50 protein-coding genes and 1 riboswitch (2 of these 51 cut by a window edge) are annotated in these 56856 nt (G+C 62.9%); of the genes, 24 read left to right on the forward strand and 26 right to left on the reverse strand.

What is annotated here, in order from left to right:
• On the reverse strand, positions 1-1097 hold the 5' portion of the coding sequence (gene gcvT / locus NKI88_RS03410; RefSeq protein WP_352653738.1) for a glycine cleavage system aminomethyltransferase GcvT. The gene continues 4 nt to the left of window position 1, outside the view; the window shows 1097 of its 1101 coding nt (coding positions 1-1097); the start codon lies at positions 1095-1097; its stop codon lies beyond the left edge, outside the window.
• Positions 1098-1246: 149 nt separating this feature from the next.
• A riboswitch (glycine riboswitch) is annotated at positions 1247-1333 on the reverse strand.
• A 199-nt stretch (positions 1334-1532) separates the two neighbouring features.
• Here gcvT and NKI88_RS03415 point away from each other — a divergent pair.
• Positions 1533-2534 carry a hypothetical protein gene (locus tag NKI88_RS03415; RefSeq protein ID WP_023710640.1) on the forward strand — a complete coding sequence of 334 codons (1002 nt, stop codon included), beginning with the start codon at positions 1533-1535 and terminating at the stop codon, positions 2532-2534.
• A 151-nt stretch (positions 2535-2685) separates the two neighbouring features.
• On the opposite strand, the gene NKI88_RS03420 is transcribed toward NKI88_RS03415, so the two are convergent.
• From NKI88_RS03420 to NKI88_RS03445, 6 genes are all read right to left on the reverse strand, one after another.
• Positions 2686-3477 (reverse strand): molybdopterin-binding protein, encoded by a 792-nt coding sequence (locus tag NKI88_RS03420; RefSeq protein ID WP_023681588.1) that lies wholly within the window; start codon positions 3475-3477, stop codon positions 2686-2688.
• Between the two features lies 1 nt (position 3478).
• Complete coding sequence (locus NKI88_RS03425; RefSeq protein WP_023691148.1) at positions 3479-4354, reverse strand: cytochrome b/b6 domain-containing protein; 876 nt, start codon at positions 4352-4354, stop codon at positions 3479-3481.
• Positions 4355-4491: 137 nt separating this feature from the next.
• Positions 4492-5184, reverse strand: a complete 693-nt coding sequence (locus NKI88_RS03430; RefSeq protein ID WP_023688301.1) for a DUF1345 domain-containing protein — start codon at positions 5182-5184, stop codon at positions 4492-4494.
• A 21-nt stretch (positions 5185-5205) separates the two neighbouring features.
• A complete protein-coding gene (locus tag NKI88_RS03435) occupies positions 5206-5679 on the reverse strand; it encodes a YaiI/YqxD family protein (protein WP_023681585.1) in 474 nt (157 codons plus the stop codon).
• A gap of 64 nt (positions 5680-5743) precedes the next feature.
• On the reverse strand, positions 5744-6313 hold the full coding sequence (gene gfa / locus NKI88_RS03440) for an S-(hydroxymethyl)glutathione synthase (protein ID WP_023710637.1): 570 nt from the start codon (positions 6311-6313) through the stop codon (positions 5744-5746).
• 122 nt (positions 6314-6435) lie between these two features.
• Positions 6436-7563 carry an S-(hydroxymethyl)glutathione dehydrogenase/class III alcohol dehydrogenase gene (locus NKI88_RS03445; RefSeq protein ID WP_023681583.1) on the reverse strand — a complete coding sequence of 376 codons (1128 nt, stop codon included), beginning with the start codon at positions 7561-7563 and terminating at the stop codon, positions 6436-6438.
• Positions 7564-7800: 237 nt separating this feature from the next.
• Here NKI88_RS03445 and NKI88_RS03450 point away from each other — a divergent pair, with 237 nt between their 5' ends.
• The 4 genes from NKI88_RS03450 to NKI88_RS03465 all read left to right on the forward strand — a co-directional run bounded on the left by NKI88_RS03450 (position 7801) and on the right by NKI88_RS03465 (position 15125).
• The gene (locus NKI88_RS03450) at positions 7801-9813 is read left to right on the forward strand and encodes an acetyl-CoA carboxylase biotin carboxylase subunit (RefSeq protein WP_352653739.1); all 2013 of its coding nucleotides are present in this window, start codon (positions 7801-7803) and stop codon (positions 9811-9813) included.
• Between the two features lie 259 nt (positions 9814-10072).
• Positions 10073-13600, forward strand: a complete 3528-nt coding sequence (gene dnaE, locus NKI88_RS03455; protein WP_352653740.1) for a DNA polymerase III subunit alpha — start codon at positions 10073-10075, stop codon at positions 13598-13600.
• A 169-nt stretch (positions 13601-13769) separates the two neighbouring features.
• A complete protein-coding gene (locus tag NKI88_RS03460) occupies positions 13770-14168 on the forward strand; it encodes a nuclear transport factor 2 family protein (RefSeq protein WP_023710634.1) in 399 nt (132 codons plus the stop codon).
• Positions 14169-14321: 153 nt separating this feature from the next.
• Positions 14322-15125, forward strand: coding sequence for a potassium channel family protein (locus NKI88_RS03465; RefSeq protein ID WP_023725720.1), 804 nt, complete (start codon positions 14322-14324; stop codon positions 15123-15125).
• A gap of 7 nt (positions 15126-15132) precedes the next feature.
• On the opposite strand, the gene NKI88_RS03470 is transcribed toward NKI88_RS03465, so the two are convergent.
• Positions 15133-16014, reverse strand: a complete 882-nt coding sequence (locus tag NKI88_RS03470; protein WP_023725721.1) for a DMT family transporter — start codon at positions 16012-16014, stop codon at positions 15133-15135.
• Between the two features lie 181 nt (positions 16015-16195).
• On the opposite strand from NKI88_RS03470, the gene NKI88_RS03475 reads away from it, so the two are divergent.
• Entirely contained in the window at positions 16196-16702 is a 507-nt protein-coding gene (locus tag NKI88_RS03475; RefSeq protein WP_352653842.1) for a hypothetical protein, read from the forward strand.
• Positions 16703-16708: 6 nt separating this feature from the next.
• On the opposite strand, the gene NKI88_RS03480 is transcribed toward NKI88_RS03475, so the two are convergent.
• A complete protein-coding gene (locus NKI88_RS03480; protein WP_352653741.1) occupies positions 16709-18037 on the reverse strand; it encodes a DNA polymerase IV in 1329 nt (442 codons plus the stop codon).
• 67 nt (positions 18038-18104) lie between these two features.
• Here NKI88_RS03480 and NKI88_RS03485 point away from each other — a divergent pair, with 67 nt between their 5' ends.
• Both NKI88_RS03485 and NKI88_RS03490 read left to right on the forward strand, forming a co-directional pair.
• Positions 18105-18680: a GNAT family N-acetyltransferase gene (locus NKI88_RS03485; RefSeq protein ID WP_023681576.1), complete on the forward strand. Its 576-nt coding sequence runs from the start codon at positions 18105-18107 to the stop codon at positions 18678-18680.
• Between the two features lie 99 nt (positions 18681-18779).
• Entirely contained in the window at positions 18780-20291 is a 1512-nt protein-coding gene (locus NKI88_RS03490) for a hypothetical protein (protein WP_352653742.1), read from the forward strand.
• A gap of 25 nt (positions 20292-20316) precedes the next feature.
• Here NKI88_RS03490 and NKI88_RS03495 read toward each other — a convergent pair whose 3' ends face one another.
• Positions 20317-20970 (reverse strand): hypothetical protein, encoded by a 654-nt coding sequence (locus NKI88_RS03495; RefSeq protein ID WP_352653743.1) that lies wholly within the window; start codon positions 20968-20970, stop codon positions 20317-20319.
• Positions 20967-21266, reverse strand: a complete 300-nt coding sequence (locus NKI88_RS03500) for a DUF3572 domain-containing protein (protein WP_352653744.1) — start codon at positions 21264-21266, stop codon at positions 20967-20969. The genes NKI88_RS03495 and NKI88_RS03500 overlap by 4 nt, the downstream gene beginning before the upstream one ends.
• 239 nt (positions 21267-21505) lie before the next feature.
• Here NKI88_RS03500 and NKI88_RS03505 point away from each other — a divergent pair, with 239 nt between their 5' ends.
• Both NKI88_RS03505 and NKI88_RS03510 read left to right on the forward strand, forming a co-directional pair.
• Positions 21506-21877, forward strand: a complete 372-nt coding sequence (locus NKI88_RS03505) for a response regulator (protein ID WP_352653745.1) — start codon at positions 21506-21508, stop codon at positions 21875-21877.
• Between the two features lie 25 nt (positions 21878-21902).
• Positions 21903-23276 carry a PleD family two-component system response regulator gene (locus tag NKI88_RS03510; protein WP_352653746.1) on the forward strand — a complete coding sequence of 458 codons (1374 nt, stop codon included), beginning with the start codon at positions 21903-21905 and terminating at the stop codon, positions 23274-23276.
• Between the two features lie 409 nt (positions 23277-23685).
• Here the strand turns inward: NKI88_RS03510 and rpmG are convergent, their stop codons facing one another.
• The 8 genes from rpmG to NKI88_RS03550 form a co-directional block, all read right to left on the reverse strand.
• On the reverse strand, positions 23686-23853 hold the full coding sequence (rpmG, locus tag NKI88_RS03515) for a 50S ribosomal protein L33 (RefSeq protein WP_006201775.1): 168 nt from the start codon (positions 23851-23853) through the stop codon (positions 23686-23688).
• Positions 23854-24275: 422 nt separating this feature from the next.
• Positions 24276-24731, reverse strand: coding sequence for a YqfO family protein (locus NKI88_RS03520; RefSeq protein ID WP_023688312.1), 456 nt, complete (start codon positions 24729-24731; stop codon positions 24276-24278).
• Positions 24732-24846: 115 nt separating this feature from the next.
• Positions 24847-26022, reverse strand: coding sequence for an MFS transporter (locus NKI88_RS03525; RefSeq protein WP_352653747.1), 1176 nt, complete (start codon positions 26020-26022; stop codon positions 24847-24849).
• Between the two features lie 79 nt (positions 26023-26101).
• Positions 26102-26842, reverse strand: a complete 741-nt coding sequence (locus tag NKI88_RS03530; RefSeq protein ID WP_023741455.1) for an NUDIX hydrolase — start codon at positions 26840-26842, stop codon at positions 26102-26104.
• An 87-nt stretch (positions 26843-26929) separates the two neighbouring features.
• Entirely contained in the window at positions 26930-27382 is a 453-nt protein-coding gene (locus NKI88_RS03535) for a DUF983 domain-containing protein (protein WP_352653748.1), read from the reverse strand.
• Complete coding sequence (gene rnr, locus NKI88_RS03540; protein WP_352653750.1) at positions 27382-29688, reverse strand: ribonuclease R; 2307 nt, start codon at positions 29686-29688, stop codon at positions 27382-27384. The genes NKI88_RS03535 and rnr overlap by 1 nt, the downstream gene beginning before the upstream one ends.
• Before the next feature lie 4 nt (positions 29689-29692).
• The gene (gene topA, locus NKI88_RS03545; RefSeq protein ID WP_352653751.1) at positions 29693-32359 is read right to left on the reverse strand and encodes a type I DNA topoisomerase; all 2667 of its coding nucleotides are present in this window, start codon (positions 32357-32359) and stop codon (positions 29693-29695) included.
• Between the two features lie 316 nt (positions 32360-32675).
• Positions 32676-33053 carry a COG4315 family predicted lipoprotein gene (locus tag NKI88_RS03550; protein WP_023704549.1) on the reverse strand — a complete coding sequence of 126 codons (378 nt, stop codon included), beginning with the start codon at positions 33051-33053 and terminating at the stop codon, positions 32676-32678.
• A gap of 218 nt (positions 33054-33271) precedes the next feature.
• Between NKI88_RS03550 and NKI88_RS03555 the strand changes: the two genes are divergently transcribed.
• The 4 genes from NKI88_RS03555 to NKI88_RS03570 all read left to right on the forward strand — a co-directional run bounded on the left by NKI88_RS03555 (position 33272) and on the right by NKI88_RS03570 (position 39069).
• Positions 33272-34021 carry a cytochrome c biogenesis CcdA family protein gene (locus NKI88_RS03555; RefSeq protein ID WP_352653752.1) on the forward strand — a complete coding sequence of 250 codons (750 nt, stop codon included), beginning with the start codon at positions 33272-33274 and terminating at the stop codon, positions 34019-34021.
• Between the two features lie 792 nt (positions 34022-34813).
• Complete coding sequence (glmU, locus tag NKI88_RS03560) at positions 34814-36187, forward strand: bifunctional UDP-N-acetylglucosamine diphosphorylase/glucosamine-1-phosphate N-acetyltransferase GlmU (protein ID WP_352653753.1); 1374 nt, start codon at positions 34814-34816, stop codon at positions 36185-36187.
• 195 nt (positions 36188-36382) lie between these two features.
• Positions 36383-38206 carry a glutamine--fructose-6-phosphate transaminase (isomerizing) gene (gene glmS, locus NKI88_RS03565; RefSeq protein WP_023729847.1) on the forward strand — a complete coding sequence of 608 codons (1824 nt, stop codon included), beginning with the start codon at positions 36383-36385 and terminating at the stop codon, positions 38204-38206.
• 92 nt (positions 38207-38298) lie between these two features.
• On the forward strand, positions 38299-39069 hold the full coding sequence (locus tag NKI88_RS03570; RefSeq protein WP_352653754.1) for a DUF502 domain-containing protein: 771 nt from the start codon (positions 38299-38301) through the stop codon (positions 39067-39069).
• Here NKI88_RS03570 and recG read toward each other — a convergent pair.
• The gene (gene recG, locus NKI88_RS03575; protein WP_352653755.1) at positions 39021-41129 is read right to left on the reverse strand and encodes an ATP-dependent DNA helicase RecG; all 2109 of its coding nucleotides are present in this window, start codon (positions 41127-41129) and stop codon (positions 39021-39023) included. The two genes, NKI88_RS03570 and recG, sit on opposite strands and share 49 nt — an antisense overlap.
• Before the next feature lie 314 nt (positions 41130-41443).
• On the opposite strand from recG, the gene NKI88_RS03580 reads away from it, so the two are divergent.
• Entirely contained in the window at positions 41444-41731 is a 288-nt protein-coding gene (locus tag NKI88_RS03580) for an FAD assembly factor SdhE (protein ID WP_023681561.1), read from the forward strand.
• A gap of 10 nt (positions 41732-41741) precedes the next feature.
• On the forward strand, positions 41742-45233 hold the full coding sequence (mfd, locus tag NKI88_RS03585; RefSeq protein ID WP_352653756.1) for a transcription-repair coupling factor: 3492 nt from the start codon (positions 41742-41744) through the stop codon (positions 45231-45233).
• Here the strand turns inward: mfd and NKI88_RS03590 are convergent.
• Complete coding sequence (locus NKI88_RS03590; RefSeq protein ID WP_196815042.1) at positions 45230-45838, reverse strand: hypothetical protein; 609 nt, start codon at positions 45836-45838, stop codon at positions 45230-45232. The genes mfd and NKI88_RS03590 overlap by 4 nt on opposite strands.
• A gap of 273 nt (positions 45839-46111) precedes the next feature.
• Between NKI88_RS03590 and NKI88_RS03595 the strand changes: the two genes are divergently transcribed.
• Positions 46112-47485, forward strand: coding sequence for a class II 3-deoxy-7-phosphoheptulonate synthase (locus tag NKI88_RS03595; RefSeq protein ID WP_352653758.1), 1374 nt, complete (start codon positions 46112-46114; stop codon positions 47483-47485).
• Between the two features lie 58 nt (positions 47486-47543).
• Here NKI88_RS03595 and NKI88_RS03600 read toward each other — a convergent pair whose 3' ends face one another.
• From NKI88_RS03600 to NKI88_RS03610, 3 genes are all read right to left on the reverse strand, one after another.
• Positions 47544-48314 carry an RES family NAD+ phosphorylase gene (locus NKI88_RS03600; RefSeq protein ID WP_023818161.1) on the reverse strand — a complete coding sequence of 257 codons (771 nt, stop codon included), beginning with the start codon at positions 48312-48314 and terminating at the stop codon, positions 47544-47546.
• Positions 48274-48672 carry an antitoxin Xre/MbcA/ParS toxin-binding domain-containing protein gene (locus tag NKI88_RS03605; RefSeq protein WP_352653759.1) on the reverse strand — a complete coding sequence of 133 codons (399 nt, stop codon included), beginning with the start codon at positions 48670-48672 and terminating at the stop codon, positions 48274-48276. The genes NKI88_RS03600 and NKI88_RS03605 overlap by 41 nt, the downstream gene beginning before the upstream one ends.
• 105 nt (positions 48673-48777) lie before the next feature.
• Positions 48778-49848: a GGDEF domain-containing protein gene (locus tag NKI88_RS03610; RefSeq protein WP_352653760.1), complete on the reverse strand. Its 1071-nt coding sequence runs from the start codon at positions 49846-49848 to the stop codon at positions 48778-48780.
• A 338-nt stretch (positions 49849-50186) separates the two neighbouring features.
• Here NKI88_RS03610 and NKI88_RS03615 point away from each other — a divergent pair, with 338 nt between their 5' ends.
• From NKI88_RS03615 to NKI88_RS03625, 3 genes are all read left to right on the forward strand, one after another.
• Positions 50187-50606, forward strand: a complete 420-nt coding sequence (locus NKI88_RS03615; RefSeq protein ID WP_352653761.1) for a GFA family protein — start codon at positions 50187-50189, stop codon at positions 50604-50606.
• A 74-nt stretch (positions 50607-50680) separates the two neighbouring features.
• Positions 50681-51040, forward strand: coding sequence for a diacylglycerol kinase (locus NKI88_RS03620; protein ID WP_023681553.1), 360 nt, complete (start codon positions 50681-50683; stop codon positions 51038-51040).
• A 43-nt stretch (positions 51041-51083) separates the two neighbouring features.
• The gene (locus NKI88_RS03625; RefSeq protein ID WP_352653762.1) at positions 51084-51461 is read left to right on the forward strand and encodes a hemerythrin domain-containing protein; all 378 of its coding nucleotides are present in this window, start codon (positions 51084-51086) and stop codon (positions 51459-51461) included.
• Between the two features lie 213 nt (positions 51462-51674).
• Here the strand turns inward: NKI88_RS03625 and NKI88_RS03630 are convergent, their stop codons facing one another.
• Together NKI88_RS03630 and NKI88_RS03635 are read right to left on the reverse strand one after the other, a co-directional pair.
• Positions 51675-52283: a DedA family protein gene (locus NKI88_RS03630; RefSeq protein WP_352653763.1), complete on the reverse strand. Its 609-nt coding sequence runs from the start codon at positions 52281-52283 to the stop codon at positions 51675-51677.
• A complete protein-coding gene (locus NKI88_RS03635) occupies positions 52280-52843 on the reverse strand; it encodes a DUF1003 domain-containing protein (protein WP_352653764.1) in 564 nt (187 codons plus the stop codon). Before NKI88_RS03635 ends, NKI88_RS03630 begins: the two co-directional genes overlap by 4 nt.
• Positions 52844-52934: 91 nt before the next feature.
• On the opposite strand from NKI88_RS03635, the gene NKI88_RS03640 reads away from it, so the two are divergent.
• The 4 genes from NKI88_RS03640 to NKI88_RS03655 form a co-directional block, all read left to right on the forward strand.
• Positions 52935-53642, forward strand: a complete 708-nt coding sequence (locus NKI88_RS03640) for a DNA-3-methyladenine glycosylase I (RefSeq protein WP_352653765.1) — start codon at positions 52935-52937, stop codon at positions 53640-53642.
• A gap of 62 nt (positions 53643-53704) precedes the next feature.
• Positions 53705-55420 (forward strand): NAD+ synthase, encoded by a 1716-nt coding sequence (locus NKI88_RS03645; RefSeq protein ID WP_023667549.1) that lies wholly within the window; start codon positions 53705-53707, stop codon positions 55418-55420.
• 32 nt (positions 55421-55452) lie between these two features.
• Positions 55453-56337 (forward strand): SPFH domain-containing protein, encoded by an 885-nt coding sequence (locus tag NKI88_RS03650; protein WP_023667548.1) that lies wholly within the window; start codon positions 55453-55455, stop codon positions 56335-56337.
• A gap of 13 nt (positions 56338-56350) precedes the next feature.
• Positions 56351-56856: the 5' portion of a diacylglycerol kinase catalytic domain-containing protein gene (locus tag NKI88_RS03655; protein ID WP_050588495.1), read on the forward strand. 445 nt of this gene lie beyond the right edge of the window; 506 of the gene's 951 nt are visible here — the first part of the coding sequence; the start codon lies at positions 56351-56353; its stop codon lies off the right edge, out of view.

Raw genomic sequence — 56856 nt, forward strand, 5'->3', positions numbered from 1 at the left:
CCTTTGCGGTAGCGATGAGGAGTGAAGGGCAAGGAACTGATATCGACCGGGATTTTCGTCCCGCGAACGTCGGCGAAGAGTTTCGTGCCCGGCTTGGCCAAGGCCGTTGACACATAGCCCATGGCGACGGGATGGCCGGCCGAGGGGCCGAAGCCGCCTGATGTCACGTGGCCGGCCGGATTGCCGTCGGCATCGAACAAAGCAGCGCCGGCGCGCACCGGCTGGCGGCCGTCCGGCTTCAGGCCGACGCGCTTTTGCGACGGCCCGCGCTCCAGGATGGACCGCAGCGCATCGGCGCCGATGAAGGATCCGCCGGCGCGGAGATCTTTGGGGATCGCCCACATCAGGCCGGCACTCGCCGGATCGATCTCCGGCGTGATGTCCTGGCCGTGCAGGCACAGGCCGGCCTCCAACCGCAGCGAGTCGCGGGCAGCAAGGCCGATCCACAACACACGCTCGTCCTCGATCAGTTTCGTGGCCAGAGCGCGCGCATCCGCCTCCGGCAGGCCGATCTCGAAGCCGTCCTCGCCGGTGTAGCCGGAGCGGCTCATGAACCAGTTTTGCTTCGGCTCGATGCCATGCATGAACAAGAGCGAGCCGGTCTCGATGCCGGCGCGGGACAAGGCAGCCCAGGCTTCGGGCCCCTGGATCGCCAGGAAGACGCGATCGAGCGCATCGACCTTCACGTCGAAATCGGTCGCCAGCGCACGCAAATGCTTCTCGTCCTCGACCGCATTCCCGGCGTTGGCGACCACCATGAAGCGCTCGGCGCCGAGCCGGGTGACGATCAGATCGTCGATGATCCCGGCGGCCTCGTTGAGGAAGAAGGTATATTTGGACTGTGAAATCTCAAGCGCGCCGGCATCGAGCGGACTGGCGCGGTTGAGCAGTGCCGCAGCGCCCGGTCCGCTGATCTCGAACAGCTTCATATGCGAAATGTCGAACAGGCCGGCATGTTCGCGGGTGTGAAGGTGCTCCTTCATCACGCCGGCCGGATAGGTCAGCGGCATCGACCAGCCCGCAAAGGCGCCAAAGCGTGCGCCGGCGGCGGTGTGCAGATCTTCGAGAGGAAGGTGTTTGGTGTCGTCGCCCGTCATGTCATCTCCAGAGTCGCACGCAATCGGCCGCTGCTGGCGACCAGTCCGTGCCCCTCTGTCTGAAGCCTGAGAGACTCGCGCAACCGGAACTCTGTCGGCGACGCTTACACCTTCGGCGCGGGGGCAAGCCCCGACTTTCCAGAGTGTCTTTCCCGTCTACGGTTCTTTTGCCTGAGAGATTTCGGGCGATTTCCCCTTCGGCGGCAGCTCGCGCTGCTCTCTCCCGCAAACAGGTAGGACTCAAAACTTGAGCCCTCGACGCGCCATCCATAGCTTGTCGGCGACACCTTGTCACCTGCCAGCGACACGTAAAGCGCGTCGTCTTTACAGTCTTCGCTAACCACGCCGTTTGCCGGTTTTTCAAGACAATGGCGATATTCTGGGCTGACGGTTTGGCCGGCAATTGCGTTGGGCACGGCGGATGGGGATTGACAGATGGGCGAACGGATCGGGAGCGCGCCGGTGGCGGGGCTGGCCTCGAAGGACCGCATCACGGCGGAAGATGTCGTCATGCTGCGTCGCGAAGTGTTCGCCGACGGCGTGGTGACGCGCGGCGAGGCTGAAGCACTGTTCGCGCTCGATGCGACGGCGACGGACAAATGCCCGCAATGGCCTGAATTCTTCGTCGAGGCCGTTACCGACTACATCGTCCACCAGGAAAAGCCGGCAGGCTATATCTCTGAAGACAATGCCGGTTGGCTGATCCAGACCATCTCGCGCGACGGAATGGTCGACAGTGTGACCGAACTGGAGCTGCTGGTGCATGTGCTGGAAAGGGCGAAATCATCGCCCGGCCGGCTCTCCGCCTATGCGCTCGAGCAGGTCGCCAACGCGGTGGTCGACGGCAAGGGACCACTGATGCTCGGCGGCGCGCTGGTTCCCGGGCTGGTCGCCAAGGCAGAGGTCGATCTGTTGCGCCGCATTCTCCATGCCTATGGCGGCGACGGTAACATCGCCATCACACGGGTTGAGGCCGAGGTGCTGTTCCAGATCAACGAGCAGACCGCAGCGGCCCACAACGACCCGTCCTGGAACGACCTGTTCGTCAAGGCGCTCGCCAATTTCGTCATGTGTTCGGCCGGCTACGAAGCGCCGACGCGCGATGTGGCGCTGCGTCGTGACAGTTTCTTGGACCAGGTCGAGCCCGAAATTGGTGGCTTCTTCAGCCGCATGGTGTCGGGCGGACTGGCCGGCATCATGGAAGCCTATCGTTCGCCCGGCGATATCGAGGCCGAATGGGAGTCGAAGAACCGTGCCGCCGAGGCACTCGCGCGCCGCGCCGAGACGATCGACGCCAGCGAGGCGAAATGGCTGGCCGATCGCATCGGCACCGACCGCCCGCTGCGTGACAATGAACGCGCGCTGCTGACGCTGATCAAACTCGCCTCGCCGGAGATACATCCGGCGCTCAAGCCACTGCTCGACAAGGTTGCTTAAGCCGCGCCGTTTTCTGCGACCGTTTTGCAGAGGACGATATTGGAGTGTCTTCAGGCCAATCGCCAAGTTCGGCCACGCGATCGAAACCGGCTTCCTCAGGCAAGCTCGGTTCGGTCGGAGTCAGATCGTGCTCGGTCAGAATGCGAGGCCATCAAATCCCGCCATACCAGTCATAGCCATTGTCTTCCCAATAGCCGCCGCGGCCGCCGCCGATATTGGCAAAACTGTCGACGAGCTCGATCTTGTAGAGATACTTCGGCATCTTGTAGCCGAGCTGTCGTTCGACGCGCACGCGCAGCGGCGCGCCGTTTTCGACCGGCAGCGGCTTGCCGTTGAGGCCGTAGGCGAGGATCGTCTGCGGGTGGCGGGCATCGATCAGGTCGATGGTGCCGTAATATTTGATTTCCCCGGAGAGGCTGCGATCGATCGTATCGAGGCAGTGGAACATGACATAGCGGGCCTGCGGCTTGACCACAGCCTGGTCGAGCACCAGCGACAGCGGGGTGCCGGTCCATTTGGCGATGCAGCTCCAGCCTTCGACACAGTCGTGGCGGGTGATCTGCGTGCGGCTCGGCATGTTCTCCAACTGCTCGCGGCTGAGCGACAGCGGCTTTTCGACCAGGCCCGTTACCTCCAGCCGCCAGTCGGCGAAATTGTTGGCGAGCAGGCCCTTGTAGGTGTCATCGTCGGGCGCGGTGACGCCGTTCGGCCGCTGCGGCTGGCGGATGTCGGCCTCGGTGAATTCCGGCGCCAGAGCATCGCGGCCGGCAAGCCAGCGTTGCGCGCGGTAGGTCAGGCCATTGGCGTTTTCGAGGAAACTGCGCAGGCCGTCGCCCATGCCGAGCTGGCTGTCGAAGGCATCGCAGCCCGACAACATGATGCCGGAAACGCCGAGGCCGGCGCCCGTCAGGAACTTTCGGCGGCTGATCTGGAATTTGGCCATCTCACGCACTCCTCTCGGTGTCGCCATGCCTTGGCGGATCGGTGCGGTACCAGCCGGTGATGATCGAGCGCAGTTCGTTGATCGGGCCGGCGGCGAGGATCATCATCATATGGACGATGAAAAAGCCGACCAGCAGCACCATCACCGTGAAATGGATGGTGCGCGCCGTCTGCCTTCCGCCGAGCAGTTCGTTGAGCCAGGGCAGCACCGAGTTCATGCTCGGCGACATGGCAAGGCCGGTGATGATCATGAGTGGCAACAGCACGAACAGTACGCCGCCATAGGCCATTTTCTGCAGCGTGTTGTATTCGCGTGTGTGGTGGAACCTGAGCTTGGCGTGCTCGATGATGTCCTGCGGCAGCCGCTTGAGATCGTCAAGGCGCGGCGCCAGATCGCGGCGCAGATGGCCGTTGACCAGGCTGGCGACCAGCCAGACGACCAAGGTGGTTGTCAGTATCCAGGCGAAGAAGAAATGCACAACGCGGGCGGTGCCGAGATCGTAATAGGACGGGATTGTCGCCCAGGACGGGAAGGCACGCGACGTTTGCTGCCGGGCCGGGCCCGACCAGCCGAGCACGCCTGTGGTGTCGAAGCGATGGCCGAAGATTTCGGTATAGCCGCGCGGGCCGGTGGCGGTGTTTTCGGCGCCGATGGCAAAGACGGTGTTGTTGTACTCGAAGCCGGATTGCTTGCCGATGTAGAGCTGCGGCCGGGCATTGAAGATCTGCAGGCCGGATAAAAGCAAGAAGAACAGCGAGATCGCCCACAGCCAGTGCGTCAGGCGGGTCCAGCGCGATTGCCGGTAGATCAGCGTCGCATCCTTCGTTGAGGCGGCATCGACGCCTGCGCCGGGCTGACTCATGGTAATGGTTTCCATCTTTTCCTCGCCTCCGGCTGCGCGATCCTGGGATGGTCCGCGCTCGTCCTTGTCCTCCCAATACGTCGCTATCGAAAGCGATGTTTCATGCGGTCACGTTTTTATTACGGGCACGGGTTTATCGCGGGCACGGATACTCAATTGCCGAGGCTCACCGCGAGATTGACGACGGCGGCGACGATGACGGCGTTGAAGAAGAACGACAGGATCGAATGGACAAGCACCACGCGGCGCATATGCGAGGTCGTGATCGCGGTGTCGGCGGTCTGCGCGGTCATGCCGATCACCGTCGCGAAATAGAGAAAGTCCCAACCGTCCGGCCGTTTGCTGCCGGGAAAATCGAGGCCGCCGACCGGTATCTTCTTCTTGGTTTCGGCATCGATCGCGTCGCCGTCCATCCAGTAGACATGCGCATAGTGGAGGGCGGCCATGGCATGGATGGTGAACCAGCCAAGCGGGATCGACAGCATGGCGAAGCCGAGTTCGATGGGGTCGCGATCCTTGTGATTGATCAAAAGGAACAGCAGGACAATGGCCATGGCGACGATGCCGAGCGTGATGGCAAAGATGCCCAGCACTGGGAGGTCCAGTTCGCGCGCGTTCTTGCTGAGATAGCGGCCGGACAGCAGCGGCATCTTGGCGATGACGAGCGCGATGAAGACGACGAAGAAGGAATCGGCGGCAATCGAGATCGAATAAGCAAGCCGCGTGGAGACGGGGAGCGATCCAATCAAAGGCAATACCGCGGCAAATACGACCAGACCGACGGCTAGCGACACAAAGAACTGCTTGTGCCGCTGCAAGGGGTTATTCGGCGATGTGTCGGCCATAGCCCGACCTCGGATGATGCTTCACGTCTGGTCGGGTGTGACGGATTTCAGAGCCCGCCGCAAGATACGGTCGAGCTCACCCAGGAAACGCGAGCGATCCTGTGGCGCAAAGCTGGCATTGTAGCCCTTGCTCTCGCCGGTTTCGCGCAGATGCTGCTTCAAATCGCGCATTGCAACCGCCATGCCGATGGTCTCCGGCGTGAACGGCCGGCCGGTTGGCCCAAGCACATGCGCGCCGAGCGCCACGGTGCGAGCGGCAAGCGGGATGTCGGCTGTGATCACGATGTCGTTGGCCTTGGCATTGTCGACGATCCAGTCGTCGGCGGCGTCGGCGCTCTTGGACACCACGATGTTGCGAATCATCGGATCGCGCGACGGACGCAGCCCGCCATTGGAGACGTAGGTGACGACCACGCCATGGCGCTCGGCGACCTTCTCGACCTCGGCTTTCACCGGGCAGGCGTCGGCGTCGACGTAGATGGCGGGTGCCGGCATTATCTCTCCAAAACGGACATGGGGCCGGCATGTTACCCGGCCCCATGCCAGAAATCTCGTACTGTCAGGCCGGCCGCGCGCCCGACTTCTTCGCCGTCCAGGTGGCAATGTAATCCATCAGGCCGGGGTTGAGACAGTCATAGGGCTCGAGGCCCATCGACTTCAACTGGCCGCGGATGCCGTCCATGCGCTTGGGGTCGACACCGGATTCGATGATCGACGAAACGAAAGCGGTGAAGCCCGGCGGTGACCAGCCGTCTTCCTGGAAGCGCTCGGGATGGATGAAGGACAGACCTTTGAACGGATGGTCGCGCTCGACCGGTCCGTGCATATGGACACCGCAGCCGGTGCAGGCGTGACGCTGGATAAGTGCCGAGGGGTCGACCACTTTCAGCTTGTCGCCGTTTTCGGTGACTGTGACATCGCCGGTGCCGGCTACGGCCACGACCGAGAACACCGCGCCGTCAGGCTTCCAGCATTTGGTGCAGCCGCAGGCATGGTTGTGGGCGATCTGGCCCTTGACCGTCACCTTCACCGGCTTGCTGGTGCAGGCGCAGACCAGCGTGCCGCCGGCAAAGCTTGCGCTCTCCTTTGGCAAGCCATTGTCGATTTTGGGATGCAGTTTCTCAGGCATTGTCTTCCTCCCTTGTTGAACCTGTGCAACTTCAGTCGCTGGCCCTTCGGTCGGCGGCTTGTTCTTCCTCCGTTTGGTGTGCGATCGGACGCAAAACCGGGCGCCACTTTTGCTGATCGCACTTAGTAAACGACGACGCTCCTGATCGACTTGCCCTCATGCATGAGATCAAAACCCTTGTTGATGTCCTCAAGCTTCAGCAAATGGGTGATCATCGGGTCGATCTGGATCTTGCCGTCCATGTACCAGTCGACGATTTTCGGCACGTCAGTGCGGCCGCGTGCGCCGCCAAAGGCGGTGCCCATCCAGGTGCGGCCGGTGACCAGCTGGAACGGCCGGGTCGAAATCTCCTGGCCGGCGCCGGCCACGCCGATGACGACCGACTTGCCCCAGCCGCGATGCGAGGCTTCCAGCGCCTGGCGCATCACCTTGGTGTTGCCGGTGCAGTCGAATGTGTAGTCGGCGCCGCCGATCTGGTCGGCGCCGCGCTTGGTCAAGTTGACGAGGTGAGGAACGATGTCGCCGTCGATCTCCTTCGGATTGACGAAATGCGTCATGCCGAAGCGCTCGCCCCATGCCTTCTTGTCGTTGTTGAGGTCGACACCGATGATCATGTCAGCGCCGGCGAGCTTCAGGCCCTGGATGACGTTGAGGCCGATGCCACCGAGACCAAAGACGACAGCAGTCGCGCCTTGCTCGACCTTCGCGGTGTTGATGACCGCGCCGATGCCGGTGGTGACGCCGCAACCAATGTAGCAGATTTTGTCGAAGGGCGCGTCCGGGTTGACCTTGGCGACGGCGATCTCGGGCAAAACGGTGAAATTGGAGAAGGTCGAGCAGCCCATATAGTGGAAGATCTTGTCCTTGCCGATCGAGAAGCGCGAGGAGCCATCGGGCATCAAGCCTTGGCCCTGCGTGGCGCGGATGGCGGTGCACAAATTGGTCTTGCGCGACAGGCAGGATGGGCACTGCCGGCATTCCGGCGTGTAGAGCGGGATGACGTGGTCGCCCTTCTTGACCGAGGTGACGCCCTTGCCGACATCGACGACAACGCCAGCGCCTTCATGGCCGAGGATTGCCGGAAACAGGCCTTCGGGATCGGCGCCCGACAGGGTGAACTCGTCGGTGTGGCAGATGCCGGTCGCCTTGATCTCGACCAGCACCTCGCCTTCGCGCGGTCCGTCGAGGTCGACCTCCATGATTTCCAACGGCTTTCCGGCGGCGACAGCGACAGCGGCGCGGGTTTTCATCAGGCAATTCCTCCCAAGGCGATTGGTCTTCAGGCTTTCAGGGTTTTTATACTGTTTCAACCCGATTTGGCGACCAAATATGGCGCAAATCTTGGCCCAGTCGTCGGCGAGCCCAACCTTCGCCCCTCGGCACGGGCCTGGCGGGCAGGGAGTGTCTTGATGGGTGCGCTGCCGGCGGTGCTTGAGCCCGGCTGCCGAAGCCCATAAGAAGGACGAAAGACCGAGGAAACGCCTTCGATGTTCACGAAAATCCTGATCGCCAATCGCGGCGAGATTGCTTGCCGCGTCATCAAGACGGCGCGCAGGATGGGGATTGCCACCGTAGCGGTCTATTCCGACGCCGATCGCGACGCCGTGCACGTCGAAATGGCCGACGAAGCCGTGCATATCGGGCCATCGCCTGCCGCGCAAAGCTATCTTCTGCCTGAAAAGATCATCGCTGCCTGCAAGGAGACGGGCGCGCAGGCCGTGCATCCCGGCTACGGTTTTCTGTCGGAGCGGGCCGCCTTCTGCGAAGCGCTTGAGGCTGAGGGCATTGTCTTCATCGGTCCGAAACCCAAGGCTATCAAGGCGATGGGCGACAAGATCGAATCGAAGAAGTTCGCCAAGGCCGCTGAGGTGTCGACGGTTCCCGGCTGGCTTGGTGTCATCGAAAATGCCGACCATGCCGAAAAGATCGCCGGCGAGATCGGTTATCCCGTGATGATCAAGGCCTCGGCCGGCGGCGGCGGTAAAGGCATGCGCATTGCCTGGAGCCAGTCGGAAGTGCGCGACGGCTTCGACCGGGCGCGCTCGGAGGCGAAAAGCTCGTTCGGCGACGACCGCGTCTTCATCGAAAAGTTCGTCGTCGATCCGCGTCATATCGAAATCCAGGTGCTGGCCGACGCGCATGGCACCGCCCTCTATCTCGGCGAGCGCGAATGCTCGATCCAGCGTCGGAACCAGAAGGTGGCGGAAGAGGCGCCGTCGCCATTCCTCGATGCCAGGACGCGCGAGGCGATGGGCGAGCAGGCCGTGGCGCTGGCCAAGGCGGTCGACTACCAGAGCGCCGGCACCGTCGAGTTCATCGTCGATGCTGAAAAGAACTTCTATTTCCTTGAAATGAATACACGATTGCAGGTCGAGCATCCGGTGACGGAGCTTGTTACCGGCATCGACCTGGTCGAGCAGATGATCCGCGTCGCCGCCGGCGAAAAGCTCGGCATCAAGCAGAGCGACGTCACGCTGAACGGCTGGGCGGTGGAAAGCCGGCTCTATGCCGAGGATCCCTATCGCAATTTCCTGCCCTCGATCGGCCGGTTGACGCGCTACCGGCCGCCGGAGGAGGGCACGTTCGGCGATGTCGTCATCCGCAACGACACCGGCGTCACCGAAGGCTCCGAGATTCCGATGTTCTATGATCCGATGGTGGCAAAACTCTGCACCTGGGCGCCCACGCGTATCGAGGCCATCGATGCCATGTCGGAAGCGCTGGACAGTTTCGTCGTCGACGGCATCGAGCACAACATCCCGTTCCTGGCGGCGCTGATGCAGCATCCGCGCTGGCGCGAGGGGCGGATATCGACGGGCTTCATCGCCGAGGAATATCCTGACGGCTTCGCGCCGATCGTGCCCAATGGCGATGAAAAGGCAGTGCTGGCGGCGATCGCCACCGCGGTCGAGCTTCTGCGCCGCGACCGACTCGACCGGCTGGGCGGGCGGCTGGCGCCGCATTCGGGCGCACTCAAGCGCGATTGGGTGGTGAAGCTCGGCGACGACTATCTCCAGGCTTCGATCATCGAGGGCATGATCTCCATTCCGATGGAAATCGATCTGTCGGTCGATGGCGGCAAAGCGCTGACGGTGGCGTCCGACTGGCGGCCGGGCGACCTCATCTGGCGCGGCACTGTCGGTGCCCGCAAGGTCACGGCGCAGATCAGGCCGGCGCCGAACGGCCTGCGCATTGCCTGGAAAGGCATGTCGGTGACGGCGCGCGCCATGCTGCCGCGCACGGCTGAACTGGAAAGGCTGATGCCGGAGAAGGTGGCGCCGAACACGTCCAAGATGCTGCTTTGCCCGATGCCGGGCCTGGTCGTGTCGATCGCGGTTGCCGAGGGGCAGGAGGTCAAGGCCGGCGAGACGCTGGCCGTGGTCGAGGCGATGAAGATGGAAAACGTGCTGCGCGCCGACCGCGATCTTGTCGTGTCGAAGCTCAACGCCAAGCCGGGTGACAGCCTGGCTGTGGAGGCGGTGATCATGGAGTTCGCCTAGAGATTGTTTGGAATTCTACTCCGGCGGCCATCTGAAGGTGGTTTCTGCGCTTCCCGTGCTCACGGACCAATGGCCGCTGCGCTCCGGTTCTCGAACCGCCATCATATGACTCGCCAGAGCGAATTTCGAAACAATCTCTGAGCCGTGCGGCGGGGTACGGAAGCCTGTGGTCGGCGGTCATTTGTGCTGGACTGGCATCGCCCGGTCCGGGACAATACATCTCCATCGACTCAAAGCCTTTCGAGCAATTTGAAACATCATGGCGGATGACAAACTTCCACGCGATCCCCTGAGGCGCGAAGCAGCGCTCGCTGCTGCGCGCCCGGAGGCGCCGGCGCGGCCGTTCATCCATCTGCGCGTGCATTCGGCGTATTCGCTGCTCGAGGGCGCCTTGCAGGTCGCCGCTGTCGTCGCCCATGCCGTCAAGGACGAGTGCCCGGCAATCGCCGTCACCGACACCAACAATCTGTTCGGCGCGCTGGAATTTGCCCAGAAGGCAGTGAAGGAAGGCATCCAGCCGATCATCGGCTGCCAGATAGATCTCGCCTTTTCCGGCGAGACCAGCGACGCACAGCGCGACCGCCGCCGCCACGGGCCGGAGATGAACGCCGTGGTGCTGCTCGCCGCCACCGAGGTTGGCTATAGCAACCTCGTCAGGCTTGTCAGCCAGGTCTATCTGGAGACGCCGCCGGGCGAGCCCGTGCATCTGACGTCAGCAATGCTGGAAGGCCATAGCGATGGCCTGATCTGCCTCAGCGGCGGGCCGCGCGGCCCGATCGGCCGGGCGCTGAAGGAGGATCGCCGAGATCTTGCCGAGACGCGGCTTCTGGCACTCAAGGCGCTGTTCGGCGACCGGCTCTATGTCGAACTGGACCGCGTTTCCGGCTATGACCGCGCCATCGAGAAATCATCGGTCGATCTTGCCTATACCCATGATCTGCCGCTGGTCGCCACCAATGAGGCGTTCTTCGCCGCCCGCGACGACTATGACGCGCATGATGCGCTGATCGCCATTGCCGAAGGGTCGGTCGTTGCCGCCGACAACCGCCGCCGCCTGACATCGGACAATTTCCTGCGCAGCCAGGCGGATATGGCGCGGCTGTTCGCCGACCTGCCGGAAGCGATCGACAACACCGTCGAGATCGCGCTGCGCTGTTCCTACTATCCCAAGAACCGCAATCCGATCCTGCCACGCTTTACCGGCGGCGATGTCGCCGACAATGAGGTGGCGCTGAAGGCCGAGGCCGATGAACTGCGCCGGCAGGCCCATGAAGGTCTCGACGCCCGGCTGGCGGCGCATGGGCCCACCGCCGGCTACACGGTCGAACAATACCGCGAGCGGCTCGATTTCGAGCTCTCCATCATCGAGAAGATGAAGTTTCCCGGCTACTTCCTCATCGTGGCCGACTTCATCAAATGGGCGAAGGCGCAAGGCATTCCGGTCGGGCCGGGCCGTGGTTCGGGCGCCGGATCACTGGTCGCTTATTCCACCACCATCACCGATATCGATCCGCTGCGCTTCTCGCTGCTGTTCGAGCGCTTCCTCAATCCGGACCGCGTGTCGATGCCCGACTTCGACATCGACTTCTGCCAGGATCGGCGCGAAGAGGTCATCCGCTACGTCCAGCAGAAATATGGCCGCGACCAGGTGGGACAAATCATCACCTTCGGTACGCTGCAGGCGCGCGCGGTGCTGCGCGACGTCGGCCGCGTGCTGCAAATGCCTTACGGCCAAGTCGACAAGCTCTCCAAAATGGTGCCGCAGAACCCCGCCAATCCGGTCAAGCTGGCGGATGCCATCGCCAACGAGCCGCGCTTTGCCGAGGAGGCCGAGAAGGAGCCAATCGTGCAGACGCTGCTCGATATGGCGCAAAAGCTGGAAGGGCTCTACCGCCACGCTTCGACGCACGCCGCCGGCATCGTCATCGGCGACCGGCCCTTGTCGGAACTGGTGCCGATGTACCGCGATCCGCGCTCCGACATGCCGGTCACCCAGTTCAACATGAAATATGTCGAGCAGGCCGGGCTGGTAAAATTCGACTTCCTCGGCCTGAAGACGCTGACGGTGCTGGAGACGGCGGTGAAGCTGATCCGCCGGCGCGGCATCGAGATCGACCTGGCGACGATCCCGCTCGACGATCCTGAAACCTACGCCATGCTGTCGCGCGGCGAAGTGGTCGGTGTGTTCCAGGTGGAAAGTGCCGGCATGCGCAAGGCGCTGATCGGCATGCGGCCCGACTGCATCGAGGACATCATCGCGCTGGTGGCGCTCTACCGTCCCGGCCCGATGGAGAACATCCCGACCTACAATGCCAGAAAACATGGCGAAGAGGAGATGGCATCGATCCATCCCAAGATCGACCATCTGGTGAAGGAGACGCAAGGCGTCATCGTCTACCAGGAACAGGTGATGCAAATCGCGCAGGAGCTGTCGGGCTATTCGCTTGGCGAAGCCGACCTGCTGCGCCGCGCCATGGGCAAGAAGATCCGCGCCGAAATGGACAAGCAGCGCGAGCGCTTCGTCACCGGTGCGGTCGAACGCGGTGTCGGCAAGCCGCAGGCCGACTTCATCTTCGACCTTCTGGCCAAGTTCGCCGACTACGGCTTCAACAAATCGCACGCGGCCGCCTACGCCGTCGTGTCCTACCAGACCGCCTATCTCAAGGCGCACTACCCCGTCGAGTTCCTGGCGGCGTCGATGACGCTCGACATGGGCAACACCGACAAACTCGCCGATTTCCGCCAGGATGCGCTGCGTCTCGGCATCGAGGTGGTGGCGCCGTCGGTGATGACCAGCTTCCGCAATTTCGAGGTCGGCGAGAACCGCATTTACTATTCGCTGGCGGCCCTCAAGGGCGTCGGCGACGCTGCGGTCGAGCACATCGTCGCCATGCGCGGCGAAAAGCCGTTCAAGAATCTCGCCGATTTCTGTGAAAGGGTCGATCCCAAGATCGTCGGCAAGCGCGTCTTCGAAAGCTTGATCATGGCCGGCGCGCTCGACTGCTTCGGCCACGACCGCGCCCAGATGATGGCCGGCGTCGAACGGATGATGGGGCTGGCTTCGCTGGCGCAGCAGAATGCCATTTCGGGCCAGCACGACATTTTCGGCGCGTCGCTCGGCGCGCAGCAGCAGGCGCTCAATTTGCCGCAGACCGATCCGTGGCTTGCCGCCGACCGGCTGCACCGCGAATTCCAGGTCGTCGGCTTCTATCTTTCGGCGCATCCGCTCGACGAGTACAAGGCGGCCCTGCAGAAGATGCGGGTGCAAAACTGGGGCGAGTTCTCGGCTGCGGTCAAACGCGGTGCCGCCGCGGGCCGGCTCGCCGGCACCGTCACCACCAAGCAGGAGCGCAAGACCCGAACCGGCAACAAGATGGGCGTCATCGCCTTTTCCGACACATCTGGCCAATATGAAGCCGTGCTGTTTTCGGAAGGGTTGGCGCAGTATCGCGATCTGCTCGAGCCCGGACGTTCGGTGGTGATCACCGTTTCGGCCGAGGATAGGCCCGAAGGGGTCAATCTGCGCATCCAGACGGTGCAGTCGCTGGAGGATGAGGCCAGCCGTATCCAGAAGGCGCTGCGCATCTTCGTGCGCGATGCGGCTCCGATCGGCATGCTGGCCGGCCAGCTTGCGGTGAAGGGCGAGGGCCAGGTCAGCTTCGTGCTGATCAAGGAGGCCGGGCAAGGTGAGATCGAGATCGAATTGCCCAATCGCTACCGCATCTCGCCGCAGATCGCGTCGGCCATGCGCGCGGTGCCGGGTGTGGTCGAAGTCGAGCTCGTCTAGGCTGCGCTGATATACACGGCAATCCCATCGACGTCGGCCAGTGCATGACGGCATAAAGATGCTCTGGGCCTGACATTGCAGCCGATAGGGCCAGCGTGCGGGGCGTGGTTGACCTGACCTTCCTTTGAACCACATGCGTTGAGCAGAAACTTCACAGGAACGCACAATCATGCCCAGCCGCGAACGCGTCGAAGCCTTCCTCAAGGAGGTGGTCGAAGGCAGCCACGTCAAAGCGATCGCCGACTTCTACCATGACGATGCCACCATGCAGGAAAATCTCGGCGTCCCGCGGCGCGGCAAGGAAACACTGATGGCGCATGAGCAGGCAGCACTCGACCGGATCGAGAAGATGCACACCCATCCTGTCCAGACATTCCTGGTCGATGGCGACAATGTCGCCATCCGCTGGACCTTCGACCGTATCGACAAGGCCGGCACCGTGCGCCGGCTGGAAGAGGTGGCCCTGCAGCGCTGGCGTGGTGACCGGATTGCGGAGGAGCGGTTCGTCTACGACACCGCCTCGGCCTGGCGCCTCGTGGGGCCGGACGGCAAGGTGGTGGAGGGCTGACGATCACCGGGGCCACTAGATCATGATGAGATTTGGTTGAAATCTCATCATGATCTAACCCTTTGTTGGAGCATGATCTTTTCCGCAAACCGGCACCCACTTTTTGGGATCATGCTCTAGACGACCCCGGCTGGGACCGTTACGCACTTGGTGATGAAAGCAGCCGAGAAGGACGGATTGCAGCAAAGCTCAGCGATGGCGCGGCTGCGTGACAGGCTGCGCAAGCTCTATCACGGACGCACGCCGGCGGCGTTCCGGTTTCAACTGGTGGCGGTCATCATCGACCTCGCCATCATCGCCTTCTTCGTTGCCACGCCGGTGCTCCAGGACAAGCCGTCATTCCTGTGGCTCGACTATACCGTCGCGGCGCTGGTCGCCGCCGACCTGATTGCCCGACTGTTAGCCTCCAACGACATGTTGCGGCTGATGAAACAGCCGACATCCTGGGTCGATGTCTTCATCCTTTTGACGCTGCTGATGCCGACGGCGCTGGCAAATCTGGCGTTCCTGCGCATCCTGCGGCTATGGTCGCTGTCGCGCAGCGGGTCGCTGTGGCGGCATTTCGAAATGCGTGGCTTGAGGCCCTGGCGCGAGGCGAGCCACGCGGTCATCAACCTGTTGACGTTCCTGTTCGTCATCACCGGCTTCGTCTACACCTTCTTCTTCCGCACCGGCGCCGGCCTCGAAAACTACATTGATGCGCTGTATTTCACCGTTGCCACGGTGACGACGACCGGTTTCGGCGACATCGTGCTGCCGGGGATCGCCGGCAAGCTGACCGCGATCGCCACCATGATCATCGGCATCTCGCTGTTCGTCAGACTGGCGACGGCGATTTTTCGACCCGCGAAGGTGTTCTTTCCCTGTCCGCAGTGCGGACTGCAACGGCATGAGCCGGACGCCGTGCACTGCAAGGCCTGCGGGCATCTTCTCAACATACCGGATGAGGGGAATTGACCGACCGCTACGAGGCCGCGACCTCGGCCGGCTTTGGCGCCTTGCGCTGCAGGTTGAGCAGGTTGCCCATCAGGATCAGCAGGGCGCCGCCGGCTGTAAAGATGTCGATCTGTTCGCTGTAGAGCAGCCAGCCGATCAGCGCCGACAGTGGCACGCGCAGGAAATCCATCGGTGAAATCACCGTAGCGTCGGCATAGGTGAGGGCACGCGCCATGCAGAAATGCGACGACATGCCGGTGAAGGCAATCAGCAGGATCCATGGCCAGAGTTCGAGCGGTGGGTTGCGCCATTCATAAAGCGCCGGGATCAGGCCGACCACCGACTGGATGATCAGCATCCAGAAGATGATGCGCACGACACTGTCCGTGCGGGTCAGCGACTTGACCAACACCACCGATACGCCAAAGCACACGGCCGCGCCGAGAACGACGAGGTGACCCGGATCCATGGAGCCGACGCCGGGGCGAACGATGACCACCACGCCGATCAGGCCAAGCACGACCGCCGCAATTTTCGGGCGGGAGAGCCTTTCGCCAAGAAACGCCACCGCCAGGATCGCGGTCCAGATCGGCGTGGTGAATTCGATCGATATGAGCACCGCAAGCGGGATCAGCGTCAGCGCATAGAGCCATGCCGCCTGGCCCGTATAGTGGATGACATTGCGAGCGATATGGGCCAACGGGCGCTGCGTGCGCATTGCGGCGAATCCGCCGCTCATCGTCACCAGCGGCAACAGAATGAAGAAGCCGATCACCGAGCGCAGTTCCAGCACCTGGAAGACGTTGAGCTCGGCGGTGGTTGCGCGGCCAGCGACTGACATCGCCAGAAACGAGGCGATCGACAGCGCCATCCAGAACGCGGCTTTCGGGATCGATGGGGAAGGTGCCATAGGCGCTATGTCGCAAGCCGGGACTTCTATCGCAACCGTTAGGCGACGCATTCGACTGGGCCAGACCGTTGCAAAAACAGCCATGCCGGAAGTGGAACCTGACGCAACGGCAGGCGTTGGTTCCGGTATTGGCCAATTGCTGGACGCATCGTTCTTCAACATCAACGGGGGAGAGATTCCGATGAGATCATTCGCGCGGTTTCTGCTAGCCGGCTGCCTGCTACCTGCAAGCGCCACGGCCGATGCCGACGAGGCGAATTTTCTCAGCTCCTTGCAAGGGAATTTCTCCGGCAAGGGGACAGTCAAGGTCACCACCGACGCACCGACGGTGAATGTGTCCTGCACCTTCAATTCCGACGCGACCTCGAGTTCATTGTCGCTTGACGGCAATTGCCGTGGTCTTGTCGTGGTGACGCGCGCCATCAGCGCCAATCTGAAGGCCCGCGGGGCGAAGTATACTGGCGTCTATGTCGGGTCGCGCACCGGGCCGGCACAGCTCGCCGGCAGCCGTTCTGGGAACGCGTTCAGTCTCGGCATTCGCTGGGCGGCGGAGGTCAATGGCGATCGCAAGGCGCGGTTGACGGTGGAGAAAACCAGCGGCGACGGAATGCGGTTGACCGTTACCGACGTCGATCCGAAAACCGGCAAGAACGTGGTGACGAGCCGCATCGATCTCAAGCGTATCTAAGCCGTCTCACTCCTCGATCGGCTCCGGCGGGTTGGCGTTGCGGCCTTTACCGAAGGTGTAGCCGGTTTCCACCGCCTTCTTGCCGAACTTGTCGCGTAGCGTATCGATGGCGCTTTCGGCCATGGCGCGCTTGCGCGAGCCGACGTCGACGAGATCGGGCGGATCGGCCTTCTCGTCACCCGAGAGATCGCTGACACCGATGCCAAGCAGCCGGTACTTTGTCCCGTCCGCCTCCTTGCGCAACAGCTCGAGCCCGGTCTGGAAAATGCGGTCGGCCAGCCGGGTCGGGTCGCCGAGCTGGCGGTTGCGGGTACGCAGCTTGAAATCCTGCGTCTTCAGCTTCAGCACCACGGTGCGCCCGGCAATGCCTGACTTCTTCAGCCGCGCCGAGACCTTTTCCGACAATCCCCTCAGCACTGGAACCAGTTCGCCCATTTCAGCTATGTCGGTGTCGAAAGTGGTTTCGGCCGACACACTTTTCGCATCCTGGTCGGGATCGACACGGCGGTCGTCCTGGCCGCGCGAGAGATGGTAGAGCCGGGTGCCCATCACGCCATAGCGGCGCATAAGATCGGCCCGCTCCATGCGCTGCAACTGGGCGATGCTGCGGATGCCGTCGCGTTCGAGCGTTGCGGCAAAAGCCTTGCCGACGCCCCAGATCAGCGTCACTGGCTGTTCGGCCAGGAAACCCAGCGCCTCGGCTTCGCCGATCACCGAAAAGCCGCGCGGCTTGCGGAAATCGGAGGCAACCTTGGCCAGGAACTTGCAGTAGGAAAGGCCGGCCGAAACGGTGATGCCGATTTCCTTTTCGACGGTCTGCGCAAAGCGCGCCAGCACCACCGCCGGCGGCATGCCGTGCAGGCGCTCGGTGCCGGCAAGGTCGAGAAACGCCTCATCGATGGAGAGCGGTTCGACCAGCGGCGTGAGCGCCTGCATCAAGGCGCGGACATCGCGGCCGACGCGGACGTATTTCTCCATATTGGGCGGGATGACGACCGCTTCCGGACAGGCTTCGAGCGCCTTGAACATCGGCATTGCCGAGCGCACCCCCTTGATGCGGGCGATGTAGCAGGCGGTGGAGACGACGCCGCGCTTGCCGCCGCCGATGATCAGCGGCTTGTCCTTCAGCGCCGGATTGTCGCGCTTTTCGATCGCCGCATAGAAGGCGTCGCAATCGATATGCGCCAGATGCAGCTGGTAGAGCTCGGGATGGCGGGTGAGTCGAGGGCTGCCGCAACGCTCACAGCGCCTGGTATCGCTGCGCTGAAAGGTCAGGCAGTCGCGGCAAAAACCGTGCTCGGGATTGTTGACAGGGGCCGCCATCGCTGCGAACATAAAGAGAACAGATGCAATGGTACGTCAGGACGGAAGCCGCCACAAGCGGTTAGCCGGGAGAGAACTCATGAGCACCACCATAGCGCCGCTGGCGCCTGACCTGTGGGCGGATTTCGAGGATCTTTTCGGCAAGCAGGGCGCCTGTTACGGCTGCTGGTGCACGCATTTCCGGATGGCGCCGGCGGTCCGACGGGCCAGCGACAAGCAGCGCAACAAGGATCATATCAAGGCGCGTATCGAGGCCGGGCCGCCGCCGGGGCTTTTGGCCTTCGAGGACGGCCAGGCGGTCGGCTGGATGCAGATCGGTCCACGCGCCGACGTGCCCGAATGGAACAATCGGGGCCGGGGCTCGGCGCCGGTCGATCCAACCGACGCCGTAGATCCCGGCGTCTGGGCCATCTCCTGCTTCTTCATCCGCGCCAGCGCGCGCGGCCGGGGCGTCAGCCACCGCCTGGTCGAGGGCGGCATCGCTTTTGCCCGCCAGAACAAGGCGCGGCTGGTCGAGGCGTGTCCGATCGACGTGTCGCGCGATTCGCGTTCGATCGGGCTGTTCGTCGGCTCGTCGCGTGTGTTTGAAAAGGCCGGCTTCGAGCGGCTTGTCGAACGCAAGGCCGGACGGCCGCTGATGCGGCTGGTGTTGTAGTCAATTACCCGTCGGCGTTTGTTGATGTCCTGTGGAAGCTGTAGGTTGGTGTCATAGCAGACGAACGAAGCGTTCCTTTTTGGTCAAATGGAGAATTATGTGAACCGTGTCTTGCCGCTTGCTTTCCTTCTCGCCCTCAGCGCTCCTGCCTTTGGCCAGGCTGTCGATGCCCAAGGTGCCAAGCAACTTTCCGATGAGCTCTCTCGCTATGTCGGCAAACAGGCGCTCAATGAAGGCATTTTGAAGATCTCAGCCGAGGAGGGTGCCTACAAGATCACCTTCGATGTGAAGGCGCTTGTGGCGAAGATGCCGAAGCAGGATCTGAAGCGGTTCGATTTCCCGCCCGTCACGCTGCGGGTCAAACCGCGCAGCGACGGAGGCTGGGATGTCGCCTCGGATTTCTCTACGACTGGGTCCATCGAGGTAAATGGCCCAAATGGCCTGAACACCGGGCAAATCGTTGTCAAGGATGGCAAGTTCACGGGCGCCTATGACCCGGAACTGGCGGCATTTACCAGCGGCACCAGTTCGATTGCGGGCATGACGATGACGTCGCGCCAAGTCAGTCAATTGACCGATTTGAGCGTGGGGCTGGGCTCTTCCAAATTTGACGCCAGGAAGTCGGCCAACGGCGGCGTCGATCTTAATTTCACACAGGCGATGGCGGACTTCGTCGAAACGGTCAAAATCGATGACCGGTCAATCGCAGCGCTCCGGGCACCGGAGCTCGCTGTGAACGTGACCGCTAAGGCCATTCAGACCAAGCCGCTTCTGGATCTTTTGGCGTTCGCCGTCGCCCATGAGGACGAGGCCCGGCTGAAGGCCGATCAAGCAGAGTTCAAAACGCTTCTGCTCGGTGCGCTGCCGCTATGGGAACGGATCGATGGGACCTACGCATTCAAAAACCTTGCCATTGAAACATATGCCGGCAATTTCGGCGCGGCGCAGCTGAACACCGTTGTCGGCATGGACGGCATCAGCAAGGACGGCAAGATCAGCTACGCATTCAAGGTTTCCGGCCTGACAATACCGCAGCAGATGCTGCCCAGTTGGACCGTTGCGTTGCTGCCGACGGATCTCGACCTGAATTTCGGCGGCGCCAACATCGATCTCGACAGTATGGCCAGGAAAACCATCGACACCCTCGATTTCAGCAAGGATCCACCGCTGCCGCCAGATTTCGGCGACGAGATTTCCGCCAATTTCCTGGCCAAGATACCAAAATTCGTTCTCGGGCACAGCACGGTGAAGAACGGCGACATCGAGGTCGCCATGGAGGGCGAAATGACGTTCCCCGGCAAGAAGCCGGATGCGAGCGTGACCGTCAACGTAACCGGCTACGACAAGATCGTTGAAACCTTGCAGGCGGCGGCTAAATCTGACCCGGAGGCCTCGCAGGCTTTCACAGGGGCGCTTGCGATTAAGGGATTCGCCAAGACGCTGCCGGACGGCCGTATCGAATGGGTGATCAACGCCAGGCACGATGGGTCGGTGACGGTCAACGGCGCCATGCTGAAGGGGCCGGATCCGGTCGTGGAAGACAACACCGATCAGGATGCGATCCCTGGCGAGGGCAACAATGGCGGAGCAGGGGCGAAGCTGCAGCCTTGATCGCCAAGCTTGGAGGCGCTTGGGCTTAAAGCCCGAGCGCGCTCGCGATCTTCGGCGCGGCATCGCGCCAGTCCTCGACGGAGATGATGTCGTCGGGCACCGGCGGCATGAAGGCGCGCAGCGAATTGTCGGCCATCAGGTGGAAGAGATGCGCGTCGGCGACGGAATTGCGCGCCGAGATAAGATTGGCGGGCTGGTCGTCGACAAAGGCCACCGGCCGGCCGTTCTTGCCGCGGAGTTTCGCCACCGCCGGTCCCTTGGCCATCTCGGTGGTCAACAGCGGATAGGGCAGCCCGAGCGCATCGAGATGGGCGCGGCGTGCAGCGCGATGCCGGTGCGGCATGGCGGTCAAAAGGACGATCTCGGCGCGGTCGCCAAGGCTGGCAAGCGCTTGTTCGGCACCATCGGTGACGCTCTGCCAGTCGGCCTGCGTATCGAAGAAATCTCCGAGAAGTGCCGTCACCTCCGGCTGTTCGATCAGCCGGCCGCTCGCCGTTTCGGCAATGTTGCCGGTGAGACGGAACGAGGCCAGCGTCAGGCCGAAGCCGCGCGATTTCAGGAAATGCGGAAACGGCCGGATGAATTCGAGCACGACATCGTCGACATCGAGGATCAGCAGAGGCCGGTTGTCGGCTGCAAGTTCGGCGATCTGGCGTGCCGTCTCGGGATCGTCGCTCATATCGAATGCTCATGGTCGTCGCCGCCAAGAGGCAGCGCGCGCAAAGCCTTGCCGACTGAGGCAGGCGGGGCGCCGGTTTCCTCGGCAAAGCGCAGCAAGGTCGGCTCGTGGGCGAGGATGAACTGCAGCACGCCGGCAAGGAATCCCGGTTCGGCCGCGGCGCGGCGGATGGCGGACGCCTCGATGCCGGTGATGGCCAGGAAGCGCGGCAGGAGTTCGGGGTCGGCGGCGACGAAGCCCAGTGCCTTCACGGCAATGGTTTCCGCTTCCTCGCGCATTGACGCTGCGTTTGCCATCACTACTTTCTCGTTGCGGAAATGAGTCTCTTTTCCGCAGTAATCGCAAGCGTCGCCTGCGGCAAGCCACAGCCCCGATCCAATGTGGTTTTCGAGGTGGAATCCGAATGGCTTTTGCCGCTTCGGGTTTCCATTTCGTCAATCATATTGCCTTAAGAGTGGGCGAGGGTTTGGTGTGCTTCGACAAGGGCGCATAGCGGCAGGGCTTCGGGCAGAAGCCTGGCCGGGATGGGAAATCGATGCCTAAGAAGGTCATGATCGTCGAGGACAACGAGCTCAATATGAAGCTCTTTCGCGACCTCATCGAAGCCAGCGGTTATGAAACGGTGCGCACGCGCAACGGGCTCGAGGCGCTCGATCTGGCGCACCAGCACAGGCCCGACCTGATCCTGATGGACATCCAGCTACCCGAAGTGTCGGGGCTGGAAGTGACGAAATGGCTGAAGGAGGACGACGACCTCCATTCCATTCCGGTCATCGCCGTCACCGCCTTCGCCATGAAGGGCGACGAGGAACGCATTCGCCAGGGCGGTTGCGAGGCCTACATCTCCAAGCCGATCTCGGTGCCGCGTTTCATCGAGACCATCAAATCCTATCTCGGTGATGCCTGATGCCTTCAGCCGGAGCCCTTGTGACATGACCGCGCGGATCCTCGTCGTCGACGACATCCCTGCCAATGTCAAACTTCTCGAGGTTCGGCTGCTGGCCGAATATTTCGAGGTGTTGACGGCCTCCAACGGGCCGGACGCGATCGAGACCTGCGAAAACGGCAAGGTCGATGTCGTGCTGCTCGACGTGATGATGCCCGGCATGGACGGGTTCGAGGTCTGCAAGCGGCTGAAAAGCGATCCGGCGACCGCGCATATACCGGTGGTCATGGTGACCGCGCTGGGCCATGTTGCCGACCGGGTGCGCGGCCTCGAGGCAGGCGCCGACGACTTTCTCACGAAGCCGGTCAACGATCTGCAACTGATGACGCGGGTGAAGAGCCTGGTCAGGCTGAAGTCGCTGACCGACGAGCTGCGGCTGCGCGCATCGACCACCCGCAACATCGGCATCGAGGCGCTGTTGAGCCGCAGCTTCGCGTCGGAGGACGCCACGCCGAAGGTGCTGTTGATCGACGAGCGCAAATCGTCGTTCGAGCGCATCCAGAACATGCTGCGCGGCAGCGCCGAGCTCGACATTGCCACCGATCCGCATGCCGGCTTCTTCCAAGCCGCCGAGGCGCCCTATGAGTGCGTGCTGATCTCGACCGGTTTTACCGATTTCGATCCGCTGCGGTTGTGTTCGCAATTGCGTTCGCTTGACCGCACCCGCTTCCTGCCGATCATCCTGATTGCCGATGACGGCGAGGAGGGGCGCATCATTCGCGGGCTCGAGCTCGGCATCAACGACTATCTGATGCGGCCGATCGACCAGCAGGAGCTGACGGCGCGGCTGCGCACGCAGGTGCGCCGCAAGCGCTACAACGACCAGCTGCGCGCCAGTGTCACCCAGACCATCGAGATGGCGGTGACCGACGCGTTGACCGGGCTGCACAACCGCCGCTACCTCGACAGCCATTTGCAGACGCTGTTCGACCGCGCCGTGGCGCGGCGGCGGCCTCTGTCGGTGATGATCACCGATCTCGACCGCTTCAAGACCGTCAATGACTCGCATGGCCATGATGGCGGCGACGATGTGCTGCGCGAGTTCGCAAGGCGGCTGCGCAAGAACGTCAGGGGCATCGACCTTGCCTGCCGCTTCGGCGGCGAGGAATTCGTCGTTGTGATGCCGGACACGGACGGCACGGTGGCGGAGAAGGTTGCCGAGCGCATTCGCGCCGAAATCGCCCAGCTGCCGTTTGCCATCGGTCCTGACGGCAAGGCGATCGAAGTCACGGTCAGCGTCGGCGTGTCATCGGTTCTGAAGGGCGCGGACACGGCCGCAGCGTTGATGAAACGTGCCGACGTGGCGCTCTACGAAGCCAAAAGTGGCGGCCGCAACCGGGTCGTCGCCAAGGCAGCGTAGGCTAGACCACCGATTATGCAGTCAATCGGACAGGGTTAGGAATTTACCTTAATCCAAGCGATTCGGCAGGCTTGGTTAAGAAACTATTGATTTTCAAACATTGTTGCGCAAATGTGCGGTGCAAGAACAAGGGCGATGCGGGCACGAGGGTAGACAGCCGCATCGCTTCGCCGAATACCCCATGATGCTCAGGTCCGCCGCATCTCCTGGGTCCGTGGGGTCGGCCGGCCGGCGCTGGCACATAGTGGCCTCCTCGTACCGCTGCCATACGCCGACCGGCCCCCTTTTTTGCCAAAACATGAGATGAGCACTTCGCGCCAAACAGCGGAGGGTTCTGGCTTTTCGGGGCCTTGAATCAAAAACGCCGCCCGAAGGGGCGGCGCTTTTGACAGAGCGTATGAAAACCAGATTACTTGATCTTGGTTTCCTTGAACTCGACATGCTTCTTGGCGACCGGGTCGTATTTGCGGAACGACAGCTTGTCGGTCTTGGTACGGCTGTTCTTGCTGGTCACGTAGAAGAAACCGGTGTCGGCGGTCGACAGAAGCTTGATCTTGATGTTTGCGGCTTTGGCCATTGTATCAGTCCGTTATTTTCGTGGGGTTTTGGCCGCTGGAGCGGGGGAAAACACCCGGACGCGGGAAACTTGGCGCGACACATAAAGAACGTGCCCGGAAAGTCAAGCCCGACGCCTTGCCTGTGTCGTAAGCACATGAGTTGTCCGGATTAGGTAGCACATGAGTTGTCCGGTTTTATCATCGGCCCGATGGAGGCTGAGGATGAGACGGACAGCATGGCTATAGGCCGGCGAATGCCGCGACGCTGCGAAGCGGCGCTGGTTCGGCAGGGTGGATTGGTCACCCGCGCCCAACTCTTCGCAGGCTCAGGGCATTCGAATCTCGAAAAACCACGCAATTGGCTTTTCGTCCGCTACGGACCGCTTCTCACCTCACAACGGAGAAGGTAAGGCCGGTGCTTCCCCTCAGCGGGGCCGAATTTCTAGGCTTCTTCCTTAACTGGAAGTGCTTTCTTCCAGTCCCCGGTGGTGTTCCACCAGCGATTCGGATTGGCGCGGTCGTCCAGGCCCTTGGAGCGGCTGGCGAGGATCGGCTGGATGCGGATCACCGGCTCCTGGTAGGAATGCGCCTGGAAAATCGCCTCGACGACGCGGGCGGCGAGCACCTGGTCGTCGGGCAACTCGAACGAGACCTCGACGGTGCCGGGGCGGCGGCGCAGTTCGGTTTCGACGCCGGCGGCTGCACCTTCCAGCGGTCGGTAGCGTTCGATGCCGTGCGCCGTTTGATAGGCGTTGCGGTCGTATTTGCCCATTGCCAGCGGCGCGATCGCGACCACGGCGTCCATGATGCGGTCGACATCGGCTGCCGGGGCCTGGAAGCTGACAAGCAGCAGAAGCGTCATGCGCAGAGATGTGGTTTCAAAGCCGCTGTCGATCATCGCCGTATCCTCAAACTCGGGTTTTTGGGACACTCTTTTAGCTGAGGTCTCCTGACACGGTTCTGTCAGCAGCGGCGACATCCCGTCAGGATTGCGCAGGCTGGCGACGGACAGGCTACCAGATCTTGCGGACCAGCCTGGCGCTGACCAAGGCGATATAGGCGGCAAAGAACAGGCCGAGCGACCAGCCGAAGCCGGAGGGCCCGAAGGCATCCATGCCGATGCCGATCGCCTGCGGGCCAAGCACCATGCCGACGCCGTAGCAGAGCACGAAGGCGGCATTGGCCGAGGCCAGTTCATGGCCGGAGAGCTGCGAGCCCAGATGGGCAAGGCCGATCGTGTACATGGCGGCCACCACGCCGCCCCAGACAAACAGAAGCGCCGCCATCAGGTGCCAATTGCCGGCGAAGAACGGCATGAAGATGGTGCCGGCAAGTCCGACCGTGGCACAGGCCAAAAGTAGATAGCGGCGGTCTGAGACGCGGTCGCTGATCATGCCCATAGGGATCTGCAACAGCACGTTGCCGAGGCCGATCATGGTGAGCAGGAGGGCTGCATCCGCCTCGGAATAGCCGATGCGGTTGCCATAGACGGGGAACAGCGCAAAGCCGCCGGTCTCGACGGCGCCGAACACCAGCACGGCGGCGGTCGCTGTCGGCACCAGCCAGATGTAGCGCAGGAAGTTGCTGGTTTCGCCGTCAACCACGATTGTGGGACTTTCATTCCGTGCGGCCAGCACCGGGATTGCGGCCAGCGCGACCAGGACGATGATGACGCCAAACGGCAAGAAGCCGGTGCTGCCGATATGGGCGAAGATCCATGGCCCGGCGGCGAAGCCGAGCGACAGCACTGTGGCGTAGATGCCGAGCACCAGGCCGCGCCGGCGCGGCGGCGCCGAGGTGCTGATCCAGAATTCCGACAGGATGAACAGCACCGTCAGCGCGATGTGCAGCACGACGCGTAGTGGGAACCACATCCAGAAGTCCGGCGCGAAGTGGAAGCCGACAAAGGCGAGCGCGCCGGCGGCGATCATGGCGATCATCGTCCAGGCGACGCCGAAGCGCATCGCCAGCGGCGTGGCCAGCGGGGCGCCGGCGATCGAGGCGAGGCCGGCGACCGCGGTGTTGAGGCCGATCATCGATGCCGAGTGGCCGCGGCTCTCGAGAATAACGCTGAGCAGCGGCATGCCGAGGCCTATGGCGATGCCCACGACGCTGATCGACGAGATCGCGGCGATCATAGGTAGCCAATGTACGCGCTCGTCGCCCTCTTGCTGGGTATCGACCGTCATGTGATGCCTGAATACTCTGTTTGTTTGATATTGCGTAATTCCGGACGGAAAACCGCGTCACACTTTTCCTGGAATTGCTCTAAAGAATTTCGCGAACGAAGCGGTTGCGGAAAAGCCGGTAGAACGGCACGGACCCACCGGGTCGCAGGCGCGGATCGTCGGCAAGCCGCGTCTCCAGCTCCTGCAAGATCGTTCGGGTGATGTCGGGGATATCGGCCTCTCTGGCCTTGGCAAGCGGCAGCCAGACCAGTTCTTCCAGCTCATTGGTCGGGCCGCCACCCGGCAGTTCCACGGCGACATCGCTGCGCCAGGCGCTGAAGAAGCGGGTGTCGAAACGACGCACGCGATTGGGCGGGGTGATGGCGCGGGCGATGAAGCGCAGAGGCGCCAGCGAAGGCTGGACGCCGTGCTCGACAAAGCCCTGCCAGTCGCGTTTGTCGGTTGCGAACGAGCCTTTGCTGCCGATGAGCAGGCCGGCTTCCTCATAAGTCTCGCGGATGGCCGAGAGCGCGATGGCACGGGCCCGCGACGGGCTGATGCGGCCGACGCCGGCGGTCAGCCTGGCTTCTTCCTCCGGGAGCAATGGGGTGGCAACGGCAATGCGGCTGTCGGCCGAATCGGTGCGGCCGCCGGGAAAGACGAACTTGCCGGGCATGAAGGCGTGGCCTGCATGGCGCCGGCCCATCAGCACCAGAATCTCGTCGCCCTCGCGGTCGAGCAGGATCAGGGTGGCGGCATCGCGCGGGCGTATGGGCAGGCCGCTGTGGGCGGCTGCGCCACGGTCCATCCTGCTGACTTCCGCCTTGGTCATACCTTCCATGCGCAGGACCTAGCGGAAACTTCTGGCAAACGAAAGTGGCCTTTCACGGTCGGCATGTTGCGCCAGGCGACATTGCCCTGACGCAAACTAGGTTCCGGGATGCGGCTCGGTGCCGTCTTTTTCGCCGCCGAAGCCGTGCATATAGAGCGCCCATTGCAGTCCGATGACGGCGCCCTTGACCGGTTGCAGCAGAGCGACCGACAACACGATGGTCAGCGGCACCCAAATGGCGATGTGCTGCCACATGGAGAGCGTCGAGGTCGCCTCAACGCCCATGAAGGCGCCGAGAACGATGTGGCCGACAATGACGATGACGAGATAAGCGGGCAGGTCGTCGGCGCGGTGGTGGGGGAACTCCTCACCGCACACGGCGCATTTGTCGACACTTTTGGTGAAGCCGGCGAACAACCTGCCTTCGCCGCAATGCGGGCAGCGGCCAAGGGCGCCGCGCTTCATCGCCGTCCACAGCGGGCGGGCGACTCGGCCCGAATGATGTTCGCCGCCGAAAACCTGCTTCTGGATTCCCATTTCGCTTGCCATTATCGTCTCCTGCCGCGCGACCCCGGGCGCGATTGCGACGCGCGGGCGCGGCCTTTTGCCTTGTGAAACGACCGTTTGGAGCCGGGCAGGGGCTTCGGGTCGGTCAGCATCTCGAAACGCATCGCGCCGGCCATAGGCGCCACCTCGATCAGGCGAACCTCGACGCGGTCGGCAAGCTGATAGCCCTTGCCGGTGCGTTCTCCGAACAGCGATCGCGCGGTTTCGTCATATATATAGTAATCGCCATCCAGACTTGACACCGGGATGAAGCCATCTGCGCCAAACTGCGGCAATTGGACAAATAGTCCCGATTTGGTGACGCCCGAAATGCGGGCGTCGAAGCGGTCGTCGATGCGCTCGGCGAGGTAGGCAGCGATCAGCCGGTCGACGGTGTCGCGCTCGGCCGCCATGGCGCGGCGCTCGGTGCCGGAGATCAGCACCGCGAAGTCTTCCAGCCGCGTCGCTTCGTCCTGCGTCAGCCCGCCAGGGCCGAGCCCAAGTGCGGCAATCAGCCCGCGATGCACGATCAGATCGGCATAGCGGCGGATCGGCGAGGTGAAATGCGCGTAGCGCTTCAGGTTGAGGCCGAAATGGCCGATGTTCTTGGGCGAATATTCGGCCTGACTCTGCGAGCGCAGCACCACTTCGTTGACCAGCCCCTCATTGTCGGCGCCACGCACGCGCTCGAGAATGCCGTTGAACTGGGCGGGCCGCATCTGCGCGCCACGCGCCAGCGACAGGCCGACCGTCTGCAGGAACTCGCGCAGCGATTCCTGCTTGGCCAGCGACGGCGCATCGTGGACGCGGTAGACCAGCGCCTGCTTCTTCGCTTCCAGCGTTTCGGCGGCGGCGACATTGGCCTGGATCATGAATTCTTCGATCAGCTTGTGGGCGTCGAGCCGCTCCGGGACGACGACGCGGTCGACGGTGCCGTCCGGCTTGAGCAGGATCTTGCGCTCGGGCAGATCAAGCTCGAGCGGCTGGCGGCCATCGCGGCCGCGCTTGAGGATGGCGTAGGCGTCCCACAGCGGCTTCAGCACCGTATCGAGGATCGGGCCGGTCTTGTCGTCAGGAAGGCCGTCTATCGCGGCCTGGGCCTGCGGATAGGCGAGCTTTGCCGCCGATTTCATCATGACGCGGTGGAAGGTGTGACGCAGCTTGCGGCCATCGGCGGCAAAAATCATGCGCACGGCAAGCGCGGGACGGTCCTGGCCTTCGCGCAGCGAGCACAGGTCGTTGGAGATGCGCTCTGGCAGCATCGGCACGACGCGGTCGGGGAAATAGACAGAATTGCCGCGTTTCAGCGCCTCGCGATCGAGTGCGGTGCCATAGCGGACATAGGCTGCAACATCGGCGATCGCCACCGTGGCGATCACGCCGCCGGGGTTCTTCTCGTCGAGGTCGGGCGTGGCGAAGACGGCGTCGTCATGGTCCTTGGCGTCGGCCGGGTCGATGGTCACCAGCGGCAGGTCGCGCCAGTCCTCGCGGTGAGCAAGCGTCGCCGGTTTTACCGCCTCGGATTCGGCGATGACGTCGGCCGGAAAGATATGCGGAATGTCGTGCGCGTGGATGGCGATCATCGAGACCGCCTTTTCGCTGGTCAGCGAGCCCAGCACAGCCAGCACTTTTGCGCGCGGCAAACCATACCGGGAGGCCCGCGCCGGCTCGACCTCGACAAGGTCGCCGTTCCTGGCGCCGTTCTGGAATTCCTTGTCGACGATCAGTTCGGGCTGGCGACGTTCGACCGGCTCGATTCGGAAGGTGCCGTCCCTCAGGATACGGAAGACGCCCAGCACGGCATCTGTCCGCTTCTCGAAAATCTTCATTACGCGGCCCGTATAGGCAGGCCCGGTCGCCTCGTCGGTCGGGAAGGTCTTGGCCAGCACTCGGTCGCCAATGCCCGGCTGCGGGCCATTGCCGCCGCGGGAGACGCGGATCGAGATCACCGGCGGTTCGCCGGTGCCGACGGCCTCCGCCGGATGCGCCAGCAGAATACCGTCGCCGTCGCGGCCGAAAATGTCGAGCACGGCGACATGGGGCAGGGCGCCGACACGGGCCAGCCGCTTGCGCTCCTTGGTCAGGATGCCTTCGTCCTGCAGGTCGCGAAGAATGTCCTTCAGCCAGATGCGGTCGTCGCCGCGCAAGGCAAACGCCTTGGCGATGTCGCGTTTTCCCGCGCGGTCGGGGTTCTCGGCGATGTAGCGCAGGATTTCGTCACGCGAGGGCCTGTAGTCGTCCTTGACCTTGGCCCTCGTGTCGGCGGTGCGCGGATCGCCGTGGCTTCTACCGGTGATCCTGCGCGCCACGCTGCTATCCCTTTTTCTTCGCCGCCGGCTTCTTGGTCGCCGACTTCTTGGCTGTGGTTTTCTTGCCAGTGGTTGTCTTGCCAGTGGTTGTCTTGGCTGCGGGGACCTTGGCGGCTGCCGCCTTGCGGAACGGCTTCTTGCCGCCGCCGCCCTTGGCTTCCTTCTCGGCGATCAGCGCCAGCGCGTCTTCGACCGTCACCGACTGCGGATCCTTGCCCTTGGGCAGCGTCGCGTTGACCTTGCCGTAGTTGACATAGGGCCCATATTTGCCATCGCGCACGACGATCTTGCCGCCGCCATCGGGATGGTCGCCGAGTTCCTTCAGCGCGGCAGCAGTGCCGCCATTGCGGCCGCCCTTGCCCTTCAGCTGCTTCTCGGCGATCACAGTGACAGCGCGGTTGAGGCCGATCGAGAACACATCCTCGATGCTGTCGACATTGGCGTAGGTGCCATCGTGCAAAACGAACGGACCATAGCGGCCAAGCCCGGCGGAGATCATCTTGCCGGACTCGGGATGCTTGCCGATGTCGCGCGGCAGCGACAGCAGCGCCAGGGCCTTCTCATGGTCGATGGAATCAGGCGTCCAGCCCTTGGGCAGGCTGGAGCGCTTGGCTTCCTTGCCGTCGCCGCGCTGGATATAAGGACCGAAGCGGCCTGAGCGCAGCGTGATTTCCTCTGCCGTGTAGGGGTCCTTGCCGAGCACCTTGGTGCCGTCCTCGCCCCCGCCATTCTCGCCATTCGGGTTGGCTGCGTCGCCGAGTTGGCGGGTAAAGGAACATTCCGGATAGTTGGAGCAGCCGACGAAGGCGCCGAACTTGCCGAGTTTCAGCGACAGATTGCCGGAGCCGCATTTCGGGCAGATGCGGGGATTCGAGCCATCCTCCCGCGCGGGGAACACCAGCGGCGCCAGTTCCTCGTTCAGCGCATCGAGCACGTCGGTGACGCGCAGTTCCTTGATGTCGGCGACGGCGCCGGAAAAATCTTTCCAGAAGTCGCGCAGCACGTCCTTCCAGGCGAGCTTGCCGTCGGAAATCTCGTCAAGCTTTTCCTCGAGTGAGGCCGTGAAGTCATATTCGACATAGCGCTCGAAGAAGCTTTCGAGGAAAGCCGACAGCAGCCGGCCCTTGGCCTGCGGCACCAGCCGGCGCTTGTCGATGGTGACGTAGTCACGGTCTTCCAACGTCTTCAGGATCGCGGTGTAGGTCGACGGACGGCCGATGCCGAGCTCTTCCAGCTTCTTGATCAGCGACGCCTCGGAGTAGCGCGGCGGCGGCTCGGTGGTGTGCTGGGTGGCATTGATCGCCTGACGGGCCAGCTGCTCGCCGGCACGGATCTCGGGCAGACGACGGTTTTCCTCGTCTTCGGCGTCGTCGTCCTTCTGGTCGGTGTAGGCGGCGATGAAGCCGTCGAAGCGAACGACGGAACCGACGGCGCGAAGCTCCGCGGTGCGAGCGCCATTGACCGCCTCGATTTCGACCGTGGTACGCTCGATCTCGGCCGACTGCATCTGGCTGGCGATGGCGCGCTTCCAGATCAATTCGTAAAGCCGCAGCTGGTCGGAATCGAGATACTGCCTGACCGAAGCCGGCGTGCGCATGAAATCGGTCGGGCGGACCGCCTCGTGCGCTTCCTGGGCATTCTTAGCCTTGGCTGTGTACTGGCGCGGCTTTTCCGGGAGGTATCGTGGGCCGAATTCCTTGGCGATGGTGTCGCGGGCGGCGTCGATCGCCTCCGGCGCCATCTGCACGCCGTCGGTTCGCATATAGGTGATCAGGCCGGTGGTCTCGCCGCCGATCTCCATGCCTTCATAGAGGCGCTGCGCCACCTGCATGGTGCGCGTCGCCGAAAAGCCGAGGCCCGACGATGCCGCCTGCTGCAGCGTCGAAGTGGTGAAGGGCGGGCCAGGATTGCGCCTTGTCGGTTTGGCTTCCACCGACAGAGCCTTGAAGGTCGCGCCTTCGAGCATGCCCTTGATATCGTCGCCCTGCGCCTTGCTGGCGATGTCGAGCTTCTGCAGCTTCTTGCGCTCGAACGCGGTCAGCCGCGCCTCGAAGCTGTCGTTACGTGGCGTGCCGAGGAGGGCAGCGATCTGCCAGTATTCCTCGCGGATGAAGCGCTCGATCTCGGATTCGCGGTCGCAGACCAGGCGCAGCGCCACCGACTGGACGCGGCCGGCCGAACGGGCGCCCGGCAATTTGCGCCACAGCACCGGCGACAGCGTGAAGCCGACGAGATAATCGAGTGCGCGGCGAGCCAGATAGGCATCGACCAATGGTGCATCGATCTGGCGCGGATTGGCCATCGCTTCCAGCACCGACGACTTGGTTATGGCATTGAAGACGACGCGGCTGACCGGCTTGTCCTTCAACACGCGCTTCTGCTTGAGCACCTCCAGCACGTGCCAGGAAATGGCTTCGCCCTCGCGATCCGGATCCGTGGCGAGGATCAGGCCATCGGCATCCTTGACCGCGTTGGCGATGTCGGTGAGACGCTTTCCGGACGCGGTGTCGACCGCCCAGGACATGGCGAAATCCTCGTCGGGACGCACCGAACCATCCTTGGCCGGCAGATCGCGGACATGGCCGAACGAGGCCAGAACCTTGAAGTTCTTGCCGAGATACTTGTTGATTGTCTTTGCCTTGGCCGGCGATTCGACGACGACGACGTCCATGAGGTCTCATATCAGCTGTGGGGCGGCAGAAGAATTCCGCTGCGTGACGCATTCAATTGGTCGCTCACATGGCCGCGCTTTTGCGATCGGTCAAGGGCAAGCGGCCAAAATGCGGAGGCGTGTGCCGCAATACACTCTTAGAGTGTATGGAGAAGATCACAAAATTTCTGTCTGGGACGGTTCGTGTTTTGAGCCACCGGGAAAGGCGCCGCGACTAGTTCGTGCTGCGCGTAAATCCCGAACTGGTCGCCGGGTCGCTTGGAGCCGGCGGCCAGCCGAGTCCCGCCGATGGGGTGCGGGATAGAGGTTCGGACGATCAGTCGGCCTTGACGATGTGCCAGACTTCGCCGACGCCGTCGCCGGTGATGTCACCGGCCTTCTTGTCCTTGATGAAGGTGTAGACCGGCTTGCCGTCATAGGCCCACATCTTGGTGCCGTCGGTGCGGTCGACGATGGTCCATTCGTCGTCCGCCTTGGCGCCGTCCTCGGCCTTCAGCGGCGGCCAGTTGGTGGCGCATTTGTCGTAGCAGTTGGTCTTGCCCTTCTCGTCCTTGTCATAGGTATAGAGCGTCATGCCATTGGCATCGGTGTAGATCTTGGTGCCACCGACATCGGCTTCCTTCCACGCTTCGGCGGCGAAGGATGCGGCGGTGCTGAGCAGAAGGGCGGCCAGGCCGACAGTGATGCTTTTCATGGAAATCTCCCTGGTGATCCGACGAAGCGCGCAGAAATCGCGGCTTCGCTGTGTGAACGCTCGGCGAGGGGCATTTCTTCCCCGACTTGGTCAACTTGGGATTGGTCGGTAACAATTCGTCCGGCCGGACCGTATGTGTAGCCAAATGCCACACGATGGTGATTGGCGAACACGGTTTTGCACCGCTATACCGGCGCCAAGGAATCTGGAGTTCTGGAATGCCATTGGACATCGGCTATGTCAGCGCGGTCGGAGCGGGGGCGATCTCGTTCCTGTCGCCTTGCGTGCTGCCGCTGGTGCCTCCCTATCTCTGCTACATGGCCGGCGTGTCGGTCGACGATTTTCGCGGTGACGATGCCGGCGTCACGGCCAAGGCCGGCGCCCGCGGCGCGCTCATCTATTCCTCGCTCGCCTTCGTACTCGGTTTCTCCACCGTGTTCGTGGCGCTTGGCGCCGGCGCCTCGACCATCGGCCACTGGCTGCGCGTCTGGCAGGAGCCGCTGGCGATGGCGGCCGGGGTGCTGATCATCCTGATGGGGCTGAATTTCCTCGGCATCCTGCGCATACCACTTCTGTCGCGCGAGGCGCGCTTTCAGTCGCAGGGCAAGCCTGCCAGCATGGTCGCCGCCTATGTCATGGGGCTGGCCTTCGCCTTTGGCTGGACGCCGTGCATCGGCCCGGTGCTGGGGCCGATCCTGACCTTGGCCGGCGGCCGCGAGACGGTGGGCGAGGGGGCGCTGCTGCTCGCCGCCTATTCGCTTGGCCTCGGCATTCCGTTCCTGATCGCTGCCCTGTTCTCCGGCGCCTTCATGCGCTTCCTCGGCAGGTTCCGCGTCCATCTCGGTCGCGTCGAAAAGGCGATCGGCGCGCTGCTGGTCATCGCCGGGGTGTTCTTTCTCACCGGCGGCGTGCAGACGGTGTCCTACTGGCTGCTGGAGAATTTTCCGGTGCTGGGCCGGCTGGGGTAGGTGCTGGGCTTGACCCTAGGAATATCCGCTTCTGTGCACTTCAAATCGCCGTCCGATCTTCTCCGGAATGACTACCTCCTGGCCATCCGAGTCGATCCACGCACCATTTACAACTAAGCATTCTCCCATTGGGGCGGACGATCCATGTCCGTCCCACCCTGGGATGTTAAGATCGTGTTTGGGTGCGGTAGAGACGAACTCGTATCGCCATATCCTTGCCGATGTTGCGTCGATGGAGTTGTCGATTGACCAATTTTTATGCGCAATCGGTAGCGATTCCTTCTTATAGGCATCAAGCAACTGCAATCTGAGAGCCGCGATCAACACGCAGTTTGCCGCCTGTCCAAGATCAGGATGAACTAGATACTGAGCTCGCAAACCCGTGGGGCTATTAAAGAAAATGTCAAAGGTCGTTGGCTTAACCCGTAAACAAAACCCAGCGCGATAACACCCGAATAATTCGGCTCGGTTCCCGGGCCTTACAGACGCATCTATCTTTCTTGAAGCGGCTTCCTTGCATATTCGCTCTACAATCTCGTCAAAAGCAGGCGAATTCTCCAACTCAAATCGCCGCCGTTTGTCGAAATCGGACCGAAAGGCCCAACTGACAGCTCGCGGGAACGAAATCTGGGTATTCATCCCCAAAGCACTTTCTGTCTCCTGCGGATGACCATACTTACCTGACGACCGCCAAGGGTCTTTGTTAGGTTTCTACCGAAATTCAGCCGCATTGGACCGCGATGCCTCCGGTGCTAAGACTGCAACGAATCTCGGTCCTCGGAAACTCCCAACATGCAAACCAGATCCTGCTTGTCCGTCATTCTCGCCGCCGGTGAAGGCACGCGCATGAAGAGCGCGATGCCGAAGGTGCTGCACCAGATCGCCGGACTGCCGATGGTCGCCCATGTGGTGAAAGCGGCCGAGGCAGCCGGTGCTGCCAGCCAGGCGCTGGTGATCGGCCATGGCGCCGATGATATGCGCAAGGCGGCCGCGAAGTTCGCGCCCAAGGCCGAGACCTTCGTGCAGGAGAAGCGGCTCGGCACTGCGCATGCCGTGCTGGCTGCGGGCGATGCGATATCAAAGGGTTATGACGATATTCTCGTGATGTTCGGCGACACGCCGCTGATCGACGCTGAAGCCCTGGTGACCGCGCGGCAAAAGCTTGCCGATGGCGCGGCTGTTGTGGTGATCGGCTTCCGCCCGCCCAGCCCGACCGGCTATGGCCGGCTGATCGAAAAGGGCGGCAAGCTCACCGCCATCCGCGAGGAGAAGGACTGCTCCGCCGAGGAAAAGAAGATCGGCTTCTGTAATGCCGGCATGATGGCGGTGGCGGGCAAGCATGCGCTCGACCTGCTCGACCAGGTTGGCAACAAGAACGCCAAGGGCGAGTTCTATCTCACCGACATCGTCGAGATCGCCAGTGCGAAAGGGCTCGATGTCGTTGCCACCGAAACCAGCTTCGAGAGTGCGCTCGGCATCAACAACCGAGCCGAACTGGCGCAGGCGGAAAACATCTGGCAGACGCGTCGCCGGCACGAGGCGATGCTGTCGGGCGTAACGCTGATCACGCCGGAGACCGTGTATTTCTCGCACGACACCGAAATCGGCGCCGACACGATCGTCGAGCCCAATGTCTGGTTCGGACCGGGCGTGAAAATTGCAACCGGCGCCAAGATCCACGCTTTCAGCCACATCGAAGGCGCCACCATTGCCTCCAACTGCGTTGTCGGGCCGTTCGCGCGGCTGCGGCCGGGTGCCGATCTTCGCAACAAGGCGAAGGTCGGCAATTTCTGCGAGGTCAAGCAGGCGGTCATCGAGGAAGGCGCCAAGGTCAATCATCTGACTTATATCGGCGATGCCCGTGTGGGCGCGGGGGCCAATATCGGCGCCGGCACCATTACCTGCAACTATGACGGCTACTCGAAGTTTTTCACCGACATCGGCGAGGGCGCCTTCATCGGTTCGAACTCGTCGCTGGTGGCGCCGGTTACGATCGGCAAGGGCGGCTACATCGCCTCGGGTAGCGTCATAACCGAAAGCGTGCCGGACGATGCGCTGGCCTTCGGCCGCGCCCGCCAGAAGACCATTCCCGGCAAGGGCAAGGAATTGCGCGAGCGCTTCGCGTCTGCCGCAGCGGCGAAGAAAAAGGCCGGCACCGACCATTAACCGCCGAAGCAATTGAACAACCGAGGAATTGCGGTAACCGGATTGCAAGAGCGGTGTGTCATAGTGCATCGGGTTGAGAAGCGTTCCGTTACAGCAGACGAAACGCAAAGTGACTTTCGCGGCGGGCCGGCAATCCCTAGATAGCGCTGGTTTTCCATCGGGACTGGTTTTCCAGCGGGAATTGGGGGCAGGCATATGTGCGGTATCGTCGGAATTGTCGGCCAGAGCCAGGTCGCGCCGCTCATCGTCGATGCGCTGAAGCGGCTGGAATATCGCGGCTATGACTCGGCCGGTGTCGCCACGGTCGAGCATGGCCGGCTTGGCCGCCGCCGCGCCGAAGGCAAGCTGATCAACCTCGAACGCCGGCTGAAGGACGAGCCGCTCAATGGCACGATCGGCATCGGCCACACGCGCTGGGCCACGCATGGCGTGCCCAACGAGACCAACGCCCATCCGCATTTTTCCGACGGCGTCGCCATCGTCCACAACGGCATCATCGAGAATTTCGCCGAACTGCGCGACGAACTGATCCGCGACGGCTATTCCTTCTCGTCACAGACCGACACCGAGGTCGTGGCGCACCTGGTGGCGCGCGAACTCGCCAAAGGGTTGAAGCCGATCGAGGCGGCGCATCAGGCGCTGAAGCGACTGGAAGGCGCCTTTGCTCTGGCCATCATGTTCACCGGCGACGAGGACCTCATCGTCGGCGCCCGCAATGGCCCTCCGCTGGCCGTCGGCCATGGCGATGGCGAGATGTTTCTGGGCTCCGACGCCATCGCGCTGGCGCCCTTCACCAATTCCATCACCTACCTTGAAGACGGCGACTGGGCGGTGGTGCGCCGCGATGGCGTCACCATCTTCGACATCGACGGCAAAGAGGTTGCCCGCAAGCGCCAGCAATCACTATCGACCAGTTTCATGGTCGACAAGGGCAACCGCCGCCATTTCATGGAAAAGGAAATCCATGAACAGCCCGAGGTGATCTCGCATACGCTGGCGCACTATGTCGATTTCGTCTCTGGCGTGTCGAAGCCGCTGGAACTGCCGTTCGACTTTGCCAAGATCGGCCGGCTGGCGATCTCGGCCTGCGGCACCGCCTATCTCGCGGGGTTGATCAGCAAATACTGGTTCGAGCGCTATGCGCGGCTGCCGGTCGACATCGATGTCGCCTCGGAGTTCCGCTACCGCGAAATGCCGCTATCGGCTGATGACGCGGCCTTCTTCATCTCGCAGTCGGGCGAAACCGCCGACACGCTGGCGTCGCTGCGCTATTGCCGCAAGGCGGGCATGAAGATCGGCGCCATCGTCAATGTGCGCGAATCGACCATGGCGCGCGAATCCGACGTCGTGCTGCCGACGTTGGCCGGGCCGGAGATCGGCGTCGCCTCGACCAAGGCTTTCACCTGCCAGCTTTCGGTGCTGGCCTCGCTGGCGGTGCGTGCGGGTGTGGCGCGCGGGACGATCTCGAAGGACGAGGAAAAGACGCTGGTGCGCGCGCTTTCGGAAGCGCCGCGCTATGCCAACCAGGTGCTCAAGCTCGAAGAGCAGATCGAGCGCATCGCCCGCGAAATCTCGCGCTACAAGGACGTGCTCTATCTCGGCCGCGACACCAATTTCCCGCTGGCCATGGAAGGCGCGCTGAAACTCAAGGAAATCTCCTACATCCATGCCGAGGGTTATGCCGCGGGCGAACTGAAGCACGGGCCGATCGCGCTGATCGACGAGAACATGCCGGTCATCGTCATCGCGCCGCATGATCGCATCTTCGAAAAGACGGTGTCGAACATGCAGGAAGTGGCGGCGCGCGGCGGCAAGATCATCCTGATCACCGACGCCAAGGGCGCGGCGCAGGTCAGCGTCAAGACGATGGAGACGATCATCCTGCCCGACGTGCCGGAAATCATCTCGCCGATCATCTACGCGCTGCCGATCCAGATGCTGGCCTACTACGCCGCCGTCTTCATGGGCACCGACGTCGACCAGCCGCGCAATCTAGCGAAATCGGTGACCGTGGAGTAGTCGGCGCTCATCGGCGGTCTTAAAAACTTCGCGGTTCCAAAGCGCCGTTCGCTTCACTAGTGTGGCCCTGCAACCCGCGTCCCCGGTGAACCATGTCTGATGCTCCCAGAACTTCCGGCATGACCCGGCTGAGGAACTATTTCCTCACAGGCTTTATCGTCTGCGCGCCGCTGGCGATCACCGCCTATATCGCCTGGTCGTTCGTCGGCTGGGTCGATTCCTGGGTGAAGCCGTACATTCCGGCGCGCTACAGCCCCGACACCTATTTGCCGTTTCCGGTGCCCGGCTTCGGCCTGATCGTGGCGCTCGTGCTGATCACGCTGATCGGCTTCATGACCGCCAACATCGTCGGCCGCGCGATCGTCAATTTCGGCGAACGGCTGCTTGGCCGTATGCCGCTGGTGCGCGGCATCTACGGTTCGCTGAAGCAGATATTCCAGACGGTGCTTTCGAACAAGGGTGATATGTTCCGCCAGGTCGGGCTGGTCGAATATCCGCGAAAAGGCGTCTGGTCGCTGGTGTTCGTCGCCAGTGAAAAGGAAACCGAGATCAACCAGAAGCTCGACCATGCAGGCGACCCGACGATCGCCGTGTTCATGCCGTGCACGCCGAACCCTACCACCGGTTTCCTGATGTACGTGCCGAAATCCGACATCGTGCTGCTCGACATGACAATCGAGGACGGCGCCAGGCTGATCGTCTCGGCCGGGCTGGTGGCGCCCGAAGTCAAGCCGAAAATGGTGACTATGAACGGCCAGCCGATCGACGGAGATCTCGCCAACCCGCCGCTTGGCGGGCTGATCGCCGAGGGCGCTCAGCCGGCGCGCAAGAGCCGTACGGCCTCGTCGCGGCCGAACAAATAGAGCAGCAGGCGCAGCGCCTCGCCGCGCTCAGACTGTAGTTCCGGGTCGCGCGACAGGATCAGCCTTGCATCGTCGCGGGCTGCTTCGAGCAAGTCGGCGTGCACCTCGATGCGCGCCACCTGGAAGCCCGGCGTGCCGGACTGGCGGGTGCCGAGCAATTCGCCTTCGCCGCGCAGCTTCAGATCCTCTTCGGCGATCAGGAAACCGTCCTCGGTCTCGCGCATCACCGACAGCCGGCGCTTTGCCGTCTCGCCGAGCGGGTCCTTGTAAAGCAGCACGCAGGAAGAAGGCTTGTCGCCGCGGCCGACGCGGCCGCGCAGCTGGTGCAGTTGCGCCAGGCCAAAACGCTCGGCATGCTCGATGACCATGATCGTGGCGTCCGGCACGTCGACGCCGACCTCGATGACGGTGGTGGCGATCAGGATGCGGGTTTCGCCGGCTTTGAAGGCGCGCATCGCCTCGTCCTTTTCGGCGCCCCTCATGCGGCCATGGACGAGGCCGATGCGATCGCCGAACAAGGGCTGCAGCGAGGCAAAACGGTCCTCGGCCGACATCAGCTTGATCTCTTCGGATTCCTCGATCAGCGGGCAGATCCAGTAGATCTTCTGGCCGTCGGCAACGGCATCAAGCATGCGCCCGACCAGCTCGTCCAGCCGTTCCAGCGGCAGCGTGACGGTGCGGATCGGCTGGCGGCCAACCGGCTTTTCCGTCAGCTTGGAGACGTCCATGTCGCCGAAGGCGGTCAGCACCAGAGTGCGCGGGATCGGCGTCGCCGTCATCACCAGCATGTCGGGGGCGTCGCCCTTGGCGGTGATGGCAAGCCGCTGGTGGACGCCGAAGCGGTGTTGCTCGTCGACCACGGCAAAGACGAGGTCGTGATAGGTCACCGTTTCCTGGAACAGCGCATGGGTGCCGACGACGATGTCGATCTCGCCGCTGGCGAGACCTGATAGCGTTTCAGTGCGTTCGCGGCCCTTTTCGCGGCCGGTCAGGATAGCGACGCGCAGGCCGGCCTGTTCGGCCAGCGGCGTGATTGTCGCCAGATGCTGGCGCGCCAGGATTTCGGTCGGCGCCATCAAGGCCGCCTGGCCGCCGGCCTCCACGGCGCGCGCCATGGCGAGCAGCGCCACCACCGTCTTGCCGGAGCCGACATCGCCTTGCAGCAGGCGCAGCATGCGCTCGGGGTCGGCGAGATCGGCATTGATTTCGGCGAGCGCGAATTCCTGGCTGCCGGTCAATGAATAGGGCAGGGCTGCGCGCAGTTTCTCGACGATGCGACCGTCGCCGATGAGCGGCCGGCCCGACAGCCGGCGCACCTTTGCCCGCACCAGCGCCAGCGAGACCTGGCCGGCGAGAAGCTCGTCATAGGCAAGGCGGCGCCATGCCACCCCCTCGATGGCGACATCGATCGGGTCCGCGGGATAGTGGATGCGGGCGAGCGCGCCGGCAAAGGCCGGAAAGGTCTGCTTGCGCATGAAGGCGTCGTCTTGCCACTCCGGCAATTCCGGCAGCCGCCCGAGCGCCTGGCCGACGGCGCGGCGCAGCACTTTTCCGGACAGGCCCGCAGTGAGCGGATAGACCGGTTCGACGAGCGGCAGGCTCTCAGTGTCACCTGCCAAAGCGATATGGTCGGGATGGACCATGGTCGGGCGGCCGTTGAACCACTCCATGCGACCGGAGACGACGACATGCTCGCCCACCGGCATCGCCTTTTCGAGATAGGCGGCATGGGCGTGGAAGAAGATCAGGCCGATCTCGCCGGTGTCGTCATGGGCATAGACGCGGTAAGGCACCGACCGGTTGCCGCGCGGCGGCGGCTGGTGGCGGTCGATGCGCACGTCGAGCGTGACGATGGCGCCGGCCGGCGCAAGCGCGATGCCGGGACGATTGCGGCGGTCGATGACGGTGTGCGGCAGCACGAACAACAGGTCGCCCGCGCGCGCCGGCCGTTCGCCGAGATCGGCCGCCACCACCTTCTCGATCAGAGCGCCAACCTTGGGGCCGACGCCGGCAAGCGAAGTGATGGGGACGAAGAGAGGGTCGAGGAGGGAGGGGCGCATGCCTTTACCCTCCCCCCTGTGGGGAGGGTCGATCCGCGAAGCGGAGCGGGGTGGGGGTAGGTGCGCGTCTAACTTTCGAGGAAGTCGGTAGGTCAGCGCCGCACCCCCACCCCGTCTCACTCGCTTCGCTTTGCGAAGCGTGCTCGCCGACCCTCCCCACAAGGGGGAGGGTGAAGTGCGGGCGGTGTCCGGCACCAGCGTTGTCAGGAGTGTTCTTCACACCCGGGATGTTTAGCCGCCCACCCGTGCGTTGCAAGGCTGACACCGCCCTCTATCCACGCTATATGCGCCGCACCAAGCAAGGATGCGGCACGATGACCGGGACGAAACGATCAAGCGAGGGGCTGGATATCAGGCGCCGCAAGCTGTTGTTCCGCTCCTGGCATCGCGGGATGCGCGAGATGGACCTTATCCTCGGTACGTTTGCCGACAACGAGATCGGCGCCTTGACCGGCGATGAAATCGACCAATATGAAAGGCTGCTCGACATTCCCGACACCGAATTCCTGCCCATGGTCACCGGCGAACGCCCGGTTCCCAGGAATATCGACTGTGCCGTCCTGCAAAAGATCCTGGCATCGCGCCGGACCATGACATTTTAAACGTGCAACCATGAGCCTCATTCCCAAAATCGGTCTGCCGAAAGGCCGTGCCGGCCAGTTCATCGTCGACGGCGTTGCCGATGGCTACGAAGCCTTTGCGCTGGTGCAGGCGATCCATGAGATTGCGCCTGACAAACCGGTGCTGTTCGTGGCGCGCGACGGCCAGCGCCTGCCGTCGATCATCGAGGCGCTGACCTTTGCCGCCCCCGGCCTGCCGGTGCTGGAGTTGCCGGCCTGGGATTGCCTGCCCTATGACCGCGTTTCGCCAGGCTCCGATGCCGCTGCCAAGCGGCTCGACGCCCTGACGGCGATGATCGCGCTGGCAAAAAAGCCGCATCGCGCGGTCATCCTGACCACTGCCAATGCGCTGCTGCAGCGCATTCCGCCGGCCGATCTGGTCGAAGCGCAGACTTTCCACGCAAAGCCCGGCAACCAGATCGACATGAACGCGCTGGTGTCCCGGCTGGAGATTTCCGGCTTCGAGCGGGTGCCGACGGTGCGCGGTATCGGCGAATTCGCCGTGCGCGGCGGCATCCTCGACCTCTACGCACCCGGCTGGACGGAAGCACTGCGGCTCGATTTCTTCGGCGACACGCTGGAATCGATCCGCGTCTTCGACGCCGCCACGCAGCGCACCACCGGCCAGCGCAAGTCGATGGCGCTGCAGGCGATGAGTGAAGTGGCGCTGACCCCCGAAACCATCAGCCGCTTCCGCCGCTCCTATATCGAAGCCTTTGGCGCGCCGCAGCGCGACGACGGCCTTTATGCGGCGGTGAGCGAAGGGCGGCGCTTTGCCGGCATGGAGCACTGGCTGCCGCTGTTCTACGAGCGGCTGGAGACAGTGTTTGATTATCTGCCGGATGCGCCTGTCATCTTCGACCATCTGGCGCACGAAGCGCTGGCTGAGCGTCACACGCTGATCCTCGACCACTACGAAGCGCGCCGCAAACAGGCCGACGCCGCGTTGAAGGACGCCGTGCCCTACAAGCCGGTGGCGCCGGACCTGCTCTATCTCTCACCGGAAAACCTCGTGGCGTCGCTCGGACCGCGCGAAGCCATCGACTTCACCGCCTTCGACGCGCCCGATGTCGGGGCCAAGAAGGTCTTCCATGGCGGCTCGCGCCATGGCCGCAGCTTTGCCGAGGAACGGGCTGACCCAAACATCAACGTCTTCGATGTCGTCGTAAAACACATCGCTGACGAGCGCGCGGCGCGCCGCCGGGTCATCGTCGCCGGCTGGACCGAAGGCTCGCTCGACCGGTTGGGCCAGATCCTGGCCGAGCACCATCTCGGCAATCTCGTGCCGGTGGCGACGCTGGCCGAGGCGGAAAAGCTCGAGCCGGGGCAGGCGGCACTCGCCGTGCTGCCGCTGGAATCCGGCTTCGAGACCGAACAGCTGGTCGTCGTCGCCGAGCAGGACATTCTGGGCGACCGGCTGATCCGCCGCTCGAAGCGCAAGAAGCGCGCGTCGGATTTCATCGCCGAGGCCTCGTCGCTGTCGGCCGGCGACATCGTCGTCCACGCCGATCACGGCATTGGCCGCTTCATCGGCCTGCGCACCATCGAGGCGGTCGGCGCGCCGCATGACTGCCTGGAAATCCACTATGCCGGCGACGACCGGCTGTTCCTGCCGGTGGAAAACATCGAGCTTCTGTCGCGCTACGGCTCTGACACAGCCGAGGCGACGCTGGACAAGCTCGGCGGCGGCGCCTGGCAGTCGCGCAAGGCGCGGCTGAAGAAGCGCCTGCTCGACATGGCCGGACAGTTGATCCGCATTGCCGCCGAGCGCCAGATGCGTACCGCGCCGCCCATGGTGCCGGCGGAAGGGCTTTACGGCGAATTCTCGGCGCGCTTTCCCTATGAGGAGACCGACGACCAGCAGGGCGCGATCGATGCCGTCGTGGACGATCTCGGCGCCGGCAAGCCGATGGACCGGCTGATCTGCGGCGATGTCGGCTTCGGCAAGACCGAAGTGGCGTTGCGCGCCGCCTTCATCGCGGCGATGGAAGGGTTCCAGGTCGCGGTCGTGGTGCCGACGACGCTGTTGTCGCGCCAGCATTTCAAGACTTTTTCGCAGCGCTTCTCCGGCCTGCCGATCCGCGTCGGCCAGGCCTCGCGGCTGGTCGGCGCCAAGGAACTGGCGGAAACCAAGAAAGCCATCGCCGAGGGGCAGGTCGACATCGTCATCGGCACCCATGCACTGCTCGGGTCGGCGATCTCGTTCAAGAATCTCGGCCTGCTGATCATCGACGAGGAGCAGCATTTTGGCGTCAAGCACAAGGAACGGCTGAAGGACCTCAAGACCGACGTCCATGTGCTGACGCTGTCGGCGACGCCGATCCCGCGCACGCTGCAGCTTGCCTTGACCGGCGTTCGCGAACTGTCGCTGATCGCCACGCCGCCGGTCGACCGCATGGCGGTGCGCACCTTCATCTCGCCTTTCGACCCGCTGGTCATCCGCGAGACGCTGCTGCGCGAACGCTATCGCGGCGGCCATTCCTTCTATGTCGTGCCGCGTATCAGCGATCTCGCCGAAATCCATGATTTCCTGCGCGAATCCGTCCCCGAGCTGAAGGTGGCGGTGGCCCATGGCCAGATGCCGCCGGGCGAACTCGACGACATCATGAACGCCTTCTATGACGGCCAGTACGACGTGCTGTTGTCGACCACCATCGTCGAATCCGGGCTCGACATTCCGACCGCCAACACGCTGATCATCCATCGCGCCGATATGTTCGGCCTGTCGCAGCTCTACCAGCTGCGCGGCCGCGTCGGCCGTTCCAAGGTGCGGGCATATGCGTTGTTCACGCTGCCGGCCAACCGCAAGCTCACCGACACGGCCGAGCGCCGGCTGAAGGTGCTGCAGTCGCTGGACACGCTTGGCGCCGGGTTCCAGCTCGCGAGCCACGACCTCGACATCAGGGGCGCCGGCAATCTACTCGGCGAAGAACAATCCGGACACATCAAGGAGGTCGGCTTCGAGCTTTACCAGCAGATGCTGGAAGAGGCGGTGGCCGAGGTGAAGGACTCCGGCGAGGTCCAGGACGGCGGCTGGTCGCCGCAGATCGCTGTCGGCACGGCTGTCATGATCCCGGAAAGCTACGTGCCGGACCTTCAGCTCAGGCTGGCGCTCTACCGCCGCCTTGGCGATCTCGAAAACACCGAGGAGATCGATGCTTTCGGCGCCGAGCTGATCGACCGCTTCGGCCCGCTGCCGGAGGAAGTGAAGCATCTGCTCAAGATCGTCTTCATCAAGGCACTCTGCCGCAGGGCCAATGTCGAAAAGCTCGATGCCGGCCCCAAGGGCGTCGTCATCCATTTCCGCAAGCGCGAGTTTTCCAACCCGGTCGGGCTGGTCAAGTACATCGGCGAACAGGGCTCGCTGGCCAAGATCAGGGCCGACCACAGCGTGGTCTTCATCCGCGACTGGCCGACAGCCGAGAAGCGTCTGGCGGGCTCGGCTGTCGTCATGACCCAGCTGGCGCGGCTGGTGGCCGCCTAGACTTTCGGATGGAAATTCGACTGCAACTGCAGGTCGGATGCCGAGAACGTGCCGGCGCCGACGATGACGTGCCCGGCAGGCACGGTGAAGCCGCGCGCGGCGCCGGCGCCTTTCAGCAATCCGGCCCGGCGGTCGGGGTCGGGCTCACGAAAACTGCCGCCCGGTTCCAGCCGGCAACTGTCGACTGTGATTGCACCGAGAAGCTGGCTGCCTGAACCCAGCACCGTTTCGCCGAAGACCGCCGCGCCGTTGAGATAGCGGCCTCGATCGCCGATCACGATCGAGGCTCCCGGCCTGTTGGCCTTTGCAGTAAAACCGCCTTCGCCAAACTGGTTGCGTGAGCCGACGCGGATTGCGCCGGCGGATGCTTCGAACAGTGTGTTGGCGTGGAAAATGTTGGCGTCGCCGATCTCCAGCGCGCCACCGTCGGTGCAGAACAGGTAGACGCCGGGGAAGAAGACGTTGCCTCGCCCGATGACGGCGCCTGCGGAAATCAGCGTGGAGTAGGGGTCGTAGATCACGTTGCCGCGCTCGGACAGGCCAACCACCTCTTCGATCGTAAACAGGCCTTGCTCGCGGCGCACGCGGTCAAGGTAGGCGGACACGGACATAGGGACTCCATGGAGAATTGTTGCGCAGCGGACGATGACCGGCGCGACTAGATCGGTGAGGATCGATTCTGGCACCAAGCGATATTGCACAGCCGCCGCGAAGATAAGAAGCCAAAGTGGGTCGCGGCATGGCGCTCCCCATCATTCGCCAGCGCTTGAATTCCGGTCTAGAATAGGAAATCGGCTTCGTGTATGGAGCCGCGATCCCCATATGGGGGCGGGAATGGCGGGCAAAAGACCTGCTGGAAAGAGCGTTTGGGTGCAGCGATGACGAAATGGTCGCCGAATTCTTGGAGAGCAAAGCCGATCAAGCAGGTTCCCACCTATCCGGATCTTGCCGCGCTGAAGAACACGGAAGCCCAGCTTTCCACCTTTCCGCCGCTGGTTTTTGCAGGTGAGGCGCGCAAGCTGACGAAGCAGCTTGCGGCTGTCGCTGCCGGTGACGCATTCCTTCTCCAGGGTGGCGATTGCGCCGAGAGTTTCGCCGAGCATGGCGCGGACAACATCCGCGACTTCTTCCGCGTCTTCCTGCAGATGTCGGTGGTGCTGACCTTTGCCGGCGCACAGCCGGTGGTGAAGGTCGGCCGCGTTGCCGGCCAGTTCGCCAAACCGCGCTCGTCCGACAATGAGACCAAGGGCGAAGTGACGCTGCCGAGCTACCGCGGCGATATCATCAACGGCATCGAGTTCGACCCGAAGTCGCGCATTCCCGATCCTGCCCGTCAGGAGATGGCCTACCGCCAGTCGGCGGCGACGCTCAACCTGTTGCGCGCCTTCGCCCAGGGCGGCTATGCCAGCCTGGAGAACGTGCATAGCTGGATGCTGGGTTTCGTCTCCGACAGCCCGCAGGGCGAGAAATACGGCAAGCTCGCGAACCGCATCACCGAGACGATGGACTTCATGAAGGCCGTCGGCATCACCTCGGAAACCAACTACGCCTTGCGCGAGACCGATTTCTACACCAGCCACGAAGCGCTGTTGCTCGGCTATGAAGAGGCGCTGACCCGCGTCGATTCGACGTCGGGCGACTGGTATGCAACCTCCGGCCACATGATCTGGATCGGCGACCGAACCCGCCAGCCCGACCATGCGCATGTCGAATATTGCCGCGGCATCAAGAACCCGCTCGGCCTCAAATGCGGTCCGTCGCTGACGCCGGATGGTTTGCTGGAGCTCATCGACCTGCTCAATCCGGAGAACGAGCCGGGCCGGCTGACGCTGATCGCCCGCTTCGGCTCCGACAAGGTCGCCGACCATCTGCCGAAGCTGGTGCGCGCGGTGCAGAAGGAAGGCCGCAGCGTCGTGTGGTCGTCCGACCCGATGCACGGCAACACCATCGAGGCAGCCGGCTACAAGACGCGGCCATTCGACCGCATCCTCAAGGAAGTCCAGACCTTCTTCGAGGTGCATCGCGCCGAAGGCACGCATCCCGGCGGCATCCATGTCGAAATGACCGGCAAGAACGTCACCGAATGCACCGGCGGCGCCCGCGCCATCACCGCAGAGGAACTGCAGGATCGCTACCACACCCATTGCGACCCGCGCCTCAACGCCGACCAGGCGATCGAGCTGGCGTTCCTGGTGTCCGACCTCTTGAAGAAGACCCATCCGGTGCAGCACAAGCAGGCGGTGAACGGCTGAACCCGTTTTCAGATTGAAGTGGAAAGCGCCGGAGAAATCCGGCGCTTTTTCGTTTAGATCAACGCCCGCGTTCCCATCGCAGGCCGTTAAGCCGGGGATCGTTGGCAAAGGCGGCTCTGGAAAACTCGAGGCGCCTTTCCGGAAACTCGCAGATCGCCTGGACACCGAACGAGCCCAGCCGGATGCGCCATGTGTGCGGCTCCAGCGGCTTGGCCTTGGTAAAGCCGCGACATGCCAGCAGCGCTATGTTGGCGCCCTTCGGGTCGCGCGCCGAACGGTAGCGGATCGCCTCCAACCCAGCCTCACGCGCGACATCGGCAATCGCCTGGCTGGCGGCGTAGTCGGTCGGATGCGTCCACTCAGCCTGATCGCGGTCGAGTGGCGGCCGCGTCAGGTCGATGGCTTTGTCGGTGCGGATCGCGGCGGCGAAGGCGGTGTATTCGGCGGCGTCGTGCGGCCATGGCGTGTCGGGCGAATCGGCGAAGAACAACAGGCGGTAGAAGGCCATTTCGGCGACCGCCGTCATGATCGTCTCCGCGGCATAGTAGACACCCAGGGTGCGGCCAGCGCGGCGGAAGCGCGAGCCGTAGGGATAGATCGAGCCGTAGCGGAAGGGCGTCGCCAGGAGATAGTGGAGATGCCGGCATTCCATGGGGATTTGCGGCTTGGTCTCCTCGATCAGATCCTCGAGCAGCGCCTGTTCGTCCAGCGTGTCGACGATCTTCAGCGTCGAGACGCGGTGCTGCGCCTCGACCATGCGCCAGTATTTGCCGTCGAGCCGGACGGCTTCAGACGAGAGCGCGTCGGGAGTCCAGATAGGCAATGACATCGACAAGCCCGGTAATGGTGAGGATCTTTTCAAGCGGGCTGCCATCGAACGCGGTATTGGCGTTCTTCAGCCATGCCCGGGCTATCGTCTCGTCACCGCCGACAATGGCGTCGAGCGAACGGAACAGCCGCACGAACAGCACCGCGAGTTCGAATGGCTTGGTGCCGCGCTCCAGCAGGAATTCCTGCCTGCGCATGCGTGAAACCGTGGCTTCCGAGACGCCGATGATCGACGCAAGCACCCTGGCGGTTATATCCAAGAGTTCGGCGGCGCGCAGCGTGGCCCTGGTCAGAACCGCGTTTTCGGCCGCCTTCGCGGTCAGATCAGGGGCGGCAGCATTGGGTTGTGTAACAGACATGGCCTCTCTCTTTCCATGGAAAATATAGTTCACGGAAATTCATATGGAAAGAGGCGGGATCCGACAAATTTGCCTGTGCCCGGGAATTGGCTGCACGCCGAAGCGTCAGTCTTTCTTGTATAGCAGCCAGTTCTTGCCCGTGCGGCCGGCCATTGTCGAGTGCCGGGTGACGCGGTTGCGCCCGCCAACCTTGGAGCGGTAGAGCGCCCGGTCCGCCTTGGTGTAAAGATCCTCCGGGCTTTCCGCTTCGGAAGCCATGCAGATGCCCATGGAAACGGTCACCGTGCCGTAATTGGCGCCGGTCTGGCTGCTGGTGAACGGCGTCTGTTCGATCAGCACGCGGATGCGTTCGGCGATCTCGTAAGTGGTATCCTCGCTGGCGCCCTCGACGATCAGCGCGAATTCCTCCCCGCCGGTGCGGGCAACGAACATGTCTTCACGGATGCTGGTCTGGAAGATTTCAGCGACGATCTGGATGATCTTGTCGCCGACCGGGTGGCCGTAGCGATCGTTGACACCCTTGAAATGGTCGATGTCGGCAAGGATCAGGGCGTTGAACAGGATCCCCTTGTTGGAGGTGTAAATCGCCGTGATTTGCTTGTCGAAGGCGCGGCGGTTCCAGATATGGGTCAAGGGGTCGGTGTCGGCGAGCCGCTTGTACTCCTCAAGCTTCGACTTGACGCTCTCCAGTTCCGCCGTCTTGTCGCTCAGCGTGGTTGCAACCTGCTTGCCGTGGTCGAGGGTCGAGTTGGTGGCCGCCGCCATGGCGCTGGCGACCTTCTGCAGCAGATCCTGCGAAAGCAGGCTGCGGTTGGCGAGGCCACTCGATGTCTCATCGAGGATCTTGCCGTATTTCTCGATATGGCTACGTTCGCTGCGCAGCAGCAAGGCGATGTCCTCGAGTTCCCTGGCCAGCACGTCGCGCGCCTGCTCGACAATGCCGGGACCGTGATGCTGGGCAAAGAAAGCGCGGCCGATGCGGTCGAGATCGTCCTGCGTCGGCTGGTTGCCCAGCGCGACGACGGCCAGGCCGAGTTCGCGATTGGTGCCTTTCAGTGCTTCGTAGAAGATTTCGTAATTGCGCGGCAGGCCAAGCACGCCGAGCTGACGCATGGCCGCCACAACGGCTGTTGCAATGTCGCTGTTTCGGTCGGTCTGGACGGCTGCCGGCTGCATGTTCTGTTCACTCTGCCTCTGGGAACCATCGCAGACCGTGCGAGATGCCGCCGACCGGAGAGTGCCAGCCGTATTTCGGATCATCCTGCGAAAGACACGTCCCCAATCGCGACATTCGCTTGGCAACGACCATAGATGCGCCGGCGCTAAAGTTTCCTTAATGTGCCGCCAGGTAACGCGTCCGTTCTACCGCAGGCTGCAGAAATGGTTTGCAAAGATCCTGAGGTCAGGTCCGAACACGCCCACCCCATGTCGCATTTGCCGGTGCCCGGCTGCGGCAAAACTGAAATCCTCTCGGCCAGCGGCGAAGCCGTGGACGATGGCTGGTGGAGGTAGGGATGAGCAACAACCACAGCGGATCTTGCCTGTGTGGAGCCGTGCGTTTCCAGACGCGAGGGCCGTTGCGCGGCGTCATTTATTGCCACTGTTCGCAGTGCCGCAATCAGAGCGGGCATTTTTACGCCGCGACCAACGTCGCCGACGGCGACATCACGATAACCGGCGCCGACAACATCAGCTGGTACGAATCGTCTTCCTTTGCCAAGCGCGGCTTTTGCAAGATCTGCGGCTCGGTGCTGTTCTGGAAGCCGGGTCAGGATGCCTATGTCTCAGTTCTGGCCGGATCGTTCGACAACCCGACCGGGCTCGAAGGCCAATGCCACATCTTTGTCGGCGACAAGGGCGATTACTATACGATCGACGATGGACTGCCGCAGTTCGAGAAGTCGACGCCGACGATCAAGGTTGCGGAGGAGTGATTTTTGGCGGCTGCCTTATTCCCTTGATCCAGCCATTGCGATATCCCCTGCCGGTGATTCGAAGGGGATGCGGCATGCAGCGGCTGATCGGTGCTTACTTCAATTCTGTGCGAGCCTTTCGCAAGCTCGCCGCCAGCGAAAGGGCATTTCAGCAGGAACTGATGCTGCTGGTGCTGGCGCTGCCGCTCGGCTGGTTCGTCTCGGTCTCGTGGCGCGGCTACGCGCTGTTGATCGGCGCGGTGCTGCTGCTCATCATGGTCGAAGTGCTGAACACCGGCATCGAGGCAGCCTGCGATGCCTTCAGTCGCGAGTTCAACGTCGACATCCAGCTCGCCAAGGACTGCGGCTCGCTGGCGGTGCTGATTTCGGTTATTATCGTCGCCGGCGTCTGGGGAATCGCCCTCATCGAGCGCATCACGGGACTACCGATCTGATCTGAACGCTCCCATATGTTAGTCACCAAAGGAGACTGACGTCGTGGAAGCCAATTTTCTGCTGCTTGAAAGAGCCGGCCTGCCGGAAGACCTGCGCTGGCTGGCGGAAAAATATCCGCGCGAGACATGGCAGGGCCACGCCAACATCCACGGCATGGCAAACATGTGGCTGCAGCGGCACGACATGTTCCGAGAGCTGGGCGGCATGCTCACCAACGGCATTGGCGACTATCGCGAAGGCAGGCTGACGGCGCCGGATTTCGCGCGCTGGTTCGCGCCGCGGCTGAACCACTTTCTCGGCAATCTCGACGGCCACCACAATGTCGAGGACTACCAATATTTCCCGGCTTTCGCCAAGGCGGAGCCGCGCCTGAAGCGCGGCTTCGAAATCCTCGATGCCGACCATCACACCATTCATTAGGGGCTGGAGCGCAACGCCGAGACGGCGAACGCCTTCATCCGCACGCTCGAGGAGAGCGAGGACAGGCAGCGCTTCGCCGCCGACGCCTATGCGGACGAGAACAGCCGGCTGATCGCCACGCTGAAGCGGCATCTGGCCGACGAGGAAGATCTCATCATCCCGCTGATCCTCGATCGCGGCGACCGGGCTCTGGTCGAGGACGACGACTGAACCTTACGATGTGGTTTCGCTGTCGCGGGCGTCCTTGGCGCGCTCCTTGCCGGCGACGGTGCGGGCGATGAGCCAGGCAAGGATGGCGAAAGCCAGACCTATGGCAAGCGCGATCAGCAGCCGTTCGTGATGGAGCAGTGCCTTGCCGATCATCTGCTCGGCCCCGAGGCCGAAGACGTAGCCGACGCCGCAGAACAAAGCCGCCCAGACCAGCGACGACACCGCGTTGAGGATAACGAAGCGCGCTACCGAAATGCTGGCGAAACCGGCCGCGATGCCGCCGACCAGGCGCAGGCCATAGATGTAGCGGTTGGACAGGACGAAGATGTTGGGATGGGACGAGACGAGACGGTAGGCGTGGTTGAAGCCGGGCCTCGCCTTCAGTTTCAGCACCCTGGGATGGTCGGCAAAGCTGCGGCCGAGAATGAAGAAAAACGTGTCGCCGACGAAGGCGCCAATGGCGGCCGCGAGGAAAGCCTTCCAGAGGATGAAGACATGCTGATGGGCGAAGAAGCCGCCGAGGATGGCCGCACTTTCGCCTTCGGCGACACAGCCCAGGAAAACCGCGATCAACCCATATTGCTCGATGAGGTGATGGACGATCCAGGTCATTGAGAGGTTTGCCGGCCCGACAGTTTTTCGTCTATGCGGTTCACCTGTTCGGCCAGGCGCGCGATGTCCTCGCGCACGCCGATGATCTGGCTGTGGCGCAGTTCGTCCAGCTTTTCATGCAGAGCCATGATCTCGATCTCGGCCTTGAGGTTGACCTCATAGTCATGCGCGGCGTCGATGCGGTCGCGCACGGCCTGTCGGTTCTGCGACATCATGATCACCGGCGCCTGCAAGGCGGCGATCATCGACAGCACCAGGTTGAGGAAGATGAAGGGGTAGGGGTCGAACGAGTCTCGCCCGAGCAGCCACCAATTGGCGCCGATCCACAGCACTAGGAAAGCAATGAAGGACAGGATGAACGTCCACGAGCCGCCGATGCGGGCAATGGCATCGGCGATCCGGTCGCCGGCGCCCTGAAGGCCGGTGAGGCTGTCGTTGATATCCTGCGAGATGGGCTTGCGGTCGACAGTGCTCTGCAACACCCGCCGCTCGAGCTCGCTGAGGCCCTCCGGCGTTCGCTTCAGCCAGCGGTTGGCCAGTTCTGGCACGGTCTTGTGCATGGATGTCTCCATAGGAAAAGCGTCGGCTTGGCAGCCTCGTTTGCATATAGGAAGATGGCGTTTCGTCAAAAGCGCGGCGCGAGAATGCAGGATGCCCGATTTCGCGAAGATTCGCGCCCGTGCAGCAAAGCGCAAAGGCGGCGACGCGGTGCTGACCTCGCTGCTCGGGCCGGCGCCTGACAATGCTGCCGTTGCCGACATTACGGACGATCGCATCCTGTCGACGATGGCCGAGCGGGTGTTTGCCGCCGGCTTCGTCTGGCGCGTTATCGAACAGAAATGGCCTGGGTTCGAGGACGCGTTTCTCCATTTCGAGCTGAAACGGCTGTTGTTTCAGCCTGATGACTTCTGGCACGACCTGACGGCTGATCAACGCATTGTGCGCAACCCGCAGAAGATCAAATCCGTCCGCGACAACGCCGCCTTCGTTGAGCGTGTGTCGAAGGAACATGGCGGTTTCGGCAAATTCCTCGCGGAGTGGCCTGACGACGACCAGGTCGGGCTGATGGCGTATCTCGGCAAGCATGGCAGCCGGCTTGGCGGCCAGTATTTCCTGCGCTGGCTGCAATGGGACGCCTTCGTCATCTCGGCCGATATGGTCGCGGCTTTGCGTGACGCCGGCCTCGACATCGCCGAAAGTCCGACGTCGAAGAGGGATCTCGACAGGATTCAGGCGCAGATCAACAAATGGGCGCAGGAAACCGGCCTGCCGCGCCGGCACATTTCGCGCATTCTGGCGATGTCGATCGGAGAGAACCATTCGCCGCAATCGCTGCGCGAATATATGGGCGACGACTGATCACCGAATTGGTCCAAACGAACGCCATTGCTCGGGCAAATTTGCCGCGCTAAACCGCACAGATGACCCAGAAGACCGCACCCGATATTCTGCGCATCGCCGTTGCCCAGCTCAACCCGACGGTCGGCGATGTCGCCGGCAACCTTGCCAAGGCGCGCGAGGCGAGGGCGGATGCCGCCCGCCAGGGCGCCGACATCGTGCTCTACACCGAGCTTTTCCTTGCCGGTTATCCGCCGGAGGATCTGGTGCTGAAGCCGGCCTTCCTCAAGGTTTGCGAGAAGGCCGCTCAGGATTTCGCCGCGGATACCTCCGATGGCGGGCCGGGCGTCATCATCGGCACGCCGCTGAAGCGCAAGAGCGGCACCCACAATTCGATCATCGTCGCCGATGGCGGCAAGATCCTCGCCGAGCGCTACAAGCTCGATTTGCCAAACTATGGCGAGTTCGACGAGAAGCGCGTCTTCCAGGCCGGGCCCGAGGCTCAGGGACCCGTCAACTTCCGTGGTGTGCGCATCGGAATTCCGATCTGCGAGGACATCTGGGGCGACGTTGGCATCTGTGAAACCCTGGCCGAGAGCGGCGCGGAAATCCTGCTAGTGCCGAACGGCTCGCCCTACTACCGCGCCAAGATGGACGTGCGCCATCAGGTCGTTATCCGCCAGGTCATCGAGACCGGTTTGCCGATGATCTATGCCAATCAGATTGGCGGCCAGGATGAGCTGATCTTCGACGGCGCCTCTTTTGCCATCGGCGCCGACAAGACGCTCGCCTTCCAGATGAGCCAGTTCGAGGAAACTGTCGATGTCACCACCTGGAAGCGCAGCCGTGTCGCCGCAGGCGCGCAAAATGCAGATAACTCTGGCGGCTGGGTCTGCTCGGAAGGGCCGATGTCGAAAATCCCCGAGCGCGAAGAGGCGGACTACCGTGCCTGCATGCTGGGCCTGCGCGACTACGTCAACAAGAACGGCTTCAAGAACGTCGTGCTGGGTCTCTCCGGCGGCATCGATTCGGCGATCTGCGCGGCATTGGCCGTCGATGCGCTCGGCGAGGAGCGGCTGCGGGCGGTGATGATGCCCTACCGCTATACCTCGGAGGATTCGCTGAAGGATGCCGAGGATTGCGCCCGTGCGCTTGGCTGCCGCTATGACATCGTGCCGATCTTCGAACCGGTCGAGGGTTTCCTACACACGCTGGCGCAGCTTTTTGAAGGCACCAAGGAAGGCATCACCGAAGAGAATCTACAGAGCCGCGCGCGCGGCACGATCCTGATGGCGATTTCCAACAAGTTCGGCTCGATGGTCGTCACCACGGGCAACAAGAGCGAGATGTCGGTGGGCTACGCCACGCTTTATGGCGACATGAATGGCGGCTTCAACCCGATAAAAGACCTCTACAAGATGCAGGTCTATGCGCTGTCGCGCTGGCGCAACAGCCATGTGCCGCCGGGCGCGCTCGGTCCCTCAGGCGAGGTGATCCCCAGGAATATCATCGACAAGGCGCCGTCGGCGGAATTGCGCGAGAACCAGACCGACCAGGATTCGCTGCCGCCCTATCCGGTGCTGGACGACATTCTGGAATGCCTGGTCGAGAACGAAATGGGCGTCGACGACATCGTCGCGCGCGGCCACGACCGGGCGACGGTGACGCGCGTCGAACATTTGCTCTACATTGCCGAGTACAAACGCCGGCAAGCGGCGCCGGGTGTGAAGATCACCCGGAAGAATTTTGGCCGCGACCGCCGCTATCCCATCACCAACCGTTTCAGGGATCGCGGCTGAACTTCGTTTAATTAGAGAACCTTGGGGCTTTCATGTTTTTCAGCTATTTCAAGGGAACGCCTGAATATCACATCCTGCGCTTCAAGAACGGCAAGGTCCGTGAGCAGGGGCGCGGCATCTCCTTCTGGTACGGGACGTTCGGCACCACCATCGCCATGGTGCCGGTGACGTCGCTCGACAACCCTTTCATCTTCACCGAGACGACGGCGAATTTCCAGGATCTGGCAATCCAGGGGTCGGTCAGCTACCGCATCATCGATCCACTCAAGGCAGCCGAAGGTTTTGATTTCAGCGCCAAGCTCAGCCGTGCCGACGTCGTCGGCGACGGCCGGGAGAAGATCGCCGAGCGCCTGGTGCTTGCGATACAGAGCCGCGCCCGCGCGGTGGTTTCGAGCATGACGCTGGAACAGGCGCTGGCCGAGGTGACCAAGCTCGGCGGCAATCTCGCCGAACTCCTGCGCAACGATCCGATTGCGGCAACCGCCGGCCTGTCGATCGAGGAGGTCCACATCACCTCGGTCCAGCCGACGCCGGAGATCCGCAAGGCGCTCCAGACCGAATATCGCGAGGCGCTGCAGCGCCAGGCCGATGCGGCGATCTATGGGCGCCGTGCCTGGGGCGTGGAGAAGGAGCGCGAGATCAAGCAGAGCGAACTGGCGACCGAAATCGAGCTTGCCGAACGCAACAAGCTGCTGGTCGACACCGAAGCGCGCAACAAGCTGACGCTTGCCGAGGCGCAAGCCAAGGCGCAGCAGCTGGAACTGACCGTCTATTCGTCGGCGCCCGCCCACGTGCTGACGGCGATGGCCTTCAAGGCCTGGGCGGAAAAGGGCGGTTCGGTCGGCAATCTGTCGATCACGCCTGACATGCTCACCAGCGCGCTCAGCCAGCTTTCCACGCCGAAAGCCGGGTCCTGAAAGGCAAGCACGGGTGGCAAGCGACCAGAGCGGCAGGCCGATCGACCGGGTGATCGTCGTCACCCGCAAGACCGAGCTGGAGGAGCTGACGACGCGCTTCAACACGCAGGGACAGGCGCGCTTTTATCTCCGGCAGGCCGGCATGAATTTCGACCCGGTCAAGGCGGCGCATGACGTCTATCACCAGGCGCTCGACCGGGTGATGGGTTCGCTTCCCCAAGGCCTCAAACAGTTGCGGCTCGACCGCGAACTGGTACCGCAGTTCGAATTCGGCTCCGACGCGGTGATCGCGCTCGGTCAGGACGGGCTGGTGTCCAACACCGCGAAGTACCTCCCGTACCAGCCGCTGATCGGCATCAACCCGAACCCGGCGCTTTTCGACGGCGTGTTGCTGCCGTGGAATGCCGACGATACCGAAAAGGTCCTCGGCCTGACGATCGCCGGCAAGGCGAAGCGCCAGGCGGTGGTGATGGCCGAAGCGCGCTCCAATGACGGACGCCGGCTGATCGCCTTCAACGA

Source organism: Mesorhizobium sp. M0317 (assembly GCF_040321555.1).
Taxonomy (GTDB): domain Bacteria; phylum Pseudomonadota; class Alphaproteobacteria; order Rhizobiales; family Rhizobiaceae; genus Mesorhizobium.

What these genes read in the sequence shown, in the direction of transcription:
- NKI88_RS03550 (WP_023704549.1), bottom strand. Translation starts at nt 33,053, where the DNA reads ATGAAAAGCATCACTGTCGGCCTGGCCGCCCTTCTGCTCAGCACCGCC.
- recG (WP_352653755.1), bottom strand. Translation starts at nt 41,129, where the DNA reads ATGCGCCCCTCCCTCCTCGACCCTCTCTTCGTCCCCATCACTTCGCTT.
- NKI88_RS03495 (WP_352653743.1), bottom strand. Translation starts at nt 20,970, where the DNA reads ATGAGCGACGATCCCGAGACGGCACGCCAGATCGCCGAACTTGCAGCC.
- NKI88_RS03645 (WP_023667549.1), top strand. Translation starts at nt 53,705, where the DNA reads ATGACCCAGAAGACCGCACCCGATATTCTGCGCATCGCCGTTGCCCAG.
- NKI88_RS03520 (WP_023688312.1), bottom strand. Translation starts at nt 24,731, where the DNA reads ATGATCGACAGCGGCTTTGAAACCACATCTCTGCGCATGACGCTTCTG.
- rpmG (WP_006201775.1), bottom strand. Translation starts at nt 23,853, where the DNA reads ATGGCCAAAGCCGCAAACATCAAGATCAAGCTTCTGTCGACCGCCGAC.
- NKI88_RS03475 (WP_352653842.1), top strand. Translation starts at nt 16,196, where the DNA reads ATGAGATCATTCGCGCGGTTTCTGCTAGCCGGCTGCCTGCTACCTGCA.
- NKI88_RS03610 (WP_352653760.1), bottom strand. Translation starts at nt 49,848, where the DNA reads ATGCAGCCGGCAGCCGTCCAGACCGACCGAAACAGCGACATTGCAACA.
- NKI88_RS03650 (WP_023667548.1), top strand. Translation starts at nt 55,453, where the DNA reads ATGTTTTTCAGCTATTTCAAGGGAACGCCTGAATATCACATCCTGCGC.
- NKI88_RS03480 (WP_352653741.1), bottom strand. Translation starts at nt 18,037, where the DNA reads ATGTTCGCAGCGATGGCGGCCCCTGTCAACAATCCCGAGCACGGTTTT.
- NKI88_RS03445 (WP_023681583.1), bottom strand. Translation starts at nt 7,563, where the DNA reads ATGAAAACCCGCGCCGCTGTCGCTGTCGCCGCCGGAAAGCCGTTGGAA.
- glmU (WP_352653753.1), top strand. Translation starts at nt 34,814, where the DNA reads ATGCAAACCAGATCCTGCTTGTCCGTCATTCTCGCCGCCGGTGAAGGC.
- NKI88_RS03600 (WP_023818161.1), bottom strand. Translation starts at nt 48,314, where the DNA reads ATGTCATTGCCTATCTGGACTCCCGACGCGCTCTCGTCTGAAGCCGTC.
- NKI88_RS03555 (WP_352653752.1), top strand. Translation starts at nt 33,272, where the DNA reads ATGCCATTGGACATCGGCTATGTCAGCGCGGTCGGAGCGGGGGCGATC.
- NKI88_RS03580 (WP_023681561.1), top strand. Translation starts at nt 41,444, where the DNA reads ATGACCGGGACGAAACGATCAAGCGAGGGGCTGGATATCAGGCGCCGC.
- NKI88_RS03535 (WP_352653748.1), bottom strand. Translation starts at nt 27,382, where the DNA reads ATGGCAAGCGAAATGGGAATCCAGAAGCAGGTTTTCGGCGGCGAACAT.
- NKI88_RS03460 (WP_023710634.1), top strand. Translation starts at nt 13,770, where the DNA reads ATGCCCAGCCGCGAACGCGTCGAAGCCTTCCTCAAGGAGGTGGTCGAA.
- NKI88_RS03415 (WP_023710640.1), top strand. Translation starts at nt 1,533, where the DNA reads ATGGGCGAACGGATCGGGAGCGCGCCGGTGGCGGGGCTGGCCTCGAAG.
- dnaE (WP_352653740.1), top strand. Translation starts at nt 10,073, where the DNA reads ATGGCGGATGACAAACTTCCACGCGATCCCCTGAGGCGCGAAGCAGCG.
- NKI88_RS03435 (WP_023681585.1), bottom strand. Translation starts at nt 5,679, where the DNA reads ATGCCGGCACCCGCCATCTACGTCGACGCCGACGCCTGCCCGGTGAAA.
- NKI88_RS03635 (WP_352653764.1), bottom strand. Translation starts at nt 52,843, where the DNA reads ATGCACAAGACCGTGCCAGAACTGGCCAACCGCTGGCTGAAGCGAACG.
- NKI88_RS03470 (WP_023725721.1), bottom strand. Translation starts at nt 16,014, where the DNA reads ATGGCACCTTCCCCATCGATCCCGAAAGCCGCGTTCTGGATGGCGCTG.
- NKI88_RS03570 (WP_352653754.1), top strand. Translation starts at nt 38,299, where the DNA reads ATGTCTGATGCTCCCAGAACTTCCGGCATGACCCGGCTGAGGAACTAT.
- NKI88_RS03450 (WP_352653739.1), top strand. Translation starts at nt 7,801, where the DNA reads ATGTTCACGAAAATCCTGATCGCCAATCGCGGCGAGATTGCTTGCCGC.
- gfa (WP_023710637.1), bottom strand. Translation starts at nt 6,313, where the DNA reads ATGCCTGAGAAACTGCATCCCAAAATCGACAATGGCTTGCCAAAGGAG.
- NKI88_RS03615 (WP_352653761.1), top strand. Translation starts at nt 50,187, where the DNA reads ATGAGCAACAACCACAGCGGATCTTGCCTGTGTGGAGCCGTGCGTTTC.
- NKI88_RS03505 (WP_352653745.1), top strand. Translation starts at nt 21,506, where the DNA reads ATGCCTAAGAAGGTCATGATCGTCGAGGACAACGAGCTCAATATGAAG.
- NKI88_RS03500 (WP_352653744.1), bottom strand. Translation starts at nt 21,266, where the DNA reads ATGGCAAACGCAGCGTCAATGCGCGAGGAAGCGGAAACCATTGCCGTG.
- NKI88_RS03510 (WP_352653746.1), top strand. Translation starts at nt 21,903, where the DNA reads ATGACCGCGCGGATCCTCGTCGTCGACGACATCCCTGCCAATGTCAAA.
- NKI88_RS03525 (WP_352653747.1), bottom strand. Translation starts at nt 26,022, where the DNA reads ATGACGGTCGATACCCAGCAAGAGGGCGACGAGCGCGTACATTGGCTA.
- NKI88_RS03430 (WP_023688301.1), bottom strand. Translation starts at nt 5,184, where the DNA reads ATGGCCGACACATCGCCGAATAACCCCTTGCAGCGGCACAAGCAGTTC.
- NKI88_RS03530 (WP_023741455.1), bottom strand. Translation starts at nt 26,842, where the DNA reads ATGGAAGGTATGACCAAGGCGGAAGTCAGCAGGATGGACCGTGGCGCA.
- mfd (WP_352653756.1), top strand. Translation starts at nt 41,742, where the DNA reads ATGAGCCTCATTCCCAAAATCGGTCTGCCGAAAGGCCGTGCCGGCCAG.
- NKI88_RS03620 (WP_023681553.1), top strand. Translation starts at nt 50,681, where the DNA reads ATGCAGCGGCTGATCGGTGCTTACTTCAATTCTGTGCGAGCCTTTCGC.
- NKI88_RS03595 (WP_352653758.1), top strand. Translation starts at nt 46,112, where the DNA reads ATGACGAAATGGTCGCCGAATTCTTGGAGAGCAAAGCCGATCAAGCAG.
- NKI88_RS03425 (WP_023691148.1), bottom strand. Translation starts at nt 4,354, where the DNA reads ATGGAAACCATTACCATGAGTCAGCCCGGCGCAGGCGTCGATGCCGCC.
- NKI88_RS03630 (WP_352653763.1), bottom strand. Translation starts at nt 52,283, where the DNA reads ATGACCTGGATCGTCCATCACCTCATCGAGCAATATGGGTTGATCGCG.
- glmS (WP_023729847.1), top strand. Translation starts at nt 36,383, where the DNA reads ATGTGCGGTATCGTCGGAATTGTCGGCCAGAGCCAGGTCGCGCCGCTC.
- NKI88_RS03640 (WP_352653765.1), top strand. Translation starts at nt 52,935, where the DNA reads ATGCCCGATTTCGCGAAGATTCGCGCCCGTGCAGCAAAGCGCAAAGGC.
- NKI88_RS03485 (WP_023681576.1), top strand. Translation starts at nt 18,105, where the DNA reads ATGAGCACCACCATAGCGCCGCTGGCGCCTGACCTGTGGGCGGATTTC.
- NKI88_RS03465 (WP_023725720.1), top strand. Translation starts at nt 14,322, where the DNA reads ATGAAAGCAGCCGAGAAGGACGGATTGCAGCAAAGCTCAGCGATGGCG.
- NKI88_RS03420 (WP_023681588.1), bottom strand. Translation starts at nt 3,477, where the DNA reads ATGGCCAAATTCCAGATCAGCCGCCGAAAGTTCCTGACGGGCGCCGGC.
- topA (WP_352653751.1), bottom strand. Translation starts at nt 32,359, where the DNA reads ATGGACGTCGTCGTCGTCGAATCGCCGGCCAAGGCAAAGACAATCAAC.
- NKI88_RS03605 (WP_352653759.1), bottom strand. Translation starts at nt 48,672, where the DNA reads ATGTCTGTTACACAACCCAATGCTGCCGCCCCTGATCTGACCGCGAAG.